Annotated in this window: 51 protein-coding genes and 1 tRNA gene (1 of these 52 cut by a window edge); 29 read left to right on the top strand and 23 right to left on the bottom strand. The window is 66.5% G+C overall.

The window, feature by feature from the left end:
- The 3 genes from ligD to AAFN89_RS18665 form a co-directional block, all read right to left on the bottom strand.
- Positions 1-2,107, bottom strand: partial view of a DNA ligase D gene (ligD, locus tag AAFN89_RS18675; protein ID WP_347540730.1) — the 5' portion only. Its footprint begins 371 nt before the window's first position; the window shows 2,107 of its 2,478 coding nt (coding positions 1-2,107); its start codon is at positions 2,105-2,107; its stop codon lies beyond the left edge, outside the window.
- A gap of 6 nt (positions 2,108-2,113) precedes the next feature.
- A complete protein-coding gene (locus tag AAFN89_RS18670; protein ID WP_347540729.1) occupies positions 2,114-2,959 on the bottom strand; it encodes a Ku protein in 846 nt (281 codons plus the stop codon).
- A 75-nt stretch (positions 2,960-3,034) separates the two neighbouring features.
- Positions 3,035-3,295, bottom strand: a complete 261-nt coding sequence (locus AAFN89_RS18665; RefSeq protein WP_347540728.1) for a hypothetical protein — start codon at positions 3,293-3,295, stop codon at positions 3,035-3,037.
- A 167-nt stretch (positions 3,296-3,462) separates the two neighbouring features.
- Between AAFN89_RS18665 and AAFN89_RS18660 the strand changes: the two genes are divergently transcribed.
- The 3 genes from AAFN89_RS18660 (at position 3,463) to AAFN89_RS18650 (ending at position 5,688) form a co-directional block, all read left to right on the top strand.
- A complete protein-coding gene (locus tag AAFN89_RS18660; protein WP_347540727.1) occupies positions 3,463-3,981 on the top strand; it encodes a ferritin-like domain-containing protein in 519 nt (172 codons plus the stop codon).
- A gap of 45 nt (positions 3,982-4,026) precedes the next feature.
- Complete coding sequence (locus tag AAFN89_RS18655; protein ID WP_347540726.1) at positions 4,027-4,878, top strand: SDR family oxidoreductase; 852 nt, start codon at positions 4,027-4,029, stop codon at positions 4,876-4,878.
- 372 nt (positions 4,879-5,250) lie between these two features.
- Positions 5,251-5,688, top strand: coding sequence for a sigma-70 family RNA polymerase sigma factor (locus AAFN89_RS18650; RefSeq protein WP_347540725.1), 438 nt, complete (start codon positions 5,251-5,253; stop codon positions 5,686-5,688).
- Between the two features lie 62 nt (positions 5,689-5,750).
- Here the strand turns inward: AAFN89_RS18650 and AAFN89_RS18645 are convergent, their stop codons facing one another.
- Entirely contained in the window at positions 5,751-6,224 is a 474-nt protein-coding gene (locus AAFN89_RS18645; protein WP_347540724.1) for a PRC-barrel domain-containing protein, read from the bottom strand.
- Between the two features lie 67 nt (positions 6,225-6,291).
- The gene (locus AAFN89_RS18640; RefSeq protein WP_347540723.1) at positions 6,292-7,350 is read right to left on the bottom strand and encodes a DNA topoisomerase IB; all 1,059 of its coding nucleotides are present in this window, start codon (positions 7,348-7,350) and stop codon (positions 6,292-6,294) included.
- A 216-nt stretch (positions 7,351-7,566) separates the two neighbouring features.
- On the opposite strand from AAFN89_RS18640, the gene AAFN89_RS18635 reads away from it, so the two are divergent.
- Genes AAFN89_RS18635 through AAFN89_RS18595 form a run of 9 tightly spaced genes read left to right on the top strand, consistent with a single transcriptional unit; the run spans position 7,567 to position 18,303 of the window.
- A complete protein-coding gene (locus tag AAFN89_RS18635; RefSeq protein WP_347540722.1) occupies positions 7,567-8,673 on the top strand; it encodes an NAD-dependent epimerase/dehydratase family protein in 1,107 nt (368 codons plus the stop codon).
- The gene (locus AAFN89_RS18630) at positions 8,670-10,709 is read left to right on the top strand and encodes an NAD-dependent epimerase/dehydratase family protein (RefSeq protein ID WP_347540721.1); all 2,040 of its coding nucleotides are present in this window, start codon (positions 8,670-8,672) and stop codon (positions 10,707-10,709) included. The genes AAFN89_RS18635 and AAFN89_RS18630 overlap by 4 nt, the downstream gene beginning before the upstream one ends.
- Positions 10,706-12,001, top strand: a complete 1,296-nt coding sequence (locus tag AAFN89_RS18625) for a TIGR04295 family B12-binding domain-containing radical SAM protein (RefSeq protein WP_347540720.1) — start codon at positions 10,706-10,708, stop codon at positions 11,999-12,001. The genes AAFN89_RS18630 and AAFN89_RS18625 overlap by 4 nt, the downstream gene beginning before the upstream one ends.
- The gene (locus AAFN89_RS18620; RefSeq protein ID WP_347540719.1) at positions 11,983-13,101 is read left to right on the top strand and encodes a glycosyltransferase family 4 protein; all 1,119 of its coding nucleotides are present in this window, start codon (positions 11,983-11,985) and stop codon (positions 13,099-13,101) included. Before AAFN89_RS18625 ends, AAFN89_RS18620 begins: the two co-directional genes overlap by 19 nt.
- A 6-nt stretch (positions 13,102-13,107) precedes the next feature.
- Positions 13,108-14,217, top strand: coding sequence for a glycosyltransferase (locus AAFN89_RS18615; protein WP_347540718.1), 1,110 nt, complete (start codon positions 13,108-13,110; stop codon positions 14,215-14,217).
- A 1-nt stretch (position 14,218) separates the two neighbouring features.
- Positions 14,219-15,313, top strand: a complete 1,095-nt coding sequence (locus tag AAFN89_RS18610; protein ID WP_347540717.1) for a glycosyltransferase — start codon at positions 14,219-14,221, stop codon at positions 15,311-15,313.
- Entirely contained in the window at positions 15,310-16,428 is a 1,119-nt protein-coding gene (locus tag AAFN89_RS18605; RefSeq protein ID WP_347540716.1) for a glycosyltransferase, read from the top strand. The genes AAFN89_RS18610 and AAFN89_RS18605 overlap by 4 nt, the downstream gene beginning before the upstream one ends.
- A gap of 16 nt (positions 16,429-16,444) precedes the next feature.
- Positions 16,445-17,239: a TIGR04290 family methyltransferase gene (locus tag AAFN89_RS18600; RefSeq protein ID WP_347540715.1), complete on the top strand. Its 795-nt coding sequence runs from the start codon at positions 16,445-16,447 to the stop codon at positions 17,237-17,239.
- Positions 17,236-18,303 carry a UDP-glucuronic acid decarboxylase family protein gene (locus tag AAFN89_RS18595; RefSeq protein WP_347540714.1) on the top strand — a complete coding sequence of 356 codons (1,068 nt, stop codon included), beginning with the start codon at positions 17,236-17,238 and terminating at the stop codon, positions 18,301-18,303. Before AAFN89_RS18600 ends, AAFN89_RS18595 begins: the two co-directional genes overlap by 4 nt.
- On the opposite strand, the gene AAFN89_RS18590 is transcribed toward AAFN89_RS18595, so the two are convergent.
- The 4 genes from AAFN89_RS18590 to AAFN89_RS18575 all read right to left on the bottom strand — a co-directional run bounded on the left by AAFN89_RS18590 (position 18,286) and on the right by AAFN89_RS18575 (position 22,543).
- Positions 18,286-19,359 (bottom strand): FUSC family protein, encoded by a 1,074-nt coding sequence (locus tag AAFN89_RS18590; protein WP_347540713.1) that lies wholly within the window; start codon positions 19,357-19,359, stop codon positions 18,286-18,288. The two genes, AAFN89_RS18595 and AAFN89_RS18590, sit on opposite strands and share 18 nt — an antisense overlap.
- A 92-nt stretch (positions 19,360-19,451) precedes the next feature.
- A complete protein-coding gene (locus AAFN89_RS18585; protein WP_347540712.1) occupies positions 19,452-20,462 on the bottom strand; it encodes an NAD(P)-dependent oxidoreductase in 1,011 nt (336 codons plus the stop codon).
- Positions 20,463-20,499: 37 nt separating this feature from the next.
- Positions 20,500-20,877, bottom strand: a complete 378-nt coding sequence (locus tag AAFN89_RS18580; RefSeq protein ID WP_347540711.1) for a transporter — start codon at positions 20,875-20,877, stop codon at positions 20,500-20,502.
- Positions 20,878-20,980: 103 nt separating this feature from the next.
- On the bottom strand, positions 20,981-22,543 hold the full coding sequence (locus AAFN89_RS18575) for a hypothetical protein (RefSeq protein ID WP_347540710.1): 1,563 nt from the start codon (positions 22,541-22,543) through the stop codon (positions 20,981-20,983).
- A 196-nt stretch (positions 22,544-22,739) separates the two neighbouring features.
- Here AAFN89_RS18575 and AAFN89_RS18570 point away from each other — a divergent pair, with 196 nt between their 5' ends.
- Complete coding sequence (locus tag AAFN89_RS18570) at positions 22,740-23,948, top strand: acyltransferase (RefSeq protein ID WP_347540709.1); 1,209 nt, start codon at positions 22,740-22,742, stop codon at positions 23,946-23,948.
- Positions 23,949-23,956: 8 nt separating this feature from the next.
- On the opposite strand, the gene AAFN89_RS18565 is transcribed toward AAFN89_RS18570, so the two are convergent.
- From AAFN89_RS18565 to AAFN89_RS18540, 6 genes are all read right to left on the bottom strand, one after another.
- On the bottom strand, positions 23,957-24,694 hold the full coding sequence (locus AAFN89_RS18565; protein ID WP_347540708.1) for an SDR family oxidoreductase: 738 nt from the start codon (positions 24,692-24,694) through the stop codon (positions 23,957-23,959).
- On the bottom strand, positions 24,691-26,091 hold the full coding sequence (locus tag AAFN89_RS18560; protein ID WP_347540707.1) for an FAD-binding oxidoreductase: 1,401 nt from the start codon (positions 26,089-26,091) through the stop codon (positions 24,691-24,693). The genes AAFN89_RS18565 and AAFN89_RS18560 overlap by 4 nt, the downstream gene beginning before the upstream one ends.
- A complete protein-coding gene (locus AAFN89_RS18555; protein WP_347540706.1) occupies positions 26,091-27,539 on the bottom strand; it encodes a UbiA family prenyltransferase in 1,449 nt (482 codons plus the stop codon). Before AAFN89_RS18555 ends, AAFN89_RS18560 begins: the two co-directional genes overlap by 1 nt.
- A 205-nt stretch (positions 27,540-27,744) precedes the next feature.
- Complete coding sequence (locus AAFN89_RS18550; RefSeq protein WP_347540705.1) at positions 27,745-28,668, bottom strand: DMT family transporter; 924 nt, start codon at positions 28,666-28,668, stop codon at positions 27,745-27,747.
- Positions 28,669-28,675: 7 nt separating this feature from the next.
- Positions 28,676-31,072 (bottom strand): PIG-L family deacetylase, encoded by a 2,397-nt coding sequence (locus AAFN89_RS18545; RefSeq protein ID WP_347540704.1) that lies wholly within the window; start codon positions 31,070-31,072, stop codon positions 28,676-28,678.
- Complete coding sequence (locus AAFN89_RS18540) at positions 31,056-32,291, bottom strand: ROK family transcriptional regulator (RefSeq protein ID WP_347540703.1); 1,236 nt, start codon at positions 32,289-32,291, stop codon at positions 31,056-31,058. Before AAFN89_RS18540 ends, AAFN89_RS18545 begins: the two co-directional genes overlap by 17 nt.
- A gap of 258 nt (positions 32,292-32,549) precedes the next feature.
- Here AAFN89_RS18540 and AAFN89_RS18535 point away from each other — a divergent pair, with 258 nt between their 5' ends.
- The 6 genes from AAFN89_RS18535 to AAFN89_RS18510 all read left to right on the top strand — a co-directional run bounded on the left by AAFN89_RS18535 (position 32,550) and on the right by AAFN89_RS18510 (position 39,091).
- Positions 32,550-33,758, top strand: a complete 1,209-nt coding sequence (locus AAFN89_RS18535) for an extracellular solute-binding protein (protein WP_347540702.1) — start codon at positions 32,550-32,552, stop codon at positions 33,756-33,758.
- Positions 33,759-33,840: 82 nt separating this feature from the next.
- Positions 33,841-34,710, top strand: coding sequence for a sugar ABC transporter permease (locus AAFN89_RS18530; RefSeq protein WP_347540701.1), 870 nt, complete (start codon positions 33,841-33,843; stop codon positions 34,708-34,710).
- A 1-nt stretch (position 34,711) separates the two neighbouring features.
- Positions 34,712-35,581 (top strand): carbohydrate ABC transporter permease, encoded by an 870-nt coding sequence (locus tag AAFN89_RS18525; RefSeq protein WP_347540700.1) that lies wholly within the window; start codon positions 34,712-34,714, stop codon positions 35,579-35,581.
- Positions 35,578-37,071: an argininosuccinate lyase gene (gene argH / locus AAFN89_RS18520; RefSeq protein ID WP_347540699.1), complete on the top strand. Its 1,494-nt coding sequence runs from the start codon at positions 35,578-35,580 to the stop codon at positions 37,069-37,071. The genes AAFN89_RS18525 and argH overlap by 4 nt, the downstream gene beginning before the upstream one ends.
- Positions 37,071-38,174 (top strand): sn-glycerol-3-phosphate ABC transporter ATP-binding protein UgpC, encoded by a 1,104-nt coding sequence (gene ugpC / locus AAFN89_RS18515; protein ID WP_347540698.1) that lies wholly within the window; start codon positions 37,071-37,073, stop codon positions 38,172-38,174. Before argH ends, ugpC begins: the two co-directional genes overlap by 1 nt.
- A complete protein-coding gene (locus tag AAFN89_RS18510; RefSeq protein WP_347540697.1) occupies positions 38,171-39,091 on the top strand; it encodes a PfkB family carbohydrate kinase in 921 nt (306 codons plus the stop codon). Before ugpC ends, AAFN89_RS18510 begins: the two co-directional genes overlap by 4 nt.
- A 7-nt stretch (positions 39,092-39,098) precedes the next feature.
- Here AAFN89_RS18510 and argE read toward each other — a convergent pair whose 3' ends face one another.
- From argE to AAFN89_RS18475, 7 genes are all read right to left on the bottom strand, one after another.
- Positions 39,099-40,271, bottom strand: coding sequence for an acetylornithine deacetylase (gene argE / locus AAFN89_RS18505; protein WP_347540696.1), 1,173 nt, complete (start codon positions 40,269-40,271; stop codon positions 39,099-39,101).
- Positions 40,268-41,158: an N-formylglutamate amidohydrolase gene (locus AAFN89_RS18500; protein ID WP_347540695.1), complete on the bottom strand. Its 891-nt coding sequence runs from the start codon at positions 41,156-41,158 to the stop codon at positions 40,268-40,270. Before AAFN89_RS18500 ends, argE begins: the two co-directional genes overlap by 4 nt.
- 2 nt (positions 41,159-41,160) lie before the next feature.
- The gene (locus tag AAFN89_RS18495; protein ID WP_347540694.1) at positions 41,161-42,162 is read right to left on the bottom strand and encodes an oligopeptide/dipeptide ABC transporter ATP-binding protein; all 1,002 of its coding nucleotides are present in this window, start codon (positions 42,160-42,162) and stop codon (positions 41,161-41,163) included.
- On the bottom strand, positions 42,162-43,145 hold the full coding sequence (locus tag AAFN89_RS18490; RefSeq protein ID WP_347540693.1) for an ABC transporter ATP-binding protein: 984 nt from the start codon (positions 43,143-43,145) through the stop codon (positions 42,162-42,164). The genes AAFN89_RS18495 and AAFN89_RS18490 overlap by 1 nt, the downstream gene beginning before the upstream one ends.
- A gap of 10 nt (positions 43,146-43,155) precedes the next feature.
- A complete protein-coding gene (locus AAFN89_RS18485) occupies positions 43,156-44,064 on the bottom strand; it encodes an ABC transporter permease (RefSeq protein ID WP_347540692.1) in 909 nt (302 codons plus the stop codon).
- Positions 44,061-45,038 carry an ABC transporter permease gene (locus AAFN89_RS18480; RefSeq protein WP_347540691.1) on the bottom strand — a complete coding sequence of 326 codons (978 nt, stop codon included), beginning with the start codon at positions 45,036-45,038 and terminating at the stop codon, positions 44,061-44,063. Before AAFN89_RS18480 ends, AAFN89_RS18485 begins: the two co-directional genes overlap by 4 nt.
- A 165-nt stretch (positions 45,039-45,203) precedes the next feature.
- A complete protein-coding gene (locus AAFN89_RS18475; protein ID WP_347540690.1) occupies positions 45,204-46,814 on the bottom strand; it encodes an ABC transporter substrate-binding protein in 1,611 nt (536 codons plus the stop codon).
- A gap of 155 nt (positions 46,815-46,969) precedes the next feature.
- Here AAFN89_RS18475 and AAFN89_RS18470 point away from each other — a divergent pair, with 155 nt between their 5' ends.
- The 10 genes from AAFN89_RS18470 (at position 46,970) to AAFN89_RS18425 (ending at position 57,181) form a co-directional block, all read left to right on the top strand.
- A complete protein-coding gene (locus AAFN89_RS18470) occupies positions 46,970-47,881 on the top strand; it encodes a LysR substrate-binding domain-containing protein (protein ID WP_347540689.1) in 912 nt (303 codons plus the stop codon).
- A gap of 111 nt (positions 47,882-47,992) precedes the next feature.
- On the top strand, positions 47,993-48,319 hold the full coding sequence (locus tag AAFN89_RS18465; RefSeq protein WP_347540688.1) for a GYD domain-containing protein: 327 nt from the start codon (positions 47,993-47,995) through the stop codon (positions 48,317-48,319).
- A gap of 186 nt (positions 48,320-48,505) precedes the next feature.
- A complete protein-coding gene (locus AAFN89_RS18460) occupies positions 48,506-49,498 on the top strand; it encodes a formylglycine-generating enzyme family protein (protein ID WP_347540687.1) in 993 nt (330 codons plus the stop codon).
- A gap of 37 nt (positions 49,499-49,535) precedes the next feature.
- Complete coding sequence (locus AAFN89_RS18455) at positions 49,536-50,108, top strand: lipid-binding SYLF domain-containing protein (protein WP_347540686.1); 573 nt, start codon at positions 49,536-49,538, stop codon at positions 50,106-50,108.
- 41 nt (positions 50,109-50,149) lie between these two features.
- A complete protein-coding gene (locus AAFN89_RS18450) occupies positions 50,150-51,664 on the top strand; it encodes a patatin-like phospholipase family protein (RefSeq protein WP_347540685.1) in 1,515 nt (504 codons plus the stop codon).
- Positions 51,597-51,920, top strand: a complete 324-nt coding sequence (locus AAFN89_RS18445; RefSeq protein WP_347540684.1) for a hypothetical protein — start codon at positions 51,597-51,599, stop codon at positions 51,918-51,920. The genes AAFN89_RS18450 and AAFN89_RS18445 overlap by 68 nt, the downstream gene beginning before the upstream one ends.
- Complete coding sequence (locus AAFN89_RS18440) at positions 51,917-54,220, top strand: mechanosensitive ion channel family protein (RefSeq protein WP_347540683.1); 2,304 nt, start codon at positions 51,917-51,919, stop codon at positions 54,218-54,220. Before AAFN89_RS18445 ends, AAFN89_RS18440 begins: the two co-directional genes overlap by 4 nt.
- 32 nt (positions 54,221-54,252) lie before the next feature.
- The gene (locus AAFN89_RS18435) at positions 54,253-55,524 is read left to right on the top strand and encodes a DUF3300 domain-containing protein (protein ID WP_347540682.1); all 1,272 of its coding nucleotides are present in this window, start codon (positions 54,253-54,255) and stop codon (positions 55,522-55,524) included.
- A gap of 93 nt (positions 55,525-55,617) precedes the next feature.
- Entirely contained in the window at positions 55,618-56,466 is an 849-nt protein-coding gene (locus tag AAFN89_RS18430; RefSeq protein WP_347540681.1) for a DUF2950 family protein, read from the top strand.
- Positions 56,467-56,515: 49 nt separating this feature from the next.
- Entirely contained in the window at positions 56,516-57,181 is a 666-nt protein-coding gene (locus AAFN89_RS18425) for a hypothetical protein (RefSeq protein WP_347540680.1), read from the top strand.
- A gap of 18 nt (positions 57,182-57,199) precedes the next feature.
- Here AAFN89_RS18425 and AAFN89_RS18420 read toward each other — a convergent pair.
- Positions 57,200-57,276 (bottom strand) — tRNA-Met (locus AAFN89_RS18420).
- Positions 57,277-57,322 lie beyond the last annotated feature (46 nt).

The following is a 57,322-nucleotide window of genomic DNA, read 5'->3' as shown; positions in this document are numbered from 1 at the left end:
GCGGGACGGAGACGTGCAAGCCTTTGCCGCCGGAGGTCTTGACGAAGCTCTTCATCCCGAGATCGCTGAGATGATCCCGCACGGCGAAGGAAGCGGAGATCAGGTCGAGCCATTCGATGCCCGGCCCCGGATCAAGATCGAAGATCACCATGTCCGGCTTCTCAAGCGCGGCGAGCGACGATCCCCAGGGATGGATTTCCAGCACGCCGGCCTGGACGAGGCCGATCAGCCCGGCCAGATCGTCGATGACCAGCATCTGCTCGCCATCCTTGTCCGCCGGGTCCGGCACGGTTCGGATCGCCTTGTTCAGCCCCTTCCAGGCGTGCTTCTGGAAGAAGCACTGGCCGGTGACGCCGCCGGGGCAACGGACGAGCGACAACGGCCGCCCGACGACGAACGGGGCGATCCAGGGCCACATCTCCACATAATAGTCGGCGAGCCCTTCCTTGGTGACGCCGGCATCGGGCCAGTAGATTCGATCGGGATGGGTGAGTTTCACCGCCGGCCGCTTTGCCGCCTTCGTCTCCGTCGCCATATCCTCCCGCACGATCTCCGTCGCCGGCTTGTCGTCCCGCAATCCCCGGAAGGACGCCTGTCGCAGATTGCCGTCGGCCGTCCAGCCCCGGAACTCCACCTCCGCGACCTGGGTCGGCTCAACGAACCGGAGGTTCCGGGCCGCCTCCGCGCTCAGCTTGACGTCGAAGGGGCTGGTCTTGACCTTGAGGGCGGACAGCCTCTTGAAGAGATCCCGCGCCAGGGCGGCGCTGAAGCCCGTGCCGACGCGGCCGACATGCTGCAACTCGCCATCCTTGTAATAACCCAGCGCCAGAGAGCCGATCGCCTTGTCGGAGACGGTGGACGGAACATAGCCGCCGATGACGAATTCCTGCCGCTCCATGCATTTGGACTTCACCCAATCCTTGCCGCGGCCGGAGCGGTAGGGGGCGTCGCGCTTCTTCGACACCATTCCTTCGAGGCTGAGCCGGCAGGCATGGCGCAGGATGGTTTCGCCATCCTGATCGAAATGCTCGCTGTAGCGGATGATCCCCGGAATCTCCGGCAGCAGGCCCTCCAACGCCCGCTTGCGGTCCAGCAGGCCCGCCCGCCGCAGATCCCGGCCGTCGAGATAGAGCAGGTCGAAGGCGTAGAAGACGAAACGGTCGGTCCGTCCCTCGCTGAGGGCGGCCTGCAAGGCGGAGAAGTCGGACGCGCCGTTCTCCCGCTCGACCACCACCTCGCCATCCACGAGCGCGCTGTCGACCGGAAGCTTCCGGAAGGCGGCCGGCAGTTCCTTGCCGAACTTCGTCGTCCAGTCGAGCCCGCTGCGGGTCAGCAGCTTCACCTTGCCGTTCTCGACTCGGGCCTGGATGCGGTAGCCGTCGAACTTGATCTCATGGATCCATTGGCCGCCGGAGGGCGACTTGCGGACCAGGGTCGCCATCTCCGGCTCCACGAATTCCGGCAGCGCCGCCTTCTTCGCCCGTGCGAGCTTCGGCTTTTCGCGGGCGGGGCTGGAGGTTTTGCGCTTCTTCTTCGGGGGCCGGTCCTCCCCGACCTCCTCCACCTTCCGGCCGGTCTTCACCGATTCCGGCCGTTCCTCAAGGATGTCAGGGTCGTCGGCGTCCCGGCTTTCGTCATCGTCGCCCTTGATGAGCAGCCAGTTCTCCTTCTTCTCGCGCGGCTTTCCGCGCATCCGCACCAGATGCCAGCGTCCAGCCAGCTTCTCCCCATGGAGTTCGAAATCCAGCTTGCCCTTGGCGTAGGATTTGTGCGGGTCGCCGATGGGATTCCACCGGCCCTTGTCCCAGACGATGACCGACCCCGCGCCGTAATTTCCTTCGGGGATGGTTCCCTCGAAACCGCCATAGTCCAGCGGATGATCCTCCACATGGACGGCCAGGCGCTTCTCTCCGGGCACCAGGCTGGGGCCCCTGGTCACGGCCCAGCTTTTCAGCACGCCGTCCATCTCCAGCCGCAGATCGTAGTGCAGCCGCCGCGCGTCATGCTTCTGGACGACGAAGCTGTCGCCGATCTTCCGCGCACGGGAGCCCTTCGGTTCCTTCGTCTCGCCGAACCGGCGTTTCTTGCGGTAGGTCTCAAGCGCCATGGGCGATCATCCGGCCTTGCGGCGGGAGGGCGCGGAGGCCGCTTTCTTTCGGCTCCGTCCCTTTTTTGCAGATTTCGCGTCCTTGCCCGCGCTTTTCCTGAGGGCTTCCATGAGGTCGACCACCTTCTCCGAAGGCTGGGCCTTCCTCGCCTTCGGCTTGCGACCCTCGGCTTTCGCCTTCACCAGCTCGACCAACGCCGCTTCGTAGCGATCGTCGAAGGCGGTGGGGTCGAAGGTTCCGCTCTTGGTGTCGATGATGTGCTCGGCAAGCTCCAGCATCTCGCCCTTTATCTTCATGTCGGGGATGTCGGAGAACGCCTCCTTCGCCGACCGGACCTCGTAATCGAAATTGAGGGTGGTCGCGACCAGGCCGCAATCATGCGCCCGGATCAGGACCGTGCGGACGCGCCTGAACAGGACGGTCCGCGCCAGCGCCGCCACCTGCTTCTTCCGCATCGCCTCACGGATGACGCCATAGGCCTGCTCCGCCGCCTTGTTGGTGGGCGCCAGATAATAAGGGCGGTCAAAATAGACGTCATCGACATCCGGGCAGGCGATGAAGGCCTCGATCTCCAGCGTCTTGTCGCTTTCGGGGACGGCCTCGGCGATTTCCTCCGGCTCAAGAACGACATAGTCGTCGTCGCCGACCTCAAAGCCCTTCACCTGATCGTCCTTCTCGACCGGCTTGCCCGTCTCCTCATCGATGAATTCCCGCCGGACCCGGTGTCCCGTGGCGGCGTTGATGGTGTGGAAGGAGACGCGTTCGGAGGTCGAAGCGGCCGTGAACAGCCCGATCGGGCAGGTCAGTTCGGCGACCTTCAGGAATCCCTTCCATTGCGAGCGCGGTGCCAAGGGAATGCTCCGTTTCCGTTCACAGGAGCAACACGCGCACGAGCGGGGTCGTTCCCCTGAGACGGACAACGGAGATCATTCAGGCGGAGGTCCGCCGATCGTCGTCATCAGGAAGATCACCACCAGCACCGCCACCAGGACAAGCGCCAGGATGAGACCCTTGCTGCGGCGCCAGAGGTCCGTGTAGGAGGCGGGCGTGGAGGCGTCGGCGACCTCCCGCCGCTGCCGCCGGAGCTCGTCCTCCGTCTGGAAGGGGGCGGCGCCGGCCGCCTCGTCGTCCGCTCCGAGGGGTGCCGGCCCACCGCCGCGCGCCTTGCGTTCGTCATTCATCGTCATGATCCACCGCCATTTCCAGAAGCGGTTTTTGAATAGATCTCGCTGCGTAATGGTTCCCCGCAGGCGGGAACTCCGGCCGGGCGTGTCCTGTTAGGGCGTTCCGGAAGGCGAAAGCGTCGACCGCCGATGAGCTTTCGTCATCGATGGAACTGGAAAGGAATGCTCCGATGACCCGTAACCTGCACAAGATGATGCTGGACGAATTGCGCGACATCTACAGCGCTGAAACCCAGATCACGAAGGCGCTGCCGAAGATGGCGCGCAAGGCGTCCAGCCAGGAACTGAAATCGGCCTTCGAGCACCATCTGGAAGAGACGCGCGGCCATATCGAGCGGCTGGATAAGGTGTTCGAGATGCTGGACACCAACGCCCGCGCGCGCGGCAAGAAATGCGAGGCGATGGAGGGGCTGGTTTCCGAGGCTAAGGAGATCATGGAAGAGGATCTCGACGCCGACGCCATGGACGCGGCGCTGGTCGGCGCCGCCCAGAAGGTCGAGCATTACGAGATCGCCGGATACGGCACGCTCTGCGCCTGGGCCAAGGCGATGGGCCATGAGGATGTCGCCAAGACGCTGGCGGAGACGCTGGAGGAGGAACGCGCCGCGGACGAGAAGCTGAACAAGCTGAGCGCCAAGATCAACCAGGCGGCCGCGCGGAAGGCGCATGGCGAGGCCCGCGCCGCATAGGCCGGGGTCCCGCCTTTCCGATCCAGGATCAGGAGGAACGAGAGAATGTCAGGGCAGCTTCAGCCTGAACAGCGGCAGGAGAGACAGCCGGGCCGGCAGTATCAAATGCACCCCGAGCCCGACTGCCTTCCCCGATATCCCGGATCGGGAAAATTGAAGGACCGGGTGGCCATCGTCTCCGGCGGCGACAGCGGCATCGGCCGCGCCACCGCCCTGGCGATGGCCCGCGAGGGCGCCAAAATCGCGATCATCTATCTGGAGGAGGACAAGGACGCGGAACGGTCCCGCCAGATGGTCGAGGAGGAAGGCAGCGAAGCCCTGCTGCTGCGCGGCGACGTCGGGTACGAAGCGTTCTGCCGGGAGGCCGTCGGGAAGACCGTCGACCGGTTCGGACGGATCGACATCCTGGTCAACAACGCCGCCGAGCAGCATACGGAGAAGCGGCTTGAGGAGCTGGAGGCCGAGCAGTTGGAGCGGACCTTCCGCACCAACGTCTTCGGCTATTTCTATTTGGCCAAGGCGGTGCTTCCGCACCTGAAGGAAGGATCGTCGATCATCAACACGACTTCCATCACCGCCTATAAGGGCAGCCCAGCCCTTCTGGACTACAGCGCCACGCGGGGGGCGATCGTCGCCTTCACCCGCTCCCTGTCCCAAAATCTGATCGAAAGGGGCATACGGGTGAACGGCGTCGCGCCGGGCCCGATCTGGACCCCGCTGATACCGGCTTCGTTCGACGAGGAACGGGTGGCGGCGCACGGCTCCAGCGCGCCCATGAAGCGGGCGGGCCAGCCGAACGAGGTGGCGCCCTGCTACGTCTTCCTGGCGAGCGAGGACGCCTCCTACATGAGCGGCCAGGTGCTTCACCCCAATGGCGGGACCATCGTCAGTTCCTGATCGGAAAGCCCTCCACCCGACTGTTCAGCGGCGGCGCCCGAGGCGTCGCCGCTCTTATGTGGGCGCAGAGACTTCCACAACTATCCGGAAGATAAAATTCCGGCTCCGTAACTGAAATTCGCTCGGAACACCGTTTTTGGCGGCTTGTTTTGTGATCATGGGACAGTAAAGGCGCTCAATAGAGGCCTTCGTACACAGTCCGAAAATTTCCGAGATAACGCTTCCTGCCCGATTCAAGTGCGGAAGCGAACCCTATCCTTCGGCCTAGATTCGAGGAGTGCTCCTATGAATCACAACATCGACCAGCGGCCTTCCCCTTCGCCCGCTCAATTGGAGAGGACGCAGCGGCAGCTTTGCCTGGAGATGCCGCGCTTGCGCCGTTATGCCCGTTACCTGACGCGATCGGCCGAATCGGAAGACCTGGTCCAGGATACGTTGCTGAGGGCGATGCAGAAACTTCACCTTTGGCAGCCCGGGACCAATCTGGGCGCATGGCTGCGCAAGGTGATGCTGAACATCTATCTGGGACAGCGCACCCGCGCCCATAGCCGCCCGCTGATAGACGACCGCCCGATCGAGGACCATCCGGTGCAGATGAACGGCAACCAGGAGAGCCATCTGGCCCTGCTGCTGCTGAAGCAGGAGGTTTCCAACCTGCCGGACGATCAGAGGCAGATCATCAGCATGGTCGCGGTCGACGGCGTCTCCTATGTCGACGCCGCGGAACGGCTGGACCTGCCGATCGGCACCGTGCGCTCCCGCCTCTCCCGGGCCCGGCATTCGCTGCGGGAGCGTTTCGCGGTGAACTGACATCACAGGAAAACGGCCCGGCATCGGAATGCCGGGCCGTCATTTTTCCGAAAGGATGAAACCTATTCAGGCGTTTCCATCTCAGGAAGCTGCTCCAGTTCCTCCCGCGTCATCGATGTCATGAAGGTTCCTTCCTCAGTCGGGCCCTCAAGCTGGTCCATCGCGATGCCGACCGTCTTTTCGCCCATGCCGAGGAAGCCCCCGACATCGACGATCACCTCCTTCACATTCTCCGACCCTCGGCTGAGCAGCACGTCTGAAATCTCACCGATCTCCGTGCCGTCATCCTGGACGATCGAGGTGCCGATCAGATCGGAAGCGTAGAGGCTGTCGCCTGCCATCGCCTGGACGTCCGCCGCCGGTTCGTCATCAAGCGTGGGCGTCGAGGTCTGGGGGTCGGGCGCAGCCTCCATCTGGGGCGTCGTGTCCTCGTCCGCCTGGGTACCCTCCACCGAGGAACCGCCCGTGTCCTGCGCCCAGGCCGCAGTCGGGAACAGCATGCAGGCAGCGATGGCGAGCAGGGTCTTGCGATCCATGATCTCTCTCCCTTCTTATCCTTGTGAACCTGCTGGCGGGAACAGGCCGTGGAGGAATCGGTTCCCGCTACCGGTCCGAACGGAACCGAAGCAGGACGAAGGCATCCGTCTCCACCGCGCGCAGCCCTTTCGGGGCGTCCGTCGAGCGGCGGCGCACGGCCTCCAGATCGTCAAGGAGGGAGCCCGTCATGAAGCAATCGACGATGGTGGGATGGATGTAGCATTGCCGGCAGATCGTCGGCGTGTTGCGAAGCTGGGCCGCGATCTCCGTCACCGTCGCCCGCACGATGCGCTTGGCCTGCGCGGCGGTTGTCGCGATTTCGGCGCGCGACAGGGCGGCGAGCGCCGCGACGGTCCCGGCCCAGGTCCGGAAATCCTTGGCGGTGAAGGGGCCGCCGGAAATCTCCCTGAGATAATCGTTCACGTCCGTCGAGGTGACCTCCCGGTAGTCGCCGCTTTCGTCCCGGTACCGGAACAGGTGCTGCCCCGGCAGGTCCTGGCAGGTCCGGATCACCCTGGCGACCCGGCGGTCATCGACCTGGAGGTTCCATTCCTTGCCGGACTTGCCCTTGAACCGGAAGCGCAGATGGTCGGCCCGGGTCGAGACGTGGCGGCGTTTCAGCGTGGTGAGGCCGTGGCTCTTGTTCTCCTTCTCATAGTCCAGATTGCCGACCCTTATCAGCGTCGTCTCCAGAAGGCGGACGATGGCGGCGAGCACCCTTTCCCTCTGCAATCCCGGCCGGCGCAGATCTGCGGCCACGCGGCGGCGGATGCGCGGCAGGGTGCGCGCGAAGTCGAGCAGCCGATGGAACTTCGATTCATCCCGCACGACCCGCCAGCGAGGATGGTAGCGATACTGCTTCCGCCCCCTGTCGTCCCTGCCCGACGCCTGGAGATGGCCGGCCGGATCCACGCAGATCCACACCTCCCGCCAGGCGGGTGGGATGGCCAGCGTCTTGATGCGCTTCAGGACTTCCCTGTCCCCGATAAGGTTTCCGGAATCGTCGCGGTAGGAAAAGCCCTTGCCGGCGCGCCGGCGCCGGATCCCGGGCACTTCGTCGGTCACATGGACCAGCCCGGCCTGATCGATATCCCGCGCAAGGTCGGCCTCAGCCTCGTCGTTCAATTCGGTCTCTCCGCCGCATGGATTGCCAGCGCGATTAACACTTCTCCGGCCGCCCGGTTCCTGCCCGCCCTCCCGCCCCCCGGCGGCAGCATCAGGAACCCTTTTTGAAAACGCCTATTAGAGGCCGTCAGCACATCGCTACTGCCGCGGCGCGCAATTCGGCCATCGCCGTTCCACCCGCGCCTGGACACCGAAACTGACATGGAGACGCCACGCATGAAGGCACGTGTCTTGATTACGGGAGGCGCCGGTTTCATCGGCTGCCATGTGGCGCGGGCCCTTCTCCATCGGGGCTATGACATAAGGATCCTCGACAGCCTGATCGATCAGGTCCACGCGGGGCGTCCCGCCATCGATCCCGTGCTGCGGGAGGTCGAGGTGAAGGAAGGTGACGTTCGTGACGCCACGACCGTCGCCGTGGCCTTGCAGGATGTCGACCATGTCATCCATCTGGCGGCGGAAGTCGGCGTCGGCCAGAGCATGTACGCGATCGACCGCTATGTCTCCGTGAACGACCATGGTACCGCCGTCCTGCTTCAGGCCCTGACGCGGCGGCCGGTCCGGCGGCTGGTGGTGGCATCATCGATGAGCATATATGGCGAGGGCCTCTACCGCACCGAAGGCGGCGATACGGTCGCCGACGCGGAGCGGCCGGCGGGCGGTAAACGCTGGAACCCGGTCGACGCGCAAGGCCGCGAATTGACTCCCATGCCGACGCCGGAATGGAAGGCGCCGAAACTGGCTTCGGTCTACGCCCTGACCAAGTTCGTCCAGGAGCAGCTGACCATGACCGTCGGCCGGACCTACGGGATGGAAAGCGTGGCGCTGAGGCTGTTCAACGTGTTCGGCCCCGGCCAGGCCCTGTCCAACCCCTATACGGGCGTGCTGGCGATCTTCGCCTCCCGGCTGCTGAACGGGCAGAACCCGGCCATCTTCGAGGATGGGCGGCAAAGGCGCGACTTCGTCCATGTCGAGGATGTGGCGCAGGCCTTCGCGCTGGCACTGGAACATCCAGACGCGCCGGGAGAGACCTTCAACATCGGCAGCGGAATCGACGTGACGGTCGAGGAGGTGGCGACCAAGCTGGCGGCGGCCATGGGCCGGCCGGACCTGACGCCCGACATCCTTGGCAAGGCGCGCACCGGCGACATCCGCCACTGCTTCGCCGATATCGGCAAGGCCCGCGACCGGCTGGGCTTCGCACCCCGCCGCACGCTGGAGGACAGCCTTCCGGAGCTGGTGGGCTGGGTCGAGAAACAGCAGGCGGTGGACCGCGTCGCCGAAGCGCGGCAGGAGCTGGAAGCAAGGGGGCTGGTCGCATGAAGCCCCCTCTGCGAAAGCACCCCGATCTCGGCGTCGTGGAATGGTTCAGGCCGGGCGAGCATGACAGGGTCACGCGCTGCCTGGACCATCTCTCCGACCTCGGCGTCGGGCGATTGCGGACCCATGTCTCCTGGGCCGACTATCACACGCCCGAGGGGCGCGGCTGGTACGACTGGCTGCTGCCGAGGCTGGGCGAGGCGGTCGATCTGCTGCCCTGCCTTCACTACACGCCCCCTTCCCTATCGGAAACCGGGCGGTCGTCCGGACCGCCGCGGAATCTCCGCGATTTCGCGGATTTCCTGGACGAGGTGACCGACCGCTATGGGGAGCATTTCGATACGGTCGAGTTGTGGAACGAGCCGAACAACCTTCTGGACTGGGATTGGCGGGTCGACCCCGATTGGCTGAAATTCTGCGAGATGATCGGGGCCGCCGCCCATTGGGCGCAGGAGAAGGGCTTCGCCGTCGTCCTGGGTGGCCCCTGCCCCAACGACACCAACTGGCTGAACCTGATGGGCGAGCGCGGGGTGCTGGGCGTGGTGGACGTGCTGGGCGTCCACGGCTTTCCCGGAACCTGGGATTCGGAACACGCGACATGGCCCGGCTGGTCGCGGACGCTCCAGGAGCTGAAGCAGACCGCCCGCGCCCATAATCCCGGCCTTGATTTCTGGATCACCGAAAGCGGCTATTCCACCTGGCGGAACGACCCGTTCGAACAGGTCGGGAACTTCCTGGATTTGCTGCGAACGGAGGTCGGCCGGACCTATTGGTACGCGCTGGAGGATCTTCCCGCCGACATGGCGGTGCAGGAAGGCGTGCACTTCGATAAGCGCCATTATCATTTCGGTCTCTACACCGCGACAGGCCAGCCGAAGCTGCTGGCGCGCCTCTTGTCCGAAGGCGGTGTGGAGAATGTCGAGAAGGTGGCCCGCCACCCGGTCCCCAAGCCCGCGCTTGTCGGCCGGACGCCCGTCCTGGTCACGGGCGGGGCCGGCTTCATCGGCGCCAACCTGGCCGACCGGCTGGCGCGCGACGGGAAGGACGTGCTGGTCTACGACTCCCTCGCCCGGCCCGGCGTGGACGCCAATCTGGACTGGCTGAAGCAACGGCATCCGGCGAAGATCTCAGTCGCGATCGCCGACATCCGCGACGACGGCGCGCTGGCGGACGCAGCGGCCGACGCCGAAGCGGTCTTCCATTTCGCAGCCCAGGTCGCGGTGACATCGAGCCTCCTGGACCCTGTGGAGGATTTCGAGGTCAACCTCCAGGGCACGCTCCGCCTGCTGGAGACGCTGCGCCGACGTGGGACGCCTCCGCCGCTGGTCTTCGCCAGCACCAACAAGGTCTATGGCGACCTTGGAGACATCGTCCTGGAAGAGACCGGCGGTGCCTACCGCCCGGCGGACCCCGACCTTCGAGCCCACGGGATCGGCGAGAACTGGCCGCTGGACTTCCACACCCCTTACGGCTGCTCCAAGGGGGCGGCCGACCAGTATGTGCTGGACTATGTCCGCAGCTTCGGCATCCCGGCCGCCGTCCTGAGGATGAGCTGCATCTACGGCCCCCGGCAGCGCGGCACCGAGGATCAGGGGTGGGTTGCCCATTTCGCGCGCCAGGCGCTGACGCAATCCCCGATCTCCATCTTCGGGGACGGGCATCAGGTGCGCGACGTGCTGCATGTGGACGACGCCGTGGCGGCTTATCTGGCTGCCTGGCGCCGGATGTCCGCCATACGCGGCCGCGCCTTCAATCTGGGCGGCGGGCCGGACAACGCGGTCAGCCTCCTCCAGATCATCGGCGAGATCGAGCGGATCTGCGGCTACGACCTTGATCTGGAGTTCCTGCCCTGGCGGGCCGGGGACCAGCGCTATTTCGTCGCCGACATCAGGCGCGCCATGGGCTCCCTCGGCCTCGGCCGGCCGAAAGGCTGGCGCGAGGGTCTGCCCGACCTCATCCGGTGGATGAGCTGCGAGAGCGCGACGGTCCTGCCGTCGCCGCGGAACGCCGCCGATACCGACATGGAGATCGCACGATGAAAGTCGCCCTGGTCAATCCACCCTGGAGCTTCCCCAACAGCATCTATTTCGGCTGCCGCGATCCGCACCTCCCGCTGGAGCTGGGATACGCCAAAGCCCTCTTGGAGCAGAACGGCCACGAAGCCCTGCTGGTCGACGGCCATCTACAGAATATTCCGGCGACCGCGCTGGCCGACCGGGTGGCGGCATTCGCGCCGGACATGACGGTGATCGTCACGGCGCCCACCTACCTGTTCTGGCGGTGCGCGCAGCCGGAGCTTCGGGCTCCGAGGGAGATCGTGACGGCGCTATCCGGACGCGGCGGGTTCACCGTCGCCGTCGGCCCCCACGGTTCGGCGACCCCGGCGGCTACCCTGCGCAAGCTGGGGGTGGAGTTGGTGGTGCGCGGTGAGTGCGAGGAGGCGATCCTTGCGCTGGCGGAGACGGAGTCTTCCCATGACGTTCACGGCGTCGCCTGGCTGGAGGATGGGGAGCTTCGCCTCACCGGCGGGCTGAACGCCTGCGGCTTCGTCGACCTGCCGGCCCTGAGTTGGCCGGAATCCTGGATATCGCGGCACGCCCACCACCATCACCGGTTCGAGAGGAAGCCCGAAGGGCCGGGCGCGGAGGTGGAAGCCTCGCGCGGCTGTCCCTATTCCTGTTCCTTCTGCGCGAAGCTGGATTTCCGGGACAAGTACCGGCGGCGGAACCATGAGATCCTTCTGCGAGAGATAGACGGGCTTCTGGAGCAAGGCGTCCGCTACCTCTACTTCATCGACGAGATCTTCCTGCCCCAGAAACCCCTGCTGGAGGTGTTGCGGGACCGCGATGTCGCCTTCGGCGTGCAGACGCGGCTGGACCTCTGGAAGCCGGAGATGATCGACCTGCTGGGCGAGGCGGGCTGCGTGTCCGTCGAGGCCGGGGTGGAAAGCCTGACCGAGGAAGGACGGGCGCTTCTCCAGAAGAAGTGCCGGATGACGACCGAGGAGCTGACGGACCTCCTGATCCGCGCGCGGCGGAAGATCCCATTCGTCCAGGCCAACCTGATCGCCACGGACGCCGACGACCCGGCGATCGTCGCGGAATGGCGGAAGCGGCTGGAGGGACAGGGTGTCTGGGCGAACGATCCAGTGCCGCTCTACCCCTATCCCAGTTCCCCGGACTACAGGCGGCTGTGGGGCGAACCCGACGATTACGCCTGGGAGCGCGCGCACACCTACTATCTGGCGCAGTTCGACCGCTTCAGCGACGTACAGGACGCCCAGCCCCACCCGTTGCCCGAGCTGGAGGATGCATGCCTGCCGGCGCGATGACGGGGAGGCCCCGTCGCATTCTCCTGAGCGCCGACGCCGTCGGCGGAGTCTGGCAATATTCTCTGGAACTGGCCCAGGGCTTCAGCCGGCGCGGCATCGCCGTGATTTTGGCCGTGCTGGGCCCCTCGCCCGCCGATGATCTGATCGCCCGCGCCGGAGAGATCGAGACGCTGTCGCTGGTCGTGCTGGATGGCCAACTGGACTGGACCGCCGCGACGCCGGCCGATGTCGAGCGGTCGGCGGCCTCACTGTCCGCGCTCGCCGCGCGGGAAGAGGCCGATCTGATCCATCTCCACAGTCCCGCCCTGGCCGGGGCGACCCGTTGGCCCGCGCCGGTGATCGTCACCGCCCATTCCTGCCTCGCCACATGGTGGCGGACGATGCGGGAGGGGCCGATGCCTTCCGATTTCGTCTGGCGTGTCGAGCAGACGGCGGCCGGGATGCGCTCCGCCGAAGCGATCATCGCCCCTTCCCGCAGTTTCGCCATGGCGCTGGCGGAGGCCTACGGGAGCGACATTCCGGTGATCCCGATCCGCAACGGCCGGACGCCGGCGCATCCGGCGGCCGTATGCCGGGAGGCGCTGATCTTCACGGCCGGCAGGTTGTGGGACGAGGGCAAGAACATGATCGCGCTCGACCACGCGGCCGCCCTTCACGATCTCCGGATCTTCGCCGCCGGCAGCGACAAGGGCCCCCACGGCGCATCGATCGCCCTGCCCCACCTGACGCTGCTGGGCCGCCTGAACGATGCCGATGTCACGGGCTGGCATCACAGGGCCTCGGTCTACGCCTCCACCGCCCTCTATGAACCGTTCGGGTTGTCGGTCCTGGAAGCGGCCCAGGCCGGATGCGTGCTCGTGCTGTCGGACATTCCCACCTTCCGCGAATTGTGGGGTGGCGCGGCCTATTTCGTGCCGCCGGACGACCCCGACGCCATCGGCTGGGCGCTGAGGCATGTACTGGCCGAACCCTACGGGCTGGCGTCCCGAGGCGCCGACGCGCGCACCCGCGCCGACCGGTACGGCAGCGAGCGGATGACGGCGGAAACCCTGGACGCCTATGGCGCGGTTCTCGCCAAACGTCATATGGCGGCGGAGTAGACGACGATGCGCTTTGCCTATTTCACCCATTCCCTCGTCTCCTGCTGGAACCACGGGAACGCGCATTTCATCAGGGGTGTCCTTCGCCAGTTGCTGCGGAAGGGCCATACGGTGGAGGCGTTCGAGCCGGAGCACGGCTGGAGCCGCGCCAACATGCGGGCGGAAACCTCAGCCGACGGCGAAGCCGAGTTCCGCCGGTTCTTCCCCGATTTGCGCTCCATCTCCTATGGGGACGACTTCGATGTCGAAGCCGCTCTCGACAGGGCCGATGTGGTGATCGTCCATGAATGGACGGAGCCTCGGCTGATCGCGGAAATCGGGCGGGCCCGCCGGCAGGGCGGGCGGTTCTGGCTGCTGTTCCACGACACCCACCACCGGGCGGTGAGCGATCCTCAGGCGATCGGAAACCTGAATCTGGAGGATTATGACGGCATCCTCGCCTTCGGCGAGACGCTGGCGGAGGTCTATCGCGACCATGGGTGGGGCGACCGTGTCTTCGTCTGGCACGAGGCGGCCGATATCACCCTCTTCAAGCCCATAGCGGATGGGCGGGCGAAAGCCGGGCTCGTCTGGATCGGGAACTGGGGCGACGGCGAACGTTCCTCTGAGATCGAGACCTTCCTGCTGAATCCGGCCGCGGCGGTCGGGGTGCGCCTGGATGTCCACGGCGTCCGCTATCCCGACCATGCGTTGAAGGCGTTGGCCGACCGGGGCGGACGACCCCGGGGATGGCTGCCGAACGTTCGCGCGCCCGAAACCTTCGCGGATCACCTCGCCACCATCCACGTGCCCCGCCGCTTCTATGCCGAAACGCTGCCGGGGATTCCGACTATCCGGATGTTCGAGGCGCTGGCCTGCGGCATTCCGCTGGTCAGCGCGCCCTGGCAGGATAGCGAGGGGCTGTTCCGGCCCGGCGTGGATTACCTGGTCGCCCGCTCCGGTGGCGAAATGGAACTGCACCTCGCCGACCTCATCTCCGATCCCGACCTTCGCCGGGAGGTATCCGCGAACGGGCTGGAGACGATCCTCGCGCGGCACACTTGCGGACACCGCGCGGCGGAGCTGGTCGACATCGTCCACACCCTTTCCGGTTCCCTGAAAACAGGAGCAGCCTGAGATGCGGATCGCCTTCTACGGATCGAGCCTGCTTTCATCCTACTGGAACGGCGCCGCCACCTATTATCGCGGCCTTCTGGAAGCCATGGCGCGGCTTGGCCACGACATCGTCTTCTTCGAACCCGACGCCTTCAACCGTCAGGCCCATCGGGACATCGATCCGCCGGACTGGGCGGAAGTGGTGGTCTACGAGAACACCCCCGGCGGCGTCGCCCGGGTGATCGCCCGGGCGGCCGAGGCGGACATCGTCGTCAAGGCCAGCGGCGTCGGCGTGTTCGACGACGAACTGCTGGAAGGTGCGATAGCGGCGGCCCGCGAGGACGCGCTGCGGATATTCTGGGACGTGGACGCGCCGGCGACGCTGGCAGAGATCGGGAACCAGCCGCTTCATCCGCTGCGCCGGGCGCTGCCGCATCTGGATATGGTCCTGACTTATGGCGGCGGCCCGCCGGTTGTCGCGGCCTACCGGGCGCTGGGCGCCCGGTCGTGCGCGCCGATCTACAATGCCGTCGACCCCGCCACCCACCATCCGGTCGTCCCCGACCCCCGCTTCGCCGGCCATCTGGGGTTCCTGGGCAATCGGCTGCCGGACCGTGAGGAACGGGTGGAACGCTTCTTCCTAGAGCCGGCGCGGAGGTCGCCCGACCAGCCCTTCCTGCTGGGCGGGGCAGGATGGGAAAGCGCCGCCCTGCCGGCGAACGTCCGGCATGTCGGGCATGTCTTCAGCCGTGACCATAACGCCTTCAACCGGACGCCACTGGCGGTGCTGAACATCGCGCGGAATTCCATGGCCTCCATCGGCTATTCGCCCGCGACGCGGGTCTTCGAGGCGGCTGGCGCCGGGGCCTGCGTCATCACCGACGCCTGGGAAGGGCTTGGACTGTTCCTGGAGCCGGAGATGGAGATCCTGGTGGCGCGGGACGGCCGGGACGTCGAGGAACACCTTTTGACCCTGACGCCGGGTGAAGCGGCGGAGATCGGGGAACGCGCGCGGCGGCGGGTGCTGTCGGACCATACCTACCATCAGCGGGCAAGCCAGCTCGACCGCCTGCTGAAGGATAGTTTCGCTGAACGAAGGGAAAGGTGTCCGGCATGATTCCGCAACGCCCCCTCCGCCTCGTCTTCGTGGGCTTAAGCCTTACCTCCTCCTGGGGGAACGGGCATGCCACGACCTACCGGTCGCTTCTGCGCGCGCTCCACGCAAGGGGACACGACATTACCTTCCTGGAAAGGGACATGCCGTGGTACGCGGCCAACCGCGACCTGCCCGACCCGGATTTCTGCCGGCTGCACCTCTACGACCATGTCGAGGATCTGCGGACGAAGTTCACCGGCGCGCTGGCCGACGCCGACGCGGTGATCCTGGGCTCCTACGTGCCGGACGGCATCGCCGCCGCGCGCATCGTGCAGACGACCGCGACCGGCGTGACCGCCCTCTACGATATCGACACGCCGGTCACGGTGGCCGGCATCCTGGCCGGCGATTGCGACTATCTTGCCCGCGACGTGGCGGGAGGCTTTGATCTCTATTTGTCCTTCACCAGCGGCCCCCTTCTCTCCTTCATAGAGGACGAGTTGGGTGCGGCGAGGGCAAGGGCGCTCCATTGCGCGGTCGATCCGCAGCACTACCGCCCTCTGGACGGGCCAAGGCGCTGGGATTTGGGCTATCTGGGGACCTACAGCGCCGACCGCCAGCCGCCGCTGGAGGAACTGCTGCTGGAGCCGGCGCGCCGGCGGCCCGATCTTCGCTTCGTGGTCGCCGGCCCCCAATATCCCGACGACATCGACTGGCCGGAGAATGTGCAGCGTATCGACCACGTGCCGCCGGACAGGCACGCCGATTTCTATTCCGCCCTCCGCTGGACGCTGAACGTCACCCGCGCGGACATGATCAGGAGCGGTTACAGCCCAAGCGTGAGGCTGTTCGAGGCGGCCGCCTGCGGGACGCCCATCATCTCCGATCATTGGGAGGGGCTGGACGAATTCTTCATCGACGGGCAGGAGATCAGGATCGCCCGGTCGGCGGCCGATGTGCTTGCGACCCTGGATCTTGCGGACGCGGAGCGGGGGCGGATCGCGGAGGCGGCCCGGCGAAGGGTCCTGGCCCAGCACACCGCCGACCGTCGCGCCGCGGAGCTGGAGGAGCTGCTGTCCGAAGCGGCGGCGGAGAAGAACCCGTCGGAGCGGCCCAGGGCGCTCGAGGAAGCATAGGATGAGAGGTTCGCGAATGGATACCGAAAGGCTGGGCGAACAGGTCGCGGCCCTTGGTCCCTGGTTCCACAACCTGCACCTTCCCGGCGGCGTCGAGACCGCCCCGGGTCACAGGTTCGGCGATTTCCCAGCCTTCAAATGGCGGCAGATATGCGACGAGCTGCCGGAGGACATGCGCGGGATGCGGGCACTGGACATCGGCTGCAATGCGGGCTTCTACAGTTTCGCCATGGCCCAGCGCGGGGCCGAGGTGCTGGGCATCGATTTCGATGCCCGCTATCTCCGGCAGGCCCGGTGGGCGGCGGAAATCCTGGATATCGGCAACGTCACGTTCGAGCAACGGTCGGTCTACCAGTTGGCGGACCTTCCGGGACGGTTCGACGTCATCCTGTTCATGGGGGTGCTCTATCACCTCCGCTATCCGCTGCTGGCGCTGGACATGCTTTCCAGCCTCCGCCCCGGGTTGCTGATCTTCCAGACCCTGACCTTCGGGGAGGATGACGGGCCGCACGAGCCGGAGGCGCCGGCCGATTTCGACAGCCGGGACCGGCTGGCGCGGCCCGACTGGCCGCATCTGGCCTTCATCGAAACCACCTTCGCCGACGACCCGACCAACTGGTGGGCGCCGAACGCCGCCGCGGCGGAAGCGATGCTGCGCAGCGCCGGCTTCCGGGTCCTGTCCCGCCCGGCGCACGAATTCTACGTCTGCGTGCCGGCGGAGGGAGGCCTGCCCGCCCAGGCCGGCGCTTCTCTGGACGAAGCCCTTCCGGCGGCGTGTCGTCTGCGGAAAATCGAGGAGTTTCAGGAATGAAAAACGGCAGACAATCCCGCATCCTGGTGGCCGGCGGCGCCGGCTTCATCGGCTCCCATTTGTGCGACGCGCTGCTGGAGACCGGCGCGCAAATCATCTGCATCGACAATTTCCGGACCGGCCGGATGGAGAATCTGGACCGACATCGGAACGAGCCGCGATTGCAGACGATCCACGCCGACGTGATCGAGCCGCTGCCAACCTCGGTCCGGCCGGACTGGATTTTCAACCTGGCCTGCGCGGCCTCGCCGCCCCACTACCAGGCCGACCCGATCCACACCATGATGACAAGCGTCGTCGGGACACGGAACCTGCTGGCGCTGGCGGCCGACACCGGGGCCCGCTTCGTCCAGGCATCGACCAGCGAGATCTACGGCGACCCCGAGGTCCACCCCCAGACGGAGCGGTATTTCGGCAACGTCAATCCCACCGGCCCGCGCGCCTGCTACGACGAAGGCAAACGGGCGGCGGAAGCGCTGTGCTTCGACTATCGCCGGGCCGGGCGGGCGGATGTCCGGGTCGCGCGGATATTCAACACCTACGGCCCGCGCATGCGCGCCGATGACGGGCGGGTGATCTCCAACGTCATCACCCAGGCCCTTTCCGGAAGGGACATCACGCTTTACGGCGACGGCCAGCAGACGCGGTCCTTCTGCTATGTCGACGATCTGGTGCGCGGGCTGAAGGCGCTGATGGAATATGAGGGCGAGGCGCCGGGGCCGGTCAATCTGGGCAATCCTACGGAGATCACTGTCGCCGACCTGGTGCGGCGTGTGCTGAAGGCCACCGGATCCCGGTCGCGCTGCATAAACCTTCCCCTGCCGGCGGACGATCCCCGCCGCAGGAAGCCGGACACCAGCCTGGCCCGTCAACTCCTGAACTGGTCCGCGACCGTCCCGCTGCATGTCGGGCTGTCCCGGACCGTGCGCTGGTTCCAGGAGACGATGCCGGAGCGCCCGCCCGCCCGCGCCGCGATCATGGGGGAGAAGGTGCGGATCGCCGAAGCGCCGGTGCTTCAGAACGGCGCCGCCACCCGGCTGGAGGCTTCAAGCCCGTCCATCTGACCGGCCGTCGCTGTCCATCGCGCCCGCAAGGCTTTCGACGCTGTTGGAAAGCTGCTGCCAGGCGAAGCCCAAGACGAATATCCGTTCCATGTCCTTGCGCGGCAGGTCGGAGGTCCGGTTCTCACGACGCAGGTGATCCAACTCCCCCAGCAGACGGTCCCGGACCTGGCGGAGAGCATTCATGGACGGGCGCTTTCCAGAATCGTCAAGGCTGTCGGCGAGCTTCCGAAAATAATCGCGATAGGCATGGGTCGCCTCTTCGCTTGGCTCCAGAAGCAGGTCCGCCTGCGCGGGAAAGCCGCGGCCGCTCAACCGATCCAGGATGGCGAGCGTGTACCAGATGCGCTCCACCTTCCCGACCAGCGAAAGCGGGCTACCTTCCTTGTCGTCCCTGTTCCCGGAAAACCAGGAGGTGAGGGACTGACCGGCCATCGATCGCGCCTGCGCCAGTTCGTCCGCTATCTTGTTGTGGAGCGGAATCAGGTCCGTCCAGCCGCCGCGCACGAAGGTCTCCTGGATCGCTTCCAGAAGCTCTCCATACCCTCGCAACGCTTCGGCGAGATGCCGCGCCGCGCCGCGCCGCGCGGGCATTGGCAGGATCAGCGTTGCGGCCGCGCTTCCCGCCAGCGTGCCGATCGCTATGGCGGCGCCTTTCAGCAATGCGCCTTCCACGATTTCAAATCCGGGAGCCAGGATCAGGATCGCGGTCGTGACCAGACCATAGCTGAGGCCCGGCCTGCAGCCGGCGATGAAGCTCATGGTCCCGACCGCGACAATCAGCGACAGGGGCGTCCGCCATTCCCCGCTTCCGATCGTGAACAGGCACGTCAGGCCGAGAAGCAGGCCGATGAAGCCTCCGACGAGTCGGCCAACCGCCGCCTCCAGCGTACCGCCCACGCTGACATGGACGACGAACAGCGCCGCGAACACCGCCCACGACACGTTTTCTACCCCGGTAAGCAGGGTGAGCCCGTAGGCGGTCAGGGCGGCCACGGCGGCCTGGATAGAAAATCGCGACGGCCCGCCGTGGCGATAGAACGCGTGCCGACAATCCATCAATAAACCACCGCCATCCAGTCAGGGGAGCGTGATCCCGGAAGGGTCACATCGTTCGAACAGGGAACAACCGGCAGCGGTTCCGCGGGTCCCTAGGCGGCGTGGGAGGCCGATGAGGGGGAGCGGCCGTCGCGTTCCGAAAGCATGCGGTATTCGCGGTAGGCCTTGTTCAGCATGTCCTGGTCGCGGTCGCGCGGGGTCCAGTCCAGGTCGCGCTTCGCGGCCTCGATGCTGCGGATGCAGGTCTCATCGGCGATCAGGTACTGTTCGGGATCCATCAGCGGGACGTTCGCCCGGTCCATCAGGGCCAGCGTCGCCTTGACCAGCGGCGCGGGGGTCGGAACCAGCACGGACCTGCTGCCCGCTTCCTTGATCAGATCGCCCAGCAGCTTCTTCACCGGCGGCGGGTCCTCCGAGCCCAGATTGTAGGTCCCGTTGGGCACGCCGTGCCGCCACGCCGCGATGCAGGCGGAGGAGCAGTCATAGACGGAGATGAACTGATAGGGGTTGGCCCCGGAGCCGATCATCGGCACGGGCAAGTTGCGGTCGATCAGCTTGAACAGCTTGACCAATATGCCGAGCCGGCCGGGCCCGATGATCAGGCGCGGCCGGAAGATCGAGACGTTCATGCCGCGCGTGCGCCATTCCTCGCACAGAAGCTCGGTCGCCAGCTTGGACTTGCCGTATTCTCCCAGCGGATTCCGCGGCGCGTCCTCGGTGGTGTAAAGGTCGGTGTTGTGCCCATAGACCATGTCGGTGGTGTACTGGACGTATTTCCGGGCGTCATGCGAGGCCATCCAGTCCAGGATGTTCTCAACGCCGTGGAAGTTGACCGGCCAGAAGAAATCGTAGCGCTTCGCCCGCACCTGGATGGGGCTGAGCATCTTGGCGGAGAGGTTGTAGACAAGATCGTCGGAATCGAGCGGAATCCGGTCCAGCGTCGCGCGGTCGCGCACATCGATGGCGATGTGGCGGACCTTGTCATAGACCGCGAGGTCGCTGCGTTCGATATCGGCGACGATGACCTCCTCCCCCAGTGCGGAAAGGTCGTGGGCCAGGTGGCGGCCGACGAAGCCGTTGCCGCCGATGATGATGTGCTTCATTCGATCTTCCTCTGAATGGGGTTGCGCAGACGGCGCGTCAGCTGAACGCGATGCAGACGGTGCCGGCGCAGATCAGGCCGTAGCCGACAAGGCGGATCCCCGTCACATCCTCGCCGAAGATGAAGAAGGAATAGGCGGCGACCATGATGTAGGCGAGGGACAGGAACGGATAGGCGAAGCTGAGATCGACCCGCGACAGCACGACCAGATGGGAGGTCATGCTGATCACGAAAGTGCAGAGGCCGAGGAACACCCAGGGCTGGAAAAGGATTCCGAAGGCTTGGGAGATCACCCGCCCGCCGCCGAAATCCAGCGGGCCGACGGCAGTCATCCCGTATTTCAGCAGGATTTGCGCCGCCGCGTTCGTGCTGACGGTGAACAGGATGAGTATCAGGGATAGCGCATAAGCTTGCATCGGGGCTGGCCTCGGTTCCGGGGCAAGGGTGTGGACAGGGCCGGCGGCCCGATGGGCGTGACGGGCGAATTTGTCGGGCATTGAAGGCATTTTCGAGGACGGCTTAAGGCGAAGCCACGACGACCCCGCCGGATATCCCTCGGCGGAGGTCGAGATTCCATGAGGCGGGGAGGTCCAGTTTGAACCTGGCGAACCAGTCCTGAACCGGGTTATCGAGCAGCAGGTCGACATGTTCGAACCAGAACGCCGCGCCGCATTCCGGATCCAGCGGCGGCGCCCCGGATGCCGGATGCAGCATCGTCACCTGGAAGCCGCGGCGGCTTGCCATCTCCGCATAGGCCAGCCGGAAGACGCCGTTGGTGTCCACCATGCCGCCGAAGCGCGCCAACTCCTCACGGGTTCCCGGCCTCAGCACGCCATAGACGGGACGCGTCGGGCATTCCCGCGCCGCCTCCTGGGCGAGGGAGGCGCTGGCGTCCCAACGCGGAAGGTCCGGCTGGGCCTTGGCGACGCCGAAGGCCAGATAGGCCAGGGCGTTCACGACGATCGCGATGAGGATCACCGGCCGGCGGCTCGCCATGGGTCCCGCCAGCGTCGCGATCACCAGACAGGTCGCGGCCGAGGCGGGCACGAGGTATCGCGGCATCACGACCGGCGTATGGAGGCTGACGAGGAAGAGCGTGAGCAGGAAGGCGACGACCGCCGCCGCAAGGACGAGAGTCGAAACTCCGATCTCCGAAACCATACGGCCGATAGATCCCGCACGGCGCGCGATCAGAATGAGGGCGAGGATGGCGCAGAGGCCGGCGACCACGTTCGCGCCGCTCTGCGTCACCTGGGACAGCACCAGCGTCTCGGCCGTCTTGAGCGGCCCATCATTGATCCAGAAGGCGCCGCCCGACCGGTCGGCGATCACGTCGAGCTGCAGGAGAAGGAAGAGCGCCGCCGGCGCGGCCGCGAGGAGCGAGCCGCCGCCGACGACCAGCATCAGGGCGTAGCGCCGCGCCGACAGCAGGGCCAGCAGGGAGAAGCCGACGAGGAAGAAGGAATAGAGCGTCCCGAAATAGTGAAGGTTCGCGGCAAGGAAGACCGTGACCAGGAAGATTGCGACATCGACGCGGCTCAACCTTCCGGCGGGGAGGTCGAGCATTCCACGCAGCGAAAGCGCCATCGCGCCGCCGACCATCAGCAGGATGAAATAGGTCCGGAAATCCGCGATCTCATCGATCACCTGGGACGATGAGAGGAAGAGGACGAGGAATATCGCCAGCGTTGTCCGGTGGGACGGCCAGGCGCGCCAGCGGGACCACCAATAGGCCAGGAAGACGGCCAGCGCGCCGAGATTGAACAGCCGCGCGGTCTCCAGCGAGAAATCGCCGATCCGGCGCATCGCCCAGAAGGCGAGATTGTAGAGCGGCGGATGATTGTCGAAGAGGAAGACCTCCGCGAACGCTTCCCGGAGGCTGCGCGCGGGATCGGTCGCGTAGAGGGAATAGAATTCGTCGACCCAGGGGCCTCGGGCAAAAAAGACATATCCCAGAAGGCAGATGGCGACGGCCAGAAAAAGTCCCAGGCCCAGCGGCAGCACCCGCCCGACCGCCCGCCCCGCCAGCGGAGCGGCAGGAGGATCATCGTCAAAATGACTACCGATCGCATTGATCGACATGATCTTTTCCCATCCTTTTCATCCACTTTCCGAAGCAGACCATGATTGTCACGACAGACGCCATCGCTCTTCAGGAGTTCGCAAAAGGGATTAACGAGATGGAACCCGTTTTTGATCACCGTCATTTAAAGATAAATGCATGGATCAACCCGCGACCGCCATTGCCGTGGCATCGTGAGCGCCGGGGAACCACATCATGTCAGTCGCCACGACAGCCCGCGATGTCGGGTTGGTGGGGGAACGCGCGTCGGCGCGACCCATCGCAGCCGAAGGCTACATCCCCGAAATCGACGCATTGCGGGCATTGGCCGCGCTTTCCGTCGTTGTCTTCCATAGCGGCCTGCCCTTCGATGCGGGCTGGATGGGGGTGTGGCTGTTCTTCGTCATCTCCGGCTTCGCGATCACGACGTCGCTTTTGAATTCGGAGAAGAAGCACAATACCAGGCGCGCCTTCCTGCTGAACTTCTACATGCGGCGGACGCTGCGGATCTGGCCTCTCTACTTCCTGTTCATCGGCCTCTGCACCCTGGCCGCGCTGCTTTCCGGCCAGACAGAGAACCTGGATTACCTGCCATGGGTGCTGACATTCACGTCGAACCTGCGGCCGATCTTCCTGGAGGATCCGCAGGCGCATCACTGGCTGCCCTTCTCCGTCCTCTGGTCGCTGGGGGTGGAGGAGCAGTTCTACCTTATCTGGCCGTTCCTGTTCCTGCTGGTCCCGCGGCGCTTCATCGGATGGGTCATCCTGGGCATCTGCGTCACCAGCCCGCTGGTGCGTGTCCTGGTTTCCGAAATCGGCCGGTCGCTGGATTGGTCGGAGATCAAGACCGCGCAGGTCATCTACATGCTGACGCCGGCCCAGTTCAGCGCCTTCGCCGGCGGCTGCGCCCTGGCGCTGTTCCGCCGGCAGATCGTGACGCGGCCCTGGCTTTTCCCCTACGCCATGGCGCTGGCCGGAACCTGCCTGCTGCTCTATGTCGGCTTCTTCTCCTACCAGGACATCACCCTGGCAAAGGACGGCGTCACGCCGGGGCCGTGGAGCCTGTTCCGGATCTTCATCTATGGCGGCGGACGGGAATTCTTCCTCTATTCCATCATCTGGATCTGCTCCGCCACGTTGCTGATCGGCGTGATCCTGCGGGTGAAGTGGCTGACGGCGCTGTGCCGGATTCCCGGCCTTCAGAGCGTCGGCCGGGTCTCCTACGGCCTTTACCTCTTCCACGCAATCGTGGTCTGGACGCTGAGCACGACCGTGCCGGGGCTGGTGGGAATTTCGGGCGAGCGGGATCTGGGGCAGTCGGTCACCCTCCTGATCCTCACCCTGCTGATCGCGATCCCGCTGTCGTTCCTGTCCTTCTACCAGTTCGAGCGCCGCTTCATCTCGTTCCGCGGGCGGTTCTGGTAGGGCGGGACCTATAGCTTGAGGCGCTTGAAGACCGTTTCGGGGATGCTTCGAATCGCCAGCATCACGAAGCGCCACATCCAGAGAACGTAGACGATTTCTCCCCGCCCCTCCTCCGCCGCGCGCCATATCGCCTGGGCGACCTGGTCGGGTTCCGCGGTCAGCGCGCCCGGCAGGTCCATGCCCGCCGTCATCCGAGTGCGCACGAAGCCGGGCTTCACCGTCACCACCCTCACCCCCGATCCGGTCAGCCGGTTGCGCAGGCCGGACAGGAAGGCGGTGAAGCCGGCCTTGGCCGACCCGTAGGTATAGTTGGAAGCGCGCCCGCGATCGCCGGCCACTGAGCTGACGCCGACGATGACGCCCGACGCTCGTCTGGCGAAGCGTTCCGCGACGGCTTCCAGGAACAGGGCCGGCCCTTCGAAATTGGCGCGGAGGACACGGGAGGCGAAGGCCGGGTCGGCCTGCGATTTCTGCTGGTCGCCCAGGTCGCCGACAAGGGAGACGACCGTGTCCGGCAATGCCGGCAGCGAGTCCAGAAAGCCCTGGAAGCCTGCCGTCTCCAGGATGTCCAGCACCGCCACATGAACCCCGCCCTGCCCTCGCGCCCGGAGGTCGGCGGCGTTACGCTCCGCCGCCGCCAAGTCGCGGGCGGCGAGGATGATTGTCCAGTCACGGGCGGCGTAGAGGCGGGCGGTCGCCATCCCGATATCCGAGGTGCCGCCGACGATCAGCGCGGTTTTGGTCACAGGCCCAGCCTTTCGGAAAGGAAGGATCGATAGCGCAACGCGGCCCCGGAAGCATGCCGGAGGGTCCGGAAGCGGTCGAGGTTCGGGTATCCCGCTTCGAAGGTGGCGCGGGATTGCCGCGCATCCTTGGCGAGATAGAGCCGCCCGCCAGCCGACACGACGATCTTGTCCAACTCATCGAGGAAGTCCAGCAGCCCGTCGCGAACCGGAAAATCGAGCGTTAGCGTGAAGCCCGGCATGGCGAAGGAGATGTCGCCCTCGCAGGCGCCCATAGCCTTCAGGACGGCCAGGAAGGAGGCGTCGCCCCGGCGGACCACCCGCCCCATGATCTCCGGCAGAGCGGTCCCGGCCGTCTCGTATGGGAGCACGCATTGATGCTGGATGAAGCCGCGCCGGCCATAGATGCGGTTCCAGTCGCCGACGCCGTCCAGCGGAAAGAAGTAGGGCTGCCAGGGGACGAGCGTCTTCTTTCCCGCCCGCCGGCCGCCCTTGCGGTAGTAGAGCTCGTTGAAGAGCCGCATCGAGAGCGGGTTGAGCACGAAGCCGGGCGCATCCGCCGGAACCGTCAGGCGCGCCTGTTTCGCCGGGGGGAACAGGGCTTCGCCGCTTCCGCGGGCGGCGGCGAGTTCGTCCCGCGTCGCATGTTCCCCCAGATAGACGAGCGAGCGCCCGACCTCCGAACCGCGCGCCAGACAGTCGATCCAGGCGACGGAGTAAGTTGCCCCCTCTTCCTCCCGCAGGACCCTCATCGTCTCCGCGAGATCGCTTGTGGCGACCGTCTTCTGGCTGACCCAGCCGGTTTCGACGGGTCGCAGCCGCAGCGTGGCGTCGAGGATGATCCCTGTCAGCCCCATGCCACCGATCGTGGCGGCGAACAGGTCGGGATAGGACGTGCGGGAGACCTTCAGCACGCCGTCGCGCGGCGTCATCAGCGTGAATTCGTCGAGGCACCGGGCGAACCCGCCATGCCCGTGATGGTTCTTGCCGTGAACGTTGCTGGCGATGGCCCCGCCCAGCGTGATCAGCCTCGTGCCCGGCACGACGGGAGGAAACCAGCCACGCGGCAGGAAGGCGTCGATGATGTCTCGGAGGAGAATCCCAGCTTCCGCCGTCAAGCGGCCAGCCGCGGGGTCGAAGGCGATGAGCCGGTCCAGCCCGATCATGCTGAGCGTGGAGCCCGCGCCGATGGCCGCGTCGCCGTAGGACCGGCCGTTGCCGCGCGCGATGACAGGTCCGTCGCCGGAGAGACAGGAGGCGACCTCCGCCGGGGCGGAGATGGCGTGGACCGACGACCGTCGCCGGGGGAACCGTCCCCAGCCGGAAAGCTCGACCTCGCGGCCGGGCGGACAGCCGCGCCCGGTCCCGCCGACCCTGTCGGCGCCTCCATCCGCAGCCATCAGATCGCCGCCAGCACCAGCGACGAGAGGACGATGAGGGCCAGGACGCTGATCCGGTCCTTCAGGGCGAAGACGATTGGATCGTCATGGATGTCGCGCCGCTGCGCCATGATCAGCACGCGCCCGATCCAGTACATCAGTATCGGACAGGCGAGCCACAGCACGTAGGGGCGGGAGTAGCTGTCGCGAACGGCGTCGGAGGAAAGATAGAGTCCGAAGACGACGACGGCGCTGAAGCCCGACGCGGCCGCCAGCGATCCCAGCATCGGCATGTCGGCGATGCGGTAGTTCCGGTTCTTCGGATCGGGGAGCCCGGCGCTTTCCCGCGTCCCAAGCTCCGTATACCGCTTGACCAGCGCCAGCGACATGAACAGGAACATCGAGAAACCGAGCAGCCATTCCGACATGCCGACTTCGGTCGCGACGGAGCCCGCGATGACGCGGAGCGTGTAGAGGCCGGCCAGGGCCACCACGTCGATGAGAAGGCGGCGCTTGAGATAGAAGGAATAGGCGGTCGTGACCGCGAGATAGCCCAGCAGCACCAGGAGGAAGGGCACCGAGACGACGGCCGCCAGCCCGATTCCCGCCCCCAGCAGCACCGGCACGGCCATCAGCCCGTGAAGGATCGGGATCTCTCCGCTGGCGATCGGGCGGCGGCGCTTGGTGGGGTGCGCCCGGTCGGCCTCCAGATCCACGATATCGTTGACGATGTAGACGCTGGACGCCACCAGGCAGAAGGAGACGAGCGCCATGAAGGCCGCCGTCAACTGATCGAGTGCGAAGGCGTGCCCGGTCAAAACCGGGACCAGCACCAGCCCGTTCTTGGCGTATTGATGGACGCGGATGAGCCGCATCCAGGTCTTCAGACTCGCCCTCGGCCTCTTGATGTCGCCGCTCTCGGCCTCCGCGGGCGTCAGGGGCTGGACGATCTCCCCCGTCGCCGAGGGATCGCCGGAATGGGGAACGCTCCGCCAGATGGCGAGGCGGCCCCTGTCGTCCCCGATATAGTCGAACCCTTCATGGCCGAACTGGCGGACGAGCCGGTCGATACGGCTTTCGCCGGGGCGAACGGACCCGTCGTTCCAGGAAATCCAGCCGGCGAGGAGATCGAGATGCGCCGCGACGGCGCGGGCATAGCGCTCGCCGCGCGCGGACAGGAGATAGACCGGCCGCCCTTCCGCCGCCGCCCGCCGGGTCGCCTCGACGACCGTCCGGTTATAGGGCAGAAGCGTCGCGTCCACTGCGCCGACGGCGGAAAGCCGCTCCTCGAACGCCCCGTTCCCGCGCAGCAGCGCGCCAAGGGACCGCAGCGCCTCCAGCGGCGCGCGGACCAGCGCCACGACGAAGCTTTCGGCGGCGATGTTGGTGAAGGTCAGCGCGTTGTCGAGATCGACGATGAAGGGCGTCGGGGCCGGCCGATCGTGATGCATGCTCAGTTCAGCGGACATTAGAGCCCTCCTGGTCCCAACAGCGTCTCAACTGCCCCAGCCAGCGGAATTCGCGGCGCAAGTTCGCGCCCGCCATCACCGACAGACCGGCAGTGATGAATTGTTTCGGCGAACAACAAGGCAATGGTTACGCTATTTTATGTCAATTGTGAGAGACATACCAATAAAAGGAAAAATGCTCTCGACCAAATGACAGGATGGCGGTTCAGGTTCCGCGGCGGCCGGAATCGGGCGCTGAAACCAGCCGTTCCAGCCGGTTCCCGGCGTAGAGCGCCAGCAGGATGATCGCGACGCCGGCGAAGGTCGCCAGCCTGGGCGTCTCACCGAAGAAGGCGAAGCCGACGGCGGTGGCGAGCACGATCGAAAGGTAGCCGAGCGGCGCCAGGTATCGCGTATCGGCGGTCTGGTGGGCGCGCAGGAAGCAATATTGCCCAAGCTGCGCCAGCACGCCGATCGCCAGCAGCGGGATCCATGCCCCTGGAGGCACCGGCGTCCAGGAGATGGCGGCGGGGATTGAGGTCAGAAGGCTGAGGCCCAGCGTGTAGAACAGCATCAGCACATGGGTGTTCTCGCTCCTGAGCCGCCGGGTCTGGACGATCGCCAGCGAGCCGAACAGGACCGATCCGAGAGCCGCTGCGAAGCCCAGGGAGGAGGAGACGCCCTCCGGCGGGCTCATGACCAGGATGCCGACGAAGCCGATGCCGGCGGCGGCCCAGCGGATGGGTCCGATCCGCTCCCCCAGCATCAGGGCTGCGAGCGCCAGGAGCGCGAGGGGCCGCGTGAAGCCGATCGCCGTGACCAAAGCGAGCGGCAGCGCGGACACTGCGAAGAAATTGCAGGTGAGCGCCAGCGTGTTGCAGGCGACCCTGAACAGATGACCGCCGAGACGCCGGCCGTGGAGAAGTTCGCTTCGATAGCGCCAGGCGATCGGCGCGACGGCGATCAGCCCGACCAGCGACCGGATGAACACGAGCTGGATCGGCGGGAAGGTCGCCGCCTCATGCTTGACGAGGCCGAGCATGGCGGTGACCAGCAGCATGTCCGCCAGCAGCCACGCCGCACCCTGCCGGTTCTCCCCCGGAGTCGCGGCGGACGCCGGCTCCGGCGCTGGCGTCCGCCGGAAGATCACCGCGATCTCATGCCGGCTGCATGAGGTTCGCCAGCAACCGAAACGCCCCCGGCACCAGCCGGTCGAGCTGGTGGTGGAGGACCAGGCTGACATGGGTATGCCGTCCATGGCCGATTTCGGCGGAGACCAGCGCGCCTTCAAGCGGCTTTTCGCCGGCGTCGTTGATGGACAGGAGGGGCCGGTACACCGGATCCCATTCCGATGCGAAATAGAGCCCCCGCTCCTTGTCCCAGCCGCTCCAATCCTCCGGGCCGATGGCGTTCGGCGTCGTCAGCAGCGGGTGATCGGGAGCGAGCGGGCGGATCTCCGCCGCCGGATCGGTGACGCGCCAGCGCAGCGACGGGCTGCCGATCCTGAGAAGGCGCGGCGGCGTGGCCGACGGGTCCCAGCCATCGCCCGGCCGGTGATAGAGGGTGACGAGATGCCCGCCCTCCTCCACCCAGCGATGGAGGCGCGGCCGCGCGGCCGCCAGATCCGGCCGGGTCCCGAAGGCGAAGATGCCGACGATTATGGTGGTGAAGCGCGACAGGTCGCCGTTCAGCAGCGTTTCGGAATCGAGATCGGTGACATCGATTCCGAGCCGGTCCAGCCACACCCCGACATGGTCGTTGCCGCCGCCGACATAGCCGACGCGGACGCCCTCCGGAATGACGGCCTCCAGCACCAGCACGTCCAGCGCCTCCTCCCGGACATGGGCTGTCCGGCCGATATGGGGATAGGCGATGGGCGTGACGCGGAAGGCGGTATCGCCATCGATCGTCGGAGTCAGCCTGTGCCCGCCGCCGGCCGGCCGGCCTTCGGGCCATAGCCGGAATTTGTTTCCGTCCTCCGCTTCGATCGAGAAACCTTCCGGGACCGTCCAGCTGATCTCCGCATCCCCGGCCCCGCCCTCCAGACGAAGCGCGACATCGGTCGACCGGGCCGGCTGGGCAAGATTGACGATGACCGCCTGGGGCTCGATCGCGACGGACCGCGCCGGGGCGATCCGCAGCGGTTCCTCCGGATCGACGGTTCCGCGCGCCGTCCGGCCGCCGATATCGACGGCAACATTCATGAAGGCGTCGCCATTGCCGCCCAGCGGATCGAAGGCGGCGGGATAGGGGCTGGTGAAGGCCGCGTCCGGAGCGCTGGCGACCTGGAAAACCGACTCGTCCGCGCCCTCCGAGCGTTCGGCGACGGACAGGCCGTGCGTGAGCGAAAGATCGACCGCGACCGGAATATCGTCGTCGGCTTCGCGGTCGATCACGACATGGATATCGCCGGATTGGCCGGGAGCAAGGGTAACGGGCTGCGCCCGAGCATGGATGGCCACGCCCGCCGCTTCGATGATGACGGCGTCCAGTTCCCGGCGCTTCCTGGAGATCCGGTGGCCGATCGCTTCCGGCAGTTCCGTTTCCACCTGCTCGAGGGCCTCCGCCGCCTCCGTCGCGGCGAGGATGATCGCCTCGCGGTCGGGAAAGGCCGCCAGCGCGCGGTCTATCGCGGCCTGGGCCTCCGTGAAGGCCGACGCGGCGGCGGCGCTGACGCCGTCTAGCCCGCCGAGGGCGCGGATATCGGCCGGCAGGCCGTCCCTGATATCGCTCTCCGCGCCGCCGGAGCGCAGATGGAGCGGCCAGCACGCCGGCGGACGGTTCCGCCAGACGCCCATCCCCTGGCAGCGGTGGAAGGACCGGGACCATTCCCCGATCTGGCCGAAGGCGGCTCCGGTGGCCCTGTCGCGGCCCGGCGCCTCGACGGTCAGCGTGGCCGGCGGCGGCGGTTCCTCATCGTCATAGGAGCCGCCGGCGCCCGACCAGGCCGGCAGGTAGAATTTGGCGACCCGCCAGGGCCGCAGCCCCTCGGCCGCATGGTCGGGATAGGCGGCGGGATCGGCCGCCAGAGCGATCGCCGACTCGGCCGCCCGCGTCATCGCGCGGTGATGGCCGTGCTGTCCCGGAACGTCGAGAAAGGTGGGCAGGACGATGTCCGGCCTTTCCGTCCGGTAGGCGCGGACAAGCCGTTCCACGATCCTATCCTCCCCCCAGCGCGCCAGCGTGTCGTCGCCATTCTTGGAGAAGCCGAAATCATGGACCGGATCGGCCGGCCCGTGTCCCAGCCAGGCGATGGAGGCGTCAAGGACGCGCGCCGCCTCCTCCAGTTCCCGCGTCCGCAGCACGCCCAGCGCCGCCCCCCGCTCCGGCCCTATGCCGTTCTGCCCGCCCTCGCCTCTGGTCGAGCAGCCGATGACGATGCGCATTCCCATCCCGAAGCGCAGCGCGGCGAGAAGATTGTTGAACTCATCATCGGGATGAGCGCCTGTGTTCATGATCGTCACGACTGAGCGAAGTCGCTCCAGCTTGCGGTGCAGGCGGACGAGCGCCGGGTCGCCCATCCGGCGGGCGAGCCGTTCACGATCCGACGGCATGGGCATCTCCTTTCACGGCGACCGGCGCCATATCGAGCTTGGGGGTGAGGGTCTCCAGAAGCGGCAGGGCAGCCGCCCCCAAGGCGGCGGCGTACTGGCCGGATTCCCCGCGCATCACGCGGGCCATCGCGCGGCGGCGGCTAGCGACGGAGAGGGGAAGCGGAGTCATGCGGTCGATCAGCGCATCGATGACCACATCGGGAAGCGTGCCGGCGAAAATGACGGTCTGGGGATCGAACAGATTCTCCAGCAACGCGACCATCGGCGCCAGATGGCGCGCCGCCTCGTCCAGCCAATCCAGCAGCAGCGGATCGCCGGTGCGATGGAGGTCGGATAGGTCGGTAAGCGCGCGGCCGGATTCCCTGAACCGTTCCTGAAGGGCATAAAGCGACGCGTAGCGCTCCAGGCAGCCCCGGTTGCCGCAGAAGCAGGGCTTGCCGTTCGGGACTACGGTCAGGTGTCCCACCTCCCCTGCATTGCCGAAGGCGCCGCGATAGGGCCTGCCGTCGACGACGATACCGAGCCCGAGGCCGACGCCGAAATAGACGAGGCAGAAATCGCGCACGTCCCGGGCGACGCCGTGGAGCCGTTCTCCCACCGCGGCGGCGGTCGCGTCGTTCTCCACCGTAACGGCCTCGCCCGTCGCCTCCGCGATGACCGAGGCGGCGTCGATCCCGGCCCAGCCCGGCAGGGTCGTGGGACCGACGGAGCTCAACCCCTCGATCTCGAACGGGCCCGGCATGACCACGCCGATGCCGAGCGACCGGCCAACGGTTCCCGTCCCGTTCTGGCGGAGTTCCGCGATTCCATCCGTCAAAAGGGGAAGGGTGTGCGCCGGATCGGCGTTGGGCGCGGCGATGAAGCGTTCCGCCCGCTTGTTGCCGGCAAGATCGACCAGCACCATGACGATGTGGTCGGCGGCGATCTCCACCCCGACGGTCGTGCCGCCATCGGGATTGACCGCAAGCTGGACGGGCGGCTGGCCCCTGCCCGTCCGCAGCCGGCCCTGTTCGATCAGAAGCCCTTCCTCGATCAGCTCTCCGGCGATGTTGGAGACAGCCTGCGCGGTGAGGTGACTGAGGCGCGCGATCTCCGCCCGTCCGGCCGGCCCGTGCAGCCTGATCGCCTCCAGCACGACGCGCCGATTGTGCGACCGGCTGCGTCCCGGATTATTGCCGATCGCCAGCCCGCCGGCACGTCCGTTTCGTTTTCTGACCATGATCGTCCCGTTTGTGCCGGCGTAATGTCAGCTCACGAAAGGATGCGAAAAGAAATAACTCAACTCAAGTGATTTAATTTATTGACTCCGCCCCGCCCTCCGCGACACGCTGGTTCAGTCTCGGGGGTTCAGCCCCGGGAAGGGCGAGTTGCAGAAAAACCGCGCGCGGGGAAGCATCCGTGCGCCCCGACAGGGAGGACAATCGGAATGCGTGGCAATCGCGGAATACTTATGGGCCTAGGCCTTGGCGTCGGCCTCATGACGACGACAGCGGCCCAGGCGGTCGAGATCGAATACTGGCAGTATGTCTATGAGACGCGCGTCGACGCGATGGACCAGTTGATCGAGCGGTTCGAGGCCGAGAACCCGGACATCACCGTCGTTCACACCACCTTCCCCTACGCCGACTATCAGACCAAGGTCGCCGCCGCGTCCATCGCCGGCATCGGGCCTGACGTGGTCCAGCTCTTCTATGGCTGGTTGGACAATTTCGTGAATGCCGGCATCGTCCAGCCGCTGCCGCAGGACGCCTTCCCGCATGAGATGATCGAGACGGAGTTCTTCCCGATCGTCGAGGCGATGAAGCGAGACGGCGAATATTACGGGCTGCCCACGGCCGTCCGGTCGCTCGCCCTCTTCTACAACAAGACGCTGTTCGAAGAGGCCGGCCTGGACCCGGAGAACCCGCCCCAGACCCTGGAGGAGTTCGTCGCCGCGGCCAAGCAGACCGTGCAGTTCGATTCCGCCGGCAACATGATCTCCGCCGGCCTCGCCATGGACATGGCCGGGCAGGACCATCAATGGTGGCGAGAGGTGCTGGTCCGCCAGTTCGGCGGCGAGCCCTATGCCGACAATTACCGCACCGTGACCTATGACAGCGAGGCGGGGCTGGAGGCGCTCCAGTTCTATATCGACCTTCAGACCGAACACGAGGTCGGGCAGGTCGGCTTCATGGACGAGGCGCAGGCCGCCTTCCGCGCCGGACGCGCCGCCATGACCATCGACGGCACCTTCCGGCTGGGATCGTTCGAGACGATCGACAGCTTCGAATGGGGCGTGACGGAACTGCCGGCCAACGCCGACGGGCTGCGGTCGAACTACGCCAGCTACTGGGCCAACGCCATCACCGCCCAGGCGGAAGGCGAGGAGTTGGAGGCGGCCGTCAAGTTCCTGACCTACATTTCCTCCCCTGAGGCGATGCAACTGTGGCTGGACGTGGTCGGCGAGCTTCCGGCCCGGCGCGAGGTCGCGCTGACGGAGGAGAACCTGTCCGACCCGATCTATGGCCCCTTCCTCAAGGCGCTCGACTACGCCCACACCACCCTGTTCGTGGATGAGGCCGCCCAGCGCCAGGTCACGATCGACATGACCAACCGCATCCTGATCGAGGGCCAGGATCCGCAGGAATCGCTGACCCAGGCCGCCGAGGCCGAGCAGGAACTGCTCGACGCCTATTACGCTCAGTAGGGTTGCAAGCGTCATGACCGACGAAACGAAAGGCGGGGCCGGGCATACGTCGCTCCGAGGCCGAGCCTGGCGCCGCCTCTCGTTGCGTCAGAAGCAGGTGGTCTGGGCGTGGACCTTCCTCGCCCTGCCCGTCCTCTTCTATTCGGTGATCCGGTTCTGGCCGACGCTGGATGCGTTTCGCCTGTCGCTCACCGACTGGAACCTGTTCCGGCCGCCGGGCTATATCGGCTTCGACAACTACATGCGGCTGGCGCAGGATCCGGTGTTCTGGGAAGTCTTCCGGAACACCTTCGCCTACCTCATTCTCGGCACGCCGGTCAGCCTGCTGATCTCCTTCACGGTAGCCTATTACCTGGACCGCGTGCGCTTCATGCACGGCTTCATCCGGGCGCTCTATTTCCTGCCGTTCCTGACGACGGCAGCCGCGATGGCCTGGGTCTGGCGCTGGTTCTATCAGCCCGTGCCCATCGGCCTCATCAACGATGTGCTGGCGAGCCTCGGCCTGCCGCAACAGCCCTTCCTGCGATCCACGACACAGGCCCTGCCGGCAGTCCTGGCACCGGCGGTCTGGGCGGGGCTGGGCTTCCAGATCGTGATCTTCATGGCCGGGCTGCGGGCGATCCCGTCCACCTATTACGAGGCGGCGCGCATCGACGGGGTGTCCGACTGGACCATCCTGACGCGGATCACCCTGCCTCTCTTGAAGCCGACCATCGTCTTCCTGGTCGTCTTCTCCTCGATCGGGTTCCTGCGGATCTTCGACCAGGTCTACAACATGACCTCCAACGATCCGGGCGGCCCCCTCAACTCCACCAAGCCGCTGGTGCTGCTGATCTACCAGACCGCCTTCAGTTCCTTCGAGATGGGCTATGCGGCCGCCCAGACGGTCGTGCTCTTCATCGTCCTGCTGGTGATCTCCCTCGTCCAGCTCCGCATCCTGAGGGATCGCTGACATGACCGCCGCTACCGACACGCTCGTCACAACCGGCGACCGGTTCCTGGGCGTCAGGATGCCGTCACCCGGCCGTATCGTCGCCTGGACGCTGCTGTTCATCGGCGGGCTGATCATGATCACGCCGCTGGCGTTCATGCTCTCCACCTCGCTGAAGCCGGCGGCCGACGTCTACGACCTGCGCCTCATCCCGCAGGACGTGACGTTCGCCAACTATGTCGACGTGCTGGCCGACGGGCGGTTCCTGCGCTGGTTCGTCAACTCCATGGGCATCGCCACCATCGTCACCCTGTCGAACGTCTTCTTCGACAGCCTGGTCGGCTACACGCTGGCGAAATACCGCTTCCGGGGCCGGTACGTCGTCTTCATCGCCATCCTGTCGACCCTGATGATCCCGACGGAGATGCTGGTCATCCCCTGGTATCTGATGGCGCGGGATTTCGGCTGGCTGGACAGCTATTGGGGCATCATGTTCCCCGGCATGATGACCGCTTTCGGCACCTTCCTGATGAAGCAGTTCTTCGAGACGGTGCCCGACGATTTCATCGAGGCGGCGCGCATCGACGGGCTGAATGAGTTCCAGATCTGGTGGCGGATCGCCATGCCGCTGGTGACGCCGGCCCTGTCGGCGCTGGCGATCTTCACCTTCCTGGGCAACTGGACTGCTTTCCTCTGGCCGCTGATCGTCACCACCAGCAAGGAGCTTTACACGCTGCCCGTCGGGCTGGCGAGCTTCGCCGTGGAGCAGGCCATCCAATGGGAGAAGATCATGACCGGCGCCAGCCTGGCGACGATCCCGACCCTGGTCGTCTTCCTTCTGCTGCAACGCTATATCGTGCGCGGCGTCATGCTGGCGGGACTCAAGGGATGAAGGACGACAGCCGCTTTCCCGACCCGGTCTACAAGGAGACCGTCCTCCGGCCGCTGTTCGACGGCGCGAAGGCGCATCATGTGGACGGGTTCAGGGCGATCGACCGCGCCCATCTGATCATGCTTGCGGAGACCGGGATCCTCGACCACCGGCAGGCTCGGGAGATCGCCCGCGCGCTGGACGCGATCGACCGGGAGGTGAATGTCGCCGACCTCACCTATACCGGCGAGGTGGAGGATTTCTTCTTCCTGATCGAAGCCGAGCTGAAAAGGCGGCTGGGACCCGACATCGCCGGCCGGCTGCACACCGCCCGGTCACGCAACGACATCGACCACACGCTGTTCAAGCTGGCGCTGAAGGCGGAGATCGACCTTCTGCTGGGCAAGGCGCGCCATCTGGCGGCGACGCTGATCGACGCCGCGGAGCGGCAGGCCGGGACGCTGATCGTCGCCTACACTCACGGCCAGCCGGCGCAGCCGACGACCTTCGGGCATTATCTGTCGGCGGTGATCGAGGTGCTGCTACGGGATATCGAACGGGTTGAGGACGCGCGGCGGATCGTCGACCTCTGCCCCATGGGAGCGGCGGCGATCACGACCTCCGGCTTTCCGATCGACCGGGAGCGCGTGGCGACGCTGCTGGGATTCAGCCGGCCGCTGGAGAACTCCTATAGCTGCATTGCGGCCGTGGATTATGTGACGGCGACCTATGGCGCGATGGAGCTGATGTTCCTGCATCTGGGCCGGCCGATCCAGGACCTTCAGTTCTGGACCAGCTTCGAGGTCGGGCAGATCTACGTGCCCAACGCCTTCGTCCAGATATCCTCGATCATGCCGCAGAAGCGCAATCCGGTGCCGATCGAGCATCTGCGCCATCTCGCCTCCCAGACTGCCGGCCGTGCGCACGCCATGCTGACGGTGATGCACAACACGCCCTTCACCGACATGAACGACAGCGAGGGCGAGACGCAGGCGATGGGATACGAGGCGTTCCGCTCCGCCTCCCGCGTGCTGGACCTGCTGGCGGCGCTGGTCGCCGATCTGCGCGTCAACGAAGCCCGGGTGGCGGAGAATATCCGCCGCAGCGCCGTCACCATCACCGAACTGGCCGACAGCCTGGTGCGGCGGGAGGGGCTTTCCTTCCGGGAGGCCCATGAAGTCGCGGCGGCCGTGGCGCGGGCGGTGACGGAGAAGGCGGGCGATCTGGGCGCGGACGGCTACGAGCCGTTTATCCGAACCTTCGAAAAGGCTGTCGGCCGCCCTTCCGCGATCGACGCCGGAACCTTCGCGGAGATCGTGTCGCCGGAACATTTCGTCGCCGTCCGCGACCGTTTCGGCGGCCCGGCGCCGAAGCCGCTTGCCGCCGCGCTGGACGGCTACCGCAGCCGGCTTTCCGGCTTCGACGAGACGGCGCGCGCGGCGGAAGAGCATGAGAAGACGGCCGCGAGGGAGCGGTCCGACCGCTTCGCAGCCCTGATGGGAGAGGAATAATGGCCGTCATCGAACTGACGAAGCTGGTCAAGAAATACGGCAAGGTGACCGCCGTCCACGGCATCGACCTGACGGTGCAGGATGGGGAGTTCGTCGTCCTGGTCGGGCCATCGGGCTGCGGCAAGTCGACGACGCTGAGGATGATCGCGGGGCTTGAGGACATCTCCAGCGGCGACATCCGGATCGACGGGCAGGTGGTGAACCAGCGCGAGCCCAAGGAGCGGAACATCGCGATGGTGTTCCAGAACTATGCGATCTATCCGCATATGAGCGTGGCGAAGAATATCGGGTTCGGGCTCCATACCGCGAAGCTGTCCCCGGCGGAGAAGCGGGAGCGGATCGAGAAGACGGCCGCGGTCCTGGGGCTGGAGGATCTTCTGGAGCGTCGCCCGGCCGAGCTTTCGGGCGGCCAGCGCCAGCGGGTGGCGATCGGGCGCGCCATGGTGCGCGATCCCGCCGCCTTCCTGTTCGACGAGCCGCTGTCCAACCTGGACGCGCAGCTTCGCGCCCAGATGCGGCTGGAGATCAAGAAGCTTCACCAGCGGCTGGGCACGACCATCGTCTTCGTGACCCACGACCAGGTGGAGGCGATGACGCTGGCCGACCGGATCGTCGTGATGCGGGACGGCCATATCCTGCAGGTCGGCACGCCGACCGAGATCTATGAGAATCCCGTCGACGTGTTCACAGCGCGCTTCATCGGCAGCCCGACCATGAACCTGCTGCCCGCGCGCCTTTCCGGAGAGGGCGGCGCGCCCTCCGTCGAGATCGGCGGGCGGAAGGCAGCCCTTCCGGCGTCCGCGCTGGTCGGGGAAGCAGTGGCGGGCCGGGACATCCTGCTGGGCGTCCGGCCGCAGGATTTGACGGTGGCCCCGCCGGTCGACGGCGGGACCGGTGCGCTCTCGCTCCAGGGCATGGTCACGGTGATCGAGCCGCTGGGATCGGAGGCGCTGGTGCATCTGGAGGTGGACGGCGCGCCGCTTATCGCCACGGCCCCGCCCAAGGGCGTCCCCTCGCCGGGCGACCGCGTGCAGGTGCGGGCCTCGACGGAGGCGCTCTACTTTTTCGACAAGGCAAACGAACGGGCGCTCGGCCGCCGATGAGCAATGACAGGAATTCCCGTGGGGCCGTTCTTTCGATCGGCCGCATCTATTGCGATCTGGTGTTCACGGGGCTGAAGGCCTTGCCGGCGCTGGGCCGCGAGCGGTTCGCCGAGGATGTGGCGATCACGCCGGGCGGCGGTGCGTTCATCGTCGCGGCGCATCTGGTCGCGCTCGGCCGTCCGGCGCGGCTCGTCTCACGCCTGGGCGTCGATCCGCTGTCGCTCGCGCTGGAGCAGCCTTTGTCCTGGAGCGGGGTCGACCTCGCCTTCGTCGAACGCGCGCCCGACGCCGGCCCGCAACTGACCGTCGCCATGGTGCAGGAGGGGGAGCGCGGCTTCCTCTCCCGCAGGGCCGGGCGCGCGCTGCCCGCGACGCTCGACGCCGCCCTCTCCTCCCCCGGCGTCCGGCACCTTCACATCGCAGAATACGCGACGCTGGATGAGATTCCGGATCTGGTCCGCCGCGCCAAGGCGAAGGGCCTGTCGGTGTCGCTGGACCCGAGCTGGGATGACCGGCTGATCGGCGATCCCGGCCTGATGGAACGCTGCGCAGGGGTGGACATCTTCCTGCCCAACGCGGAGGAGGCCAGTGCGATAACCGGCGCGGAGGACGCGGAGGAAGCCCTGACGATCCTGGCCGGACGCTTCCCGGCCGCCGCCGTCAAGCTGGGCAAGGACGGCGCGGTGGCGGAAGCCGGCGGCCGTCGCTTCCGCAAACCGGCTCCGCCCACCACCGCCATAGACACGACCGGCGCGGGCGACGCCTTCGACGCCGGCTTCATCGACGGGTGGCTGGACGGGCGCGGCCTGGCCGACTGTCTGGACGCCGGCGTCCGCCGGGGCAGCCTGTCCGTCCAGACCGTCGGCGGCATCGCCATCGCGGAGCCCGCCGCCGCGCTCAAACGGTCGGCGGTTTAGGCGGCCTTCACGCCGCCAGACGCTCGATCAGCCTTTCCATGAAGGCTTCGCATTCGGCGAGCTGGGACAATTCGATGAATTCGTCCGGCTTGTGGGCCTGGTCGATGTCGCCGGGCCCACAGATGACGGTCGGGATGCCGCCGCGCTTCTGGAACAGCCCGCCTTCGGTGCCGAAGGCGACCTTGCCGAAATCGTTCCGGCCGGTGAGTTGGCTGACCATCTGGGCGACCTCGGCGTCCGGCTCCGTATCCAGGCCGGGGATCGAGGAGATCACCTCCCAGCTGAAGCCGGCCTCCGGATCGATCGCCTTCATCTCCGGCTCCAGCTCCGTCGCCGCGAAGGCCTTCACCTCGGCCACCATCTCCTCCAGATCGTCCTGGGGGATGGCCCGTATCTCGAAATCGACGCGGCAATCCTTGGGCACGATGTTGAGCGCCGTGCCGCCAGCGATGATGCCGGTATGGACGGTGGTGTGGGCGACGTCGAAAAGCTGGTCGTACGGTCCCATCGCCGCCTTGCGCCGCGCCATCCGCCGCAGGAAGGAGACCAGCTCCGCCGCATATTCCACCGCGTTCACCCCCTGCGGGGCCAGCGAGGAATGGCAGGACGACCCGCGCACCCGGACGCGCATGTTCACCTTGCCCTTGTGGGCCAGCATCAGCCGCATCCGCGTCGGCTCGCCGACGATGCACATCTCCGGCCGGACCGGCAGGGCGGGCAGATCGTCGATCAGCCGGCGGACGCCGATGCAGCCGATCTCTTCGTCATAGGAGAGCGAGAGATGCACCGGCTTCTTCAGGTTCGCCGCAGCGAAGCGCGGGACGAAGGCCAGTATCACCGCGACGAAGCCCTTCATGTCGGTCGCGCCCCGGCCGTAGACCCGACCTTCCCTCTCCGTCAGGTCGAACGGGTCGCTGCTCCAATTCTGGTCGTCGACCGGCACCACGTCGGTATGGCCGGAAAGCACGACTCCCGGAACGTCGGCAGGCCCGATGGTGGCGAACAGGTTCGCCTTCAGCCCGGTGTCGTCATAGGTCAGCCGGGAATCGATGCCATGCCCGGCCAGATAGTCCGCGACATGGCGGATGAGATCCAGGTTGCTGTCGCGGCTGACGGTGGGGAATCCGACCAGGCGTTTCAGCATGTCCAGGCTGAGGGGCCTGGTGTCTGTGGTGGTCACGACAGCGCCCCTTCCTTGACGGCGCGGGGCTCGCAATGTTCGCGGGCATAGCCGACGATGGCGTCGATCAGACGGGTCACATCCTGCTGGAGACGGGCGAAGCCGGCCGACCGCTCGAACGTCGTCTCGTCCATATAGAGCTTGCGGTTGATCTCGACCTGGAGGCTGTGCCTTCCCTTCGCCGGATCGGAATAGGCCCGGACAAGCTCCACGCCCTTGTAGGGATCGTTGACCTTCACCTCGTAGCCCATGGCGGCGATCTCCCGCCGCACGAATTCCGTGAAGGCCGGATCGGCGGTCGTGCCGTCCCTGTCGCCCAGCACGAAGTCCGCCCGCGCGACGCCCGCCCCCTCCGGCGAGGTGACGGAGCTGACCGCCGGCATCGAATGGCAGTTGATGTGCCAGACGCGGCCGAACCGGGCATGCCGAGCATCCAGCGCCTGCTTCAGCAGGTCATGGTAGGGCCGCCAGAAGGAGTCGATCCGGTTGCGGGTTTCGGCGACCGTCAGCTTCCGGTCGTAGATCTGATGATCGGGCGGGCAGATGCGCCAGATCAGCCCCTGGCCGTTCCGGGTCTTCACGCCGGGCGCCAGCGGTTCCGGCCATGCTTCCGCCAAGAGGTCGGGATCGAGGTCGGCCAGGGTGCGGTTGGCGTCCATGTAGCTGCGCGGGAACAGGCCGCACAGGAAAGCCGCCCCGCGCGAGGGCGCAGCCCCGAAGAGTTCATCGACATAGGTGTCCTCGGCCTTCCGCAGAATGGAAAGCGGGATGGCGTAGCCGTAATCGTCCGGATAGAGAACTCCGCTGTGCGGCGAGTCGAAGACCGCCGGGGCGGCATCGCCGCCGCCATCCTCGAACGTCAGGACGCCTTCGATTTCCTGCTTCATCTTCAATGGTTCTCGTCGTTGAGGTGACAGGCGGAGAGCCGCCCGGGGGCGATCTCCTTCAGCGCCGGACGTTCGCGACGGCAGCGCTCGGTCGCGAACGGGCAGCGGGGATGGAAATGGCAGCCGGACGGCGGGGCCATGGGCGAAGGAATCTCGCCCTTGATCGGCTCGAACCGGCGGCGACCGACGCTGATTCGCGGCATCTCCGCCAGCAGCGCCCGGGTGTAGGGATGGTTCGGCTCACGGAACAGCTCATCCGTCGGCGCGCTTTCCACGACGCGCCCCAGATACATGATCACCGTCCGGTCGGAGATATGCTCGACCACGCCCAGATCATGGCTGATGAACAGGTAGGTCAGGTCGAACTCTTCACGCAGCTTCATGAAGAGGTTGAGGACCTGGGCCTGGATCGACACGTCCAGCGCGGCGACGGCTTCGTCGCAGACCAGGAATTCCGGCTTCACCGCCAGCGCCCGGGCGATGCCGATCCGCTGCCGCTGTCCGCCGGAGAACTGATGCGGATAGCGCCGCCTGTAGGCCGGGTCGAAGCCGACGCGCAGCAGCACGTCGTCGATGTAATCGTCAAGCTCGGCCCGGCCGACGACGCCATGGTAGAGCGGCGCCTCGCCCACGATCTCCCGCACCCGCTTGCGCGGGTTGAGGGACGCGAACGGGTCCTGGAAGACCATCTGGACGGCGACCTTGGCGGCCCTGGCCTCCACGCCGGACAGGGAGGCAGTCTCCCGCCCGCGGAACTTCACGCTGCCGCTGGTCTGGGGCAGGATTCCGGCGACGATCCGGCCCAGCGTGGACTTTCCGCAGCCGGATTCGCCGACGAGTCCCACCACCTCACCCTTGGCGATGCTGAGGTCGACGCCGTCCAGCGCATGCACCACCCGCCGGTCGATCCGCGCGCCCAGCCGGCTGGCGATCTTTTCCGCCAGCCCGGCCTTGCGGGAAAACCGCTTGGCGACGGAGTCGAGTTCGATCAATGCGTCTGTCATCACGCGCCCTCGACCAGCGGATGGAAGCAGCGGACGGCATGTCCTTCTATTGGCGTCGTCTCGGCCGGGGTTTCCTCGCATTGCTCCGTCGCGCGATTGCATCGCGGGCGGAACGGGCAGCCCTTCGGCAGGTCGAGGAGAGAGGGCGTCATGCCGGGGATCTGGTTCAGCATCGCGCCCCGCCGGTTGCGGCTGGGGACCGAATCCATCAGCCCGCGCGTATAGGGGTGGAGCGGATGTTCGATCACCTGCGCCGCGTCGCCGCTGTCGACGATGCGGCCGGCGTACATCACCGCGATCTTGTCTGCGAGGCCGGAGACGACGGCGAGATCATGGGTGATCCAGATGAGCGCCGTGCCCGACCGCTCGCAGAGCTTCTGCACCTCGAACAGGATCTGCGCCTGGATCGTCACGTCCAGCGCCGTCGTCGGCTCGTCCGCCACGATCAGGTCCGGCGAGTGCAGCAGAGCGATGGCGATCGCCACACGCTGGCGCATGCCGCCGGAGAACTGGTGCGGATAGGCCTTCAGCCTTTCCTCCGGAGAGGCGATGCCGACCTGCCCCAGCGCGTCGCGAGCGCGTTCCACGGCGGCGCGGTGACCGACCCTCTCATGGGCCTGTATCGCCTCCACCATCTGCGTCTCGATCCGCAGGACGGGGTTCAGCGTCATCATCGGATCCTGGAAGATCATCGCGATCCGCCGGCCGCGGAGCTGGCGCAGCCTGCTTTCGCGAACGCCGACAAGTTCCTGCCCCTGAAAGCGGACTGAAGAACCTTCGATAATGCGTCCCGGCTCGTCCACCAGACCGAGGATGGAGAAGCCCGTCACCGACTTGCCGGAGCCGGATTCGCCCACGAGCCCCAGCACCTCGCCGCGCCCGACCGTGAAGCTGACCCCGTCCACCGCCTTGACCACGCCGGCGCGCGTGAAGAAGTGCGTGCGCAGGTTTTCGACCGCCAGGGTCGCGTCATTCGTGCCCATCGCCGCCGTCCTATCTCTGAAGCCGGGGGTTGAGGACGTCGCGCAACTGGTCGCCGACCAAGTTGATGCTGACGATCGTGATCACCAGTGCGATGCCGGGATAGATGCTGATCCACATATGGCCGCTCAGCAGGTAGTCGAAGCCGTTGGCGATCAGCATGCCCAGCGACGGCTCCGTCACCGGAACGCCGACGCCGAGGAAGCTGAGCGTCGCCTCCAGCGCGATCGCGTGGGCGACCTGGACCGTGGCGACCACGATCAGCGGCGGCAGGCAGTTCGGCATCAGGTGGCCGAGCACGATGCGCCGATGATCAAGGCCGAGGCAGGTCGCCGCCTCGATATATTCCCGCTTCCTTTCGACCAGCGCGGCGCCCCGGATCGTGCGGGCGTAGTAGGCCCACTGCACCGCGACCAGCGCGATCACCACCTTGTCCACCCCCTTGCCGAGAATGGCGAGCAGGATCAGCGCCAGCAGGATCGACGGAAAGCCGAGCTGCAGATCGACGACCCGCATCACCAGCGAATCGACCTTGCCGCCGAAATAGGCGGCGGTGAGGCCGGCGACGATGCCGATGGCCAGCGCGATGACCGTACTGGAGACGCCGACGCCTAAGCTGACGCGCAGCCCGTAGAGGATCGCGCTCAACATGTCGCGCCCCTGATCGTCGGTGCCCAGCCAGTAGACCATGCCCTCGAAGCTTTCCGACCCCGGCGGCAGCATGCCGTCGAGGATGCTGAGCTGCGCCAGATCGTAGGGATTCTGCGGCGCCACCAGAGGAGCGAACACAGCCAGAAGAATCAGCAGGACGAAGATTGCGAGGCTGGCGACGGCGATCTTGCTGCGCGCGAAGTCCCGGACGATGCGCCCCAGCGGCGTCTCGCCCCGGCCCGGCTTGGGACCGGTGGCTACGTCGGTCATGACGATTCTCCGGTGAGCCGGACCCTGGGATCCAGGAGCGAATAGATCAGGTCGACGATGAAGTTGATCGCGACGAAGAGGACGACGGTGAGCATCAGGTAGGCGACGACCACCGGCCGGTCGAGATGGAGGATGCTGTCGATCAGAAGCTTGCCCATTCCGGGCCAGGCGAAGACCGATTCCGTCACCACCGCGAAGGCGATGACCGACCCCAGCTCCAGCCCCAGCACCGTGACCACCGGGATCAGCATGTTCTTCAGCACATGGACGAGGACGATGCGCCGGGAGGTCAGCCCCTTGGCCCGGGCGAAGCGGATATAGTCCTGCTGGATCACCTCCCGCGTTCCCGCCCGCGCCAGCCGGATCACCAGCGAGGTCTTGAAGAGGGCGAGGTTGACCGCCGGGAGGATCAGGTGAGAGAGGCCGTCGAGGGTGAGGAAGCTGACGGGGACGCCGAGAAGCTCCACCGTCTCGCCGCGCCCGGTCGCCGGCAGCCAGCCCAGCTTGACCGCGAATATGACCATCATCAGCAACCCGACCCAGAAGGTCGGCAGGCTGAATCCCAGAATGGAGCCGGCCATGATCGACTTGCCGGCAACGCCGTTCGGCCGCAGCCCGGCGATGATGCCGAGCGGAATGCCGACCAGGATGGCGATCAGCATGGCCGTAAATGCCAGTTCCATCGTGGCCGGAAGCCGGTCGAGGATCAGCGTCACCGCGGACACGTTATGGACGAAGGAAACGCCGAGATCGCCCTGGATGGCGTTGGCCAGGAACACCCAGAGCTGTTCATGCAGCGGCCGGTCGAGCCCCAGCCGGGCGACGGCCGCGGCGATCTCCTCCTGGGTGGCGTCGGGGCTGATCATCAGAGCGATCGGGTCGCCGATCGCGTAGACGCCCAGAAAGACGATCACCGCCATCACCACCATCACGGCAATGCTCTGGAAGGTGCGGTTGATGAGGTAGACAAGCACGTCTTCGAGTTCCTGTGCTGCCTGTTGAGCGGGCGTGGGGCTTCCTGGACGTCATGTCCGGCAGGGAAGGAGGCGGGCGGCGCCGGGTGGGAAACTGGCGACCGCCCGCCTTCTCCGGTCATCCCCTCCCCCCATTGAAGGAGGGAGGGGGTTGGCGCAACGGCGTTATTCGACCGCCGTGATGCCGGTGACCAACGTCATCTGGTCGACGCGCGGCTCATAGCTGAGCCCCTTACGCATCGCCCAGGGCGTCACTTCGTAGTGGATCGGCAGGATGCCGTAATCCTGGATCACCAGCGCACCCGCCTCCTGAAGCAGCGCCTCACGCGCTGCGTCGTCGACGGTCCGGAGTGCTTCCGTCAGCGCGGCGTCCATCTCCGGGTTGGAGTAGCGGCCGCGGTTGGTGCCGCCATACCCGATCTCCGGGTTGGGGGTGGCGACCAGCGCCTTCAGCGGCGAGGAGGCCTCGCCCGTGCCGCTCGACCAGCCCGCCAGGTAGGTGCTGAACTCGTAATTGTTCCTGCGGGAGAAGAAGACGCTCTTGGTCTGGGCGTCGACGGTCACGTCGATGCCGATCCGCGCCCACATCTGGGCCACCGCCTGGGCGATCCGCTCATCGTTGATGTAGCGATCGTTGGGGGTGCCGAGCACCAGCCCGAAGCCATCCGGATAGCCGGCATCGGCCAGAAGCTGCTGCGCGCCTTCCGGATCGTAGGGCTCGACCTCCAGTTCCTCATTGTAGCCGAACAGGCCGGGGGCTACGAGCTGGCTCGCCGGCTCGGCGACGCCGCCCATGATCCGCGCGGCGATGGCCTCGCGGTTGATCGCCTTGGACAGCGCCTCGCGGACCCGTACGTCCTGGAGCGGGTTCTGATCCCCGGTCCCGGTGATGCCGGGCGAGGTGTTGGAGAACTGGTCCATGTGGATGTAGATCACCCGGTTGGACAGGCCCTGAACGACGGTAACGTCGTCCCTGTCCCGCAACATCTCCAGATCCTGGAGCGGCGGGTTCTCGATCAGATCGACGTCGCCGGCCAGCAGCGCAGCGACCCGCGGGCCGTCCTCGGTGATGGGACGCATCTCCACGCGGTCCCATTCCGGCTGCTCGCCCCAGTAATCTTCGTTGGCCTCAAGGACGATGCGGGCGCCCCGCACGAATTCGACGAACTTGTAGGGGCCCGTGCCGACCGCCAGTTCGCCGCTGTTGAAGGCCTCCGTCTCCGGGTATTCGCTCACGCCCTCGCAACCGTCGGGACCGAACGTCACCTCGCCCACGCCCGCCGTCTCGGCGGAAATGATCCCGAAGGTGCTGAGATCGTTGGCCAGCAACGGATAGGGTTCGGCCGTGTGGATGATCAGCGTGTAGGGGTCCGGCGTCTCGACCGCCTGGATGGCCTTGGAATAGACGGCGAAGGAGGACGGGCTGTTCGGAACGTTGGGGATGCGGCAGAAGGTGAAGACCACATCGTTGGCCGTGAAGTCCGTGCCGTCATGGAATTTCACGCCCTCGCGGAGCTTGAATTCCCAGGTCGTGTCGCTGGTCGGTTCCCAGGAGACGGCGAGTTCCGGCGTCAGGGTCTGGTTTACATCCTGACCGATCAGCCCTTCGAAGATATGACGTCGCAGGGCGTTGTTCGGCGTCAGGTTGTGATAGTGCGGGTCGATCGAGCTAGGTTCGGCGGCGAGGCCGATGGTGAGCTCCTGCGCCGCGGCGGTGCCGGCGGACGCGACCATGACGCCGGCCAGCGTGGCGGCCGCGAGATATCGTCGCTTCATTAATCTTCCTCCCTTGATTCATCGGTTCGATGACGAGTTTTCGCGCCTTGTTCTCGCGGGCGCTTCCGTCCGATCAGGTCAAGGTAGAAGCCGCACATCCATAGCGTCAAATTCGTTTTATTTCTCTTTTCATACGGAAATGCTATGAACCGCCGATGACACTCAAGGTCCGGCAGATCGAGGCGTTCCGCGCCGTGATGCTCACAGGCAGCGTGACCGCCGCCAGCGATCTGCTGGCGATATCACAGCCTTCCGCCAGCCGGCTGATCGCCGATCTGGAGCAGGCGACGGGACTTCCTCTCTTCATCCGCGACAAGCGCCGGCTGACGCCGACGCCCGAAGCGCTGCTGCTGCTGGAGGAGGTCGACCGGCTGTTCCTCGGCCTCGACACGATTACCGAACGGGTCCGACAGATCCGCGACCGGGGTAGCGGGCAACTCCGCCTCGCCTGCCTGCCCACCTTCTCGTCCAGCTTCCTGCCGAAGGTGGTGAAATCCTTCGCCGACGCGCATCCCGATGTTGCGCTGACCGTGGTGACGCGCGGATCGGGCGTGGTGGTCGACTGGGTCGCGGACCGCCGCGTCGATTTCGGGATCGCCATCCGCCCGACCGACCTGCCGGGGGTGGAGAGCGAGCTTCTGATCGACACGGCGCTGGTCTGCGCCATGCCGGCCGGCCACCGGCTGGCGCGGAAGAAGGTGATCGAGCCGCACGATCTGGACGGCGAGGATTTCATCGGCCTCAACGACGACCGCCTGTCCTGGGACCGCGCCGACCAGATATTGGGGGAAGCCGGCGTCCGGCCGAAGATCAGGGTCACGACCCAGCGGGCCTATGTCGCCTACGGCCTTGTGGCCGAAGGGCTGGGCGTGGCGTTGATAGAGCCGTTCACCGCGCCGCTGTTCTACGGCCGGGGCGTCGTCGCCCGCCCCTTCCGCCCGCGCATCCCGCTACAGTTCCACCTCTTCTTCCCGATCGCCCGCCCGCGATCCGCGATGGTGCGAAGCTTCTGCGGCTATCTCACCCACCATGTGCGGGAACATGCACGGGGATTGCCGGGGGGTTGAGGAATTGTTCTGGCGCTTCCGCCTGCTTCCGCGCATGACAGAGGTTCACCACCTCTATCTTCGGCAGATCATCGGATGTATGATTCCAGTCCCTTCTTGGAGGGACGAGCCATGCCGATGTATCTGACGCGTTTCAGTTACACGCCCGAAACCTGGGCACGCTTGGTGAAGAATCCCGAGGATCGACGCGCGGCGGCGCGCCAGTACATCGAATCCGTGGGCGGCAAGTTGCACGGCTTCTGGTACGCCTTCGGCTCGCGCGACGGCTACAATCTCTGGGAAGCGCCTGACAACGTGTCGATGGCCGCCGTGGCCATTGCCATCGGCGGGGGCGGTGCGCTTTCGAAGTTCGAAACCACGCCGCTTTTGTCGGTCGAGGAAACGCTTGATGCGCTCAGTCGCGCCCAGTCGATCGGCTACAGGAAGCCCGGCGCTTGACGCCCCTCCCGTCATCGAGTTTCGCCAGCGATAGCATGGGCGTCGCAGAGTACACGCATGAGGAAATGGTGACACCTGCCATTCCCGTCGTGATCGCCACGGCCCGCACCGGGATGTCTGGCATCGCTCACTCGACCCGGTCGATGCCCGAAACCGGCCAGCGACGCCAACTGGGAGTGTCCGGGTATGCAGCGAACCATCATCCTCGCGGCTCTCGCTCTCGCGGCCCTCGTCGTCGCGGCCGCAATCCGGACGGCGCCCCTGGAAGCCCAGGATGAAATCGACTTCGTCCTTATAGAAGGCGGCAGCTTCCTCATGGGGTCCGAGCAGCACTATCCCGAGGAGGGGCCGAGGCGGCGCGTCACCGTCGATCCCTTCCTGATCGGCCGCACCGAAGTGACAAACGCCCAGTTCGCCGCTTTCGTCGAGGCGACCGGCTACGTCACGACCGCCGAGCGCAGCATCGACCCCGCCCTGCACCCGACCTGGCCGGAGGAACTGCTTGTCCCCGGCTCCATGGTATTCGCGCAGCCGTCTGGGCCCGTCGACATGTCCGACATGACCGGCTGGTGGCGCTACGTGCCGGATGCCGACTGGCGTCACCCGTCCGGTCCCGGCAGCACGATCGAGGGGCTGGAGGATCACCCCGTCGTCCAGGTCTCGCCCGAGGACGCCGAAGCCTATGCCGCCTGGGCCGGCGGCAGGCTGCCCACGGAGGCTGAATGGGAATTCGCCGCCCGCGGCGGGCTGGAGGGTGCGGCCTATAGCTGGGGAGAGACATACGACCCGTCGCAGGGGTGGAAGGCCAACAGCTGGCAGGGGCCTTTCCCCGCCGTCGATCTGGTCAAGGACGGGCATCACGGCACCGCGCCCGTGGGATCGTTCCAGCCGAACGGGTACGGGCTGTCGGATATGGCGGGCAATGTGTGGGAATACGTGACGGACTGGTGGGTGCCGGGCCACCCTTCCACGGAGCAGAGAAATCCCTCAGGTCCTCCGGAAATGCTGGCCGTCCGGTTCGCCAGCCCGGATATCGGCGCGATGCGGGTCGTCAAGGGCGGCTCGTGGCTCTGCGCGCCATCCTACTGCCTGCGATATCGCCCGGCGGCGCGGCAGCCGGCGGAGCGCGGCGTCGGCTCCAACCACATCGGCTTCCGGATAGCGATGGACGTCGAATGAATTCACATCCGGCAAGAACCCAGACACGGAGGATGTCATGATCAGCATATCCCGGACCCTCGCCATGGCTTCCACACTCGCGCTGCTCGGATGCGCCGGCGGCAACCCGCTCGACACCGGCACGGACGCCGAGCGCGCCGCCGCCTTGCAGACCGAATGCCGGAGCGCGCTCAACGAGCTCTATGCCGAAGCGCCGCAGGCCCGGAGCATCGCCGAGGATTCCGAGGGCGTCCTTGTGTTCCCGAACGTCGTGAAGGCAGGTCTGGTCATCGGCGGCGAGAGCGGCAATGGCTGCCTGATTCAGAACGGCGAGATCGTGGACTACTACAACAAGAGCGGCGGATCGTTCGGCTTCCAGGCCGGCGCCCAGAGCCGCTCCGAAGTCCTGATGTTCATGAGCGACGCCGCGCTCGACAAGCTGGAAAACCGCGCGGGGCTGGAGTTCGGCGTCGATGCGTCGGCGGCGGTCGTCGAGGTCGGAGCCGGCGGCGCGATCGACACCACCAACATCAACAGCGACATCCTTGCCTTCATCTTCGGCGAGGCAGGGCTTATGGCGGCCGCCACGCTCGAGGGCTCCAAGGTGACCAAGCTCGACTGGACAAGCTGACCAGCCAGGGCGTCGGCGGCGGCATGGAGAAGAGAACGTCGATGGGTTGCATCTGGTACGGCGCAGCGATCCTCCTGAGCCTTGCCAGCGCAAGCGCCGCGGCACAGGACGCGACGCGGCCCCGAGGGGCTGAGCATCCGCGCGATCGTGACGTTCCTGTTCCCCCGATGAGCGGCGATCGGAAATTCCTGATCGTGCCGGCCATTCTTCTGATCCTCGCCGGTTGCGGCGATCCGCTGCCGCGCCTGAACGCGGTGCCCGCCGCCGAGGAGGAAAAGGCGACCATTCCCGACATGGCCGACATCCGCTATTGGGGCGATAATGCCGATCCGGCGGCTTTCATCCAGGCGACCGAAGACGCCTATGACCGCGAACTGGCGCTGTATGGCGGCACGGAGCATCAGGACGCGCTCCCCCCGGCGCACTTCCTGGCGATCTCCGGCGGTGGAGAGAACGGCGCCTTCGGCGCTGGCCTGCTGGTGGGCTGGACGGCGGCGGGTACGCGGCCGACGTTCAAGGGCGTCACCGGCATCAGCACGGGCGCGCTCACCGCGCCCTTCGCCTTCCTCGGCCCCGCCTATGACGATGAGCTCAAGGAGGTCTACACCACGATCTCCGCCAAGGACGTGCTTCAGCCGCGCGGCTATCTCGCGGTCGTGTTCCAGGACGCCATCGCCGACAACACGCCGCTCCGGCGAACGATCGCCCGCTATGTCGATCAGGCGATGCTCGATGAGATCGCCGCCGAGCATGCGAAGGGGCGGATTCTCCTGATCGGGACCACGAACCTGGATGCGCGACGGCCGGTAATCTGGGATATCGGCAAGATTGCCGCGAGCGGCCATCCGGGGGCGCTCGATCTGGTCCGGGACATACTGGTCGCCTCGGCGGCGATCCCGGGTGCCTTTCCGCCGGTGATGATCGATGTCGAACTCGACGGCCGGACATACGAGGAGATGCATGTCGATGGCGGCGCCAGCGCGCAGGTGTTCGTGTACCCGCCATCGATCGACATACATGCGCGCGACGCCGAGAGAGGCATCGAACGGGAACGCCACCTCTACGTCATCCGCAACGCCCGGCTCGATCCGGACTGGGCGCAGGTCGAGCGGCGCACCTTCAGCATTCTAGAACGCACGGTTTCGTCGCTGATCCAGACCCAGGGGTGGGCGACCTCTACCGAATCTACCTGGCCGCGCAGCGCGACGATATCGACTTCAACCTCGCTTATATGCCAGAAAGTTTCACGACCCCGCCCGAGGAGCCGTTCGACACCGAATATATGCGTGAGCTTTTCCAGGTCGGGTACGACATGGCCATCCATGGCTACCCCTGGGCCAAGGCCCCGCCCGGCTACGCGGCGCCGCAGGTCGAGCCGCCCCTGCCCGCGCCCACGCATGACCCACGGCCCATCGCGGCCGGTAATCCAGGCTAGACAACCGAATGGGGATTACGATGAAAGCCCTCAAGACCCTCCTGATATCGTCCATGATCGTGGCGGCGGCCGGCGCCGCCCATGGCCAGATGGGATTCAGCGCCGCCGGGGCCGGTATTGAGCTCAGCGACGCAGACAGGGGATTGCTGGAGCAATCGATCCATTCCGTGCTCCAGGCCGGCGAGGTCGGCGCGGTGGATTCCTGGCAGAATCCCGAAACCGGAATTTCGGGGCAATCCACGCTCCTGGAGACCTACACCGAGGGCGACACGTCCTGCGGCCGGGTCGACTTCCAGATCAAACGGCGCGATCGGGTCGCACTGTTCGACCTTCGGTTCTGCCAGCGGCCGGACGGCACCTGGGGCATCGCCGGATGAACGATGCGTCGAGGGCGAGATGGCCGGCAAGATGGCAGGCGGGCGGCCGCGCGGCGCTGCTGGGCCTCGTCCTGCTGCTGGGCGTCGGTTCGGCAGAGGCGGCCGACGCCGATGTCGCGGCCCCGCCGCCCGATGGCCAGACCGATGGTCGGGTCGACGCGCTGCTTCAGGCATTTCCGCAGGGCATGACGCCGGAGCAGCTCGACGCGACGCTGGCCGTCATGGACGATCAGGCGGTCCGCGACGCGCTGCGCGACCGTCTTCTGGCCGAGATCGACCGGCGGTCCGCCGCGCCGCCGGCGGAGATGCCGCTGGCGTTCTACGGCCGGCGGCTTGAATGGATCGCCGCCGCCTATCCGGGCTTGCCCACGGCCATGGCCGATGCCTTCGCCCGGCCGCACGGGCAAGACGCGCCGGTCAGCCCGCGCCGCCTGATCCTGGGGCTCGCCCTCATCCTCGGCGTCGGGACCGTGGTCATGCTGCTCGTCCGGCGAATCTTCGCCGCGCGCCGGCGGCGGCTGGCGGTGCGGCCGGACATGCGTCGCGCGCAGAAACTATCGTATCAAGGCTTGCGCCTGATCCTCGACTTGATCGAGATCGCTGCCTTCCTGGCCGGCGCCCTGATCGCCTATGCGCTGATGCGGCCGCCCCACCCGGCGGCGCCGGCGATCCTGTTCCTGGTGCTGAACGCCGCGACCGTCGTACTCGTTGTCGAACGGGCCGCCACCTTTCTCTGCGACCCGCGACAGCCGGACCTGCGGCTCATTCCCATCGCGGACGCCCCTGCCCGCGCCCTGCACCGGACCATCGTCACCGTCGTCCTTTTGACGGTGGTCGTCGCGACGATCGTCCGGCTCTTCGCCACGCTCGGCATGGCGCCCGACGCCACGATCGCGCTGGCGCTGCCTTTGAGCGTCATCCCGTTCGCCTATCTCCTGACGCTTATCTGGCGCCACCGCCACGCGATCACGACGGCGATCGCCGACCGGCTGAGGCTCGACCTGCGGGATGCGCCGATTCTCGGGGCCTGGCCGGTCATGGCGACCGCCTATCTGTGCGGCCTCTGGGTGGTCGTCGCCGACGCCGCGATCCGCCAGCAGCCGGAGACCGGAGTACGGGCGCTGACGAGCCTGCTGATCGTCGTCGCCGTGCCGATCCTGGCGTTGCTGATCCAGAGCCCGATCGTCCGGTTCTACGAGGGGAGTTCCGCCGGGCCGGCCGCCGCGGACCAGCCGCCCGCGATGGACGAGTACGGCGACCCCCTGCCGACGGCCTCGGCCGCGCCCGCCGATCCCGGCGCGGCAGGCCATGTCAACCGGCTGATGCGCGCGGTGTGGGTGGTGCTGATCTTCCTCGCCGTGATTCTAACAGCGCGGCTCTGGGGCTATGATCCGTCGCAGCATGAAGGCTTCGCCGGCATTGCGGTGCGCGCCCTGTTCCAGATCGGCATCGTGCTGCTGCTGGCCTATGTCGGCTGGGCGCTGATCGTCCATTGGATCGACCGCACGCTGGACCGCGCCAGCCAGAGGGATGACGAAATCCGCGCCCATCGGCTGGCGACGCTTCTTCCCCTGCTGCGCAAGTTCCTGCTGGTCGTCATGATCATCGTCGTGGCGATGGTCATGCTGTCGTCGCTCGGCATCGAGATCGGGCCGCTCCTCGCCGGGGCCGGGGTCGTGGGGCTTGCGATCGGGCTCGGCGCGCAATCGACGATCGCCAACATCCTGGCCGGCGTGTTCTTCCTGCTCGAAGACGCGTTCCATATCGGCGACTATGTCGAGGTTGGCTCGCTACGCGGGACGGTCGAGGGAATCTCGCTACGGTCCCTGAGGCTGCGCCACCATCGCGGCGCGGTGCATACGCTGCCCTTCGGGCAGATTCCCGCGCTGACCAACTACACGCGCGACTGGGCGCTGGTCAGGCTGGAATTCCGGGTTTCACCGGAAACTGATCTCGCGCTGGTGAAGAAGCTGGTCAAGGATATCGGCAAAGAACTTTCCGCCGATCCGGAGCTTGGCCCGTCCTTCATCCAGCCGCTGAAGTCCCAGGGCGTGCGCCGGGTGGAGGACAACGCGCTGATCGTCGGCATCAAGTACATCGCCAAACCCGGCCAGCAGTTCGTCATTCGCCGCGAGGCCTACAGCCGCCTGATCCAGGCGTTCAACGACCATGACATCGACCTGGTCGGCCAGGGCGTCGTGGTCAAGGTCGAAGGACAGGATGCGCTGAGCCAGGTTGTCGGGGCGGCCGCGTCCGGAGCGATCAAAGAGGGCGAACAGAAAAAGACCGACATGCCCTGAGGGAGCAGACCAAGCATCGTGAGGAGGCACAGATGAGACCCGATCGTTGCTGCATTTGGCTGACCGTTGCGGCGTTGCTCGCGATGACGCCGGCATGGAGTTCGGCGGCGCACGGCCAGACGGCGGATCCGGCGGCCGACAGCGCGCTGGCCCAAGACCTCCGCACGCTGGTCGCCCCGGTCGCCTTCTATCCCGACGACCTTCTGGCCCTGATCCTGCCGGCGAGCACCTTTCCGGCGGAAATCGTGCAGGCGGCGCGCCTTCTCGATGCGCGGCAATCGGATCTGACCCTCGAACCGGATCCGGCCTGGGACCCGTCGACCATCGCGCTGCTCAACTACCCCGACGTGGTCACGCAGATGAATGAGGATCTTGCCGGAACGGTCGAGCTGGGAGAGGCAGTGCTGGCCGATCCGCAGGCGGTGTTCGACACGATCCAGACCCTGCGGCAGGAGGCCTTCGACGCCGGCTATCTGGAGACCTCCGATACGACGGTGGTGGTCGACCAGGGCGACACGATCATCGTCCAGCCGGCGGACCCGGAGGTGATCGCCGTGCCGAGCTACGACCCCGCACCCGTCATTATCAACCAGTACTCCACCGCGCCGCCCGTCATCTACGGAGCGCCCCAGCCGGTCTACTGGAACCCGGCCGCGCCGTTCTTCACGGGGCTGTTCTTCGGTTCGGCGATCGGGTTCGCGCTCGACTGGGACGACGACGATATCGATATCGACATCGATCGGGCCGATATCGACCTGAACGATATCGACATCGATCGCAACCGCGTCGAACGGATCAACAACAGCTTCGATGGCGAGCGGCGCGACGTGGACAATCTGCGCGGCCGCGTCGGCGACGACGGGCGGGTTTCCTGGCGCGCGGAACGGGACCGGCCCCAGCTCTCCGACGCACAGCGCCGGTCCCTGGACCAGCGGGCCCATGGGCTGGCGCCCGTCCGTGCCGTTAATAATCAGTCCCCGATCCGGATGGAGAGGACATGGGACGGTGTCGGTCAGCGCGCCGACGACGGCCGGATCGGCAACGCCGCGCCCCAGCGCCAGCAACATATCGGCCGGCCGACCGAGCGCCGCGAGGCCGTCCAGCAGTCCGCGCGCGGTCATCAGGCCGTGGATCAGCGCCGACAGGCGCCGGACCGGCGCGCAGCCGCACCGCAGCGGGAGCGGCGGGCCGACGCATCGGTGCACCGTTCCATGGGTCCCATGGGCAACCCGGATGTCGGGCGCGTGGCGCAAAGCCATTCGGCGCGCGGCGGCCATGCGGTTCGTGGGCGCGGCCGCCGCTAGAGTCGTGGAGAAGGAGGAACTCAGATGAGACGGACGTTCAGGTTCCCGCGATGGTCATCCTGCATCGCGGTAGCATTTGCGGCGTTGACGGCAATGCCGTCGATCGCACAGGAAAGTTTCGAGACCCCCGATGCTGCCGCGTCGGCTCTGGTCGAGACATTCCGATCGGGCGATCTTGACCGGCTCTTCGCGGTGCTCGGCAGCGCCCATCGCGATGCGCTCGTCGCCGACGATCCCGAGGGCCTGCGGGCGAACATGGCCGTGCTCGCCGATGCCGCCGCCGAGCAGATGTCGCTCGAACCCGATGGCGAGGACGCCATGATCCTGGTCCTCGGACCGCGGGACTGGCCATCGCCGATCCCGCTCATCCGCCGGGGCGGGAAATGGAGTTTCGACACCGGAGCCGGGATCGAGGAAATCCGGATCCGTCGGATCGGCGCCAACGAGTTGCAGGCGATCGAGGTCGCGCGGCGGTTCATCGGCGCCCAGGCCGTCTATGCGGCGGAGGATCGCGATGGTGACAGGGTTCTGGAATACGCCCAGCAGATCCTCAGCAGCCCCGGCCTGCGGGACGGCTTGTATTGGCCGGGCGAGGATCCCGCCGATCAGAGCCCGTTCGGCCCCTATGTGGCCGAACTCGGCGCGGATCCATCGGCCCGGGCGCGGGAGGAGCCGTTCCACGGCTACGCGTTCCGGATCCTCACCCGGCAGGCGGACGGCGTGCCGGGCGGGCGCTACGACTACGTCATCAACGGCAACATGATCGCGGGCTTCGGGCTTCTGGCGGTGCCGGCGCGCTATGGCGAGACCGGCGTGACGACCTTCCTGGTCAGCCATCACGGGACGGTGTGGGAGAAGGATCTGGGGCCGGAAACCGCGCTCCTTGCCGCCGCGATCCAGGAGGTTCGTTTCGACGAAAGCTGGGAGGCGGTCGAGGAATAGATTCTTTCGGACAGGCTTCTAGAGGAACCTGCCCCACGGGGAGGTCACGATGCAGGCGGTTGTCTCATTCGTCCGGACGACCCTCGTGGGCGGCGTCCTGTTCCTTGTGCCGGTCGTGCTCGCGGCGCTCATCCTCCGCGAGGCGGCGCAGTTCGCCATGCGCATCCTCCGGCCCTTCACGCGGCTGGCGCCGAGCGACACCGTCGCGGGGATCGCGATCATCGAGTTGCTGGCGATCGCGGCGCTCATCGCGCTCTGCTTCCTGGCCGGCCTGATCGCGGGGACGAAGGCCGGCCACGCCGTCGGCCATCGGCTCGAATACGCGGTCCTGCGGCGCATCCCCGGTTTCATGTTCCTCCGTACCGTGATGGCCAGCATGGTGGGTCTGGAGACGAATTCGGGCCTGTCCGTCGCGCTGGCCTCGATCGAGGATGCCTGGGTGCTGAGCTTCGTGATCGAACGCCACCCGAACGGCCTCGCGACCGTCTTCGTCCCGAGCGCGCCGACCCCAGCCGCCGGCTATCTCCCCGAAGACCGGATTCGCCCGCTCGACGTGCCCGTCTCGGCCGCCATGGCCTGCATCACCCGGCTCGGCGTCGGCTCGATAGATTTGCTCGAGAAAGCCGGGCTGGCGCATGAGATACAGCCGGCTGGCCCGGCGCCAGATTCCGACGAACAGGGCATCCGGACAAGCGAAAGCCCGCTAGATCGTTGATCTAACGGGCTTGGAATTTGGTTGCGGGGACAGGATTTGAACCTGTGACCTTCAGGTTATGAGCCTGACGAGCTACCGGGCTGCTCCACCCCGCGTTGGTGCTCTTGGCATGGGCCCCGGCTTTCGCCGGGGTGTAACGTC

Source organism: Inquilinus sp. CAU 1745 (genome assembly GCF_039839375.1).
Classification (GTDB): Bacteria; Pseudomonadota; Alphaproteobacteria; order DSM-16000; family Inquilinaceae; genus JBDOQU01.
This window is presented reverse-complemented; position numbering and strand designations above follow the sequence as displayed.

Bases quoted from the DNA above. Each gene is read 5' to 3' on its own strand.
- AAFN89_RS18665 (WP_347540728.1), bottom strand. From the start codon at position 3,295: ATGACGATGAATGACGAACGCAAGGCGCGCGGCGGTGGGCCGGCACCC.
- AAFN89_RS18660 (WP_347540727.1), top strand. From the start codon at position 3,463: ATGACCCGTAACCTGCACAAGATGATGCTGGACGAATTGCGCGACATC.
- AAFN89_RS18655 (WP_347540726.1), top strand. From the start codon at position 4,027: ATGTCAGGGCAGCTTCAGCCTGAACAGCGGCAGGAGAGACAGCCGGGC.
- AAFN89_RS18645 (WP_347540724.1), bottom strand. From the start codon at position 6,224: ATGGATCGCAAGACCCTGCTCGCCATCGCTGCCTGCATGCTGTTCCCG.
- AAFN89_RS18635 (WP_347540722.1), top strand. From the start codon at position 7,567: ATGAAGGCACGTGTCTTGATTACGGGAGGCGCCGGTTTCATCGGCTGC.
- AAFN89_RS18630 (WP_347540721.1), top strand. From the start codon at position 8,670: ATGAAGCCCCCTCTGCGAAAGCACCCCGATCTCGGCGTCGTGGAATGG.
- AAFN89_RS18625 (WP_347540720.1), top strand. From the start codon at position 10,706: ATGAAAGTCGCCCTGGTCAATCCACCCTGGAGCTTCCCCAACAGCATC.
- AAFN89_RS18620 (WP_347540719.1), top strand. From the start codon at position 11,983: ATGCCTGCCGGCGCGATGACGGGGAGGCCCCGTCGCATTCTCCTGAGC.
- AAFN89_RS18615 (WP_347540718.1), top strand. From the start codon at position 13,108: ATGCGCTTTGCCTATTTCACCCATTCCCTCGTCTCCTGCTGGAACCAC.
- AAFN89_RS18610 (WP_347540717.1), top strand. From the start codon at position 14,219: ATGCGGATCGCCTTCTACGGATCGAGCCTGCTTTCATCCTACTGGAAC.
- AAFN89_RS18605 (WP_347540716.1), top strand. From the start codon at position 15,310: ATGATTCCGCAACGCCCCCTCCGCCTCGTCTTCGTGGGCTTAAGCCTT.
- AAFN89_RS18600 (WP_347540715.1), top strand. From the start codon at position 16,445: ATGGATACCGAAAGGCTGGGCGAACAGGTCGCGGCCCTTGGTCCCTGG.
- AAFN89_RS18595 (WP_347540714.1), top strand. From the start codon at position 17,236: ATGAAAAACGGCAGACAATCCCGCATCCTGGTGGCCGGCGGCGCCGGC.
- AAFN89_RS18590 (WP_347540713.1), bottom strand. From the start codon at position 19,359: ATGGATTGTCGGCACGCGTTCTATCGCCACGGCGGGCCGTCGCGATTT.
- AAFN89_RS18585 (WP_347540712.1), bottom strand. From the start codon at position 20,462: ATGAAGCACATCATCATCGGCGGCAACGGCTTCGTCGGCCGCCACCTG.
- AAFN89_RS18580 (WP_347540711.1), bottom strand. From the start codon at position 20,877: ATGCAAGCTTATGCGCTATCCCTGATACTCATCCTGTTCACCGTCAGC.
- AAFN89_RS18575 (WP_347540710.1), bottom strand. From the start codon at position 22,543: ATGTCGATCAATGCGATCGGTAGTCATTTTGACGATGATCCTCCTGCC.
- AAFN89_RS18570 (WP_347540709.1), top strand. From the start codon at position 22,740: ATGTCAGTCGCCACGACAGCCCGCGATGTCGGGTTGGTGGGGGAACGC.
- AAFN89_RS18560 (WP_347540707.1), bottom strand. From the start codon at position 26,091: ATGGCTGCGGATGGAGGCGCCGACAGGGTCGGCGGGACCGGGCGCGGC.
- AAFN89_RS18555 (WP_347540706.1), bottom strand. From the start codon at position 27,539: ATGTCCGCTGAACTGAGCATGCATCACGATCGGCCGGCCCCGACGCCC.
- AAFN89_RS18545 (WP_347540704.1), bottom strand. From the start codon at position 31,072: ATGCCGTCGGATCGTGAACGGCTCGCCCGCCGGATGGGCGACCCGGCG.
- AAFN89_RS18540 (WP_347540703.1), bottom strand. From the start codon at position 32,291: ATGGTCAGAAAACGAAACGGACGTGCCGGCGGGCTGGCGATCGGCAAT.
- AAFN89_RS18535 (WP_347540702.1), top strand. From the start codon at position 32,550: ATGACGACGACAGCGGCCCAGGCGGTCGAGATCGAATACTGGCAGTAT.
- AAFN89_RS18525 (WP_347540700.1), top strand. From the start codon at position 34,712: ATGACCGCCGCTACCGACACGCTCGTCACAACCGGCGACCGGTTCCTG.
- argH (WP_347540699.1), top strand. From the start codon at position 35,578: ATGAAGGACGACAGCCGCTTTCCCGACCCGGTCTACAAGGAGACCGTC.
- ugpC (WP_347540698.1), top strand. From the start codon at position 37,071: ATGGCCGTCATCGAACTGACGAAGCTGGTCAAGAAATACGGCAAGGTG.
- AAFN89_RS18510 (WP_347540697.1), top strand. From the start codon at position 38,171: ATGAGCAATGACAGGAATTCCCGTGGGGCCGTTCTTTCGATCGGCCGC.
- AAFN89_RS18500 (WP_347540695.1), bottom strand. From the start codon at position 41,158: ATGAAGCAGGAAATCGAAGGCGTCCTGACGTTCGAGGATGGCGGCGGC.
- AAFN89_RS18495 (WP_347540694.1), bottom strand. From the start codon at position 42,162: ATGACAGACGCATTGATCGAACTCGACTCCGTCGCCAAGCGGTTTTCC.
- AAFN89_RS18490 (WP_347540693.1), bottom strand. From the start codon at position 43,145: ATGGGCACGAATGACGCGACCCTGGCGGTCGAAAACCTGCGCACGCAC.
- AAFN89_RS18485 (WP_347540692.1), bottom strand. From the start codon at position 44,064: ATGACCGACGTAGCCACCGGTCCCAAGCCGGGCCGGGGCGAGACGCCG.
- AAFN89_RS18475 (WP_347540690.1), bottom strand. From the start codon at position 46,814: ATGAAGCGACGATATCTCGCGGCCGCCACGCTGGCCGGCGTCATGGTC.
- AAFN89_RS18470 (WP_347540689.1), top strand. From the start codon at position 46,970: ATGACACTCAAGGTCCGGCAGATCGAGGCGTTCCGCGCCGTGATGCTC.
- AAFN89_RS18465 (WP_347540688.1), top strand. From the start codon at position 47,993: ATGCCGATGTATCTGACGCGTTTCAGTTACACGCCCGAAACCTGGGCA.
- AAFN89_RS18460 (WP_347540687.1), top strand. From the start codon at position 48,506: ATGCAGCGAACCATCATCCTCGCGGCTCTCGCTCTCGCGGCCCTCGTC.
- AAFN89_RS18455 (WP_347540686.1), top strand. From the start codon at position 49,536: ATGATCAGCATATCCCGGACCCTCGCCATGGCTTCCACACTCGCGCTG.
- AAFN89_RS18450 (WP_347540685.1), top strand. From the start codon at position 50,150: ATGGGTTGCATCTGGTACGGCGCAGCGATCCTCCTGAGCCTTGCCAGC.
- AAFN89_RS18445 (WP_347540684.1), top strand. From the start codon at position 51,597: ATGATCGTGGCGGCGGCCGGCGCCGCCCATGGCCAGATGGGATTCAGC.
- AAFN89_RS18440 (WP_347540683.1), top strand. From the start codon at position 51,917: ATGAACGATGCGTCGAGGGCGAGATGGCCGGCAAGATGGCAGGCGGGC.
- AAFN89_RS18435 (WP_347540682.1), top strand. From the start codon at position 54,253: ATGAGACCCGATCGTTGCTGCATTTGGCTGACCGTTGCGGCGTTGCTC.
- AAFN89_RS18430 (WP_347540681.1), top strand. From the start codon at position 55,618: ATGCCGTCGATCGCACAGGAAAGTTTCGAGACCCCCGATGCTGCCGCG.
- AAFN89_RS18425 (WP_347540680.1), top strand. From the start codon at position 56,516: ATGCAGGCGGTTGTCTCATTCGTCCGGACGACCCTCGTGGGCGGCGTC.